At 40.1% G+C, this 57671-nt stretch carries 56 protein-coding genes, 1 tRNA gene and 1 pseudogene (2 of these 58 cut by a window edge); 22 read left to right on the top strand and 36 right to left on the bottom strand.

Annotation, left to right across the window (positions count from 1 at the left end):
* The 4 genes from ACJJVX_RS06235 to ACJJVX_RS06220 form a co-directional block, all read right to left on the bottom strand.
* On the bottom strand, window positions 1-381 hold the start of the coding sequence (locus ACJJVX_RS06235) for a TolC family protein (protein ID WP_405630653.1). 945 nt of this gene lie to the left of the window's left edge; the window shows 381 of its 1326 coding nt (coding positions 1-381); it begins with the start codon at window positions 379-381; its stop codon lies beyond the left edge, outside the window.
* A gap of 86 nt (window positions 382-467) precedes the next feature.
* Window positions 468-836 (bottom strand): hypothetical protein, encoded by a 369-nt coding sequence (locus ACJJVX_RS06230; RefSeq protein WP_054204493.1) that lies wholly within the window; start codon window positions 834-836, stop codon window positions 468-470.
* A 139-nt stretch (window positions 837-975) separates the two neighbouring features.
* Window positions 976-1584 carry a paraquat-inducible protein A gene (locus tag ACJJVX_RS06225; RefSeq protein ID WP_405630650.1) on the bottom strand — a complete coding sequence of 203 codons (609 nt, stop codon included), beginning with the start codon at window positions 1582-1584 and terminating at the stop codon, window positions 976-978.
* 48 nt (window positions 1585-1632) lie between these two features.
* Window positions 1633-2907, bottom strand: coding sequence for an EAL and HDOD domain-containing protein (locus ACJJVX_RS06220; protein WP_405630649.1), 1275 nt, complete (start codon window positions 2905-2907; stop codon window positions 1633-1635).
* Window positions 2908-3171: 264 nt separating this feature from the next.
* Here ACJJVX_RS06220 and ACJJVX_RS06215 point away from each other — a divergent pair, with 264 nt between their 5' ends.
* A complete protein-coding gene (locus ACJJVX_RS06215; protein ID WP_054204495.1) occupies window positions 3172-3738 on the top strand; it encodes an alkylphosphonate utilization protein in 567 nt (188 codons plus the stop codon).
* A 129-nt stretch (window positions 3739-3867) separates the two neighbouring features.
* Entirely contained in the window at window positions 3868-4686 is an 819-nt protein-coding gene (locus ACJJVX_RS06210; protein ID WP_054204496.1) for an META domain-containing protein, read from the top strand.
* 49 nt (window positions 4687-4735) lie between these two features.
* On the opposite strand, the gene ACJJVX_RS06205 is transcribed toward ACJJVX_RS06210, so the two are convergent.
* A complete protein-coding gene (locus tag ACJJVX_RS06205) occupies window positions 4736-5575 on the bottom strand; it encodes a 23S rRNA (adenine(2030)-N(6))-methyltransferase RlmJ (RefSeq protein WP_169327891.1) in 840 nt (279 codons plus the stop codon).
* 218 nt (window positions 5576-5793) lie between these two features.
* Here ACJJVX_RS06205 and zapB point away from each other — a divergent pair, with 218 nt between their 5' ends.
* From zapB to ACJJVX_RS06160, 9 genes are all read left to right on the top strand, one after another.
* Window positions 5794-6024 carry a cell division protein ZapB gene (gene zapB, locus ACJJVX_RS06200; RefSeq protein WP_054204498.1) on the top strand — a complete coding sequence of 77 codons (231 nt, stop codon included), beginning with the start codon at window positions 5794-5796 and terminating at the stop codon, window positions 6022-6024.
* Complete coding sequence (locus ACJJVX_RS06195; protein ID WP_054204499.1) at window positions 6024-6323, top strand: cell division protein ZapA; 300 nt, start codon at window positions 6024-6026, stop codon at window positions 6321-6323. The genes zapB and ACJJVX_RS06195 overlap by 1 nt, the downstream gene beginning before the upstream one ends.
* 82 nt (window positions 6324-6405) lie before the next feature.
* Complete coding sequence (locus ACJJVX_RS06190; protein WP_405630645.1) at window positions 6406-7425, top strand: MBL fold metallo-hydrolase; 1020 nt, start codon at window positions 6406-6408, stop codon at window positions 7423-7425.
* 54 nt (window positions 7426-7479) lie between these two features.
* Window positions 7480-9015 carry a transglycosylase SLT domain-containing protein gene (locus ACJJVX_RS06185; protein WP_405630642.1) on the top strand — a complete coding sequence of 512 codons (1536 nt, stop codon included), beginning with the start codon at window positions 7480-7482 and terminating at the stop codon, window positions 9013-9015.
* A gap of 71 nt (window positions 9016-9086) precedes the next feature.
* Complete coding sequence (locus tag ACJJVX_RS06180; protein WP_054204502.1) at window positions 9087-9575, top strand: peptidylprolyl isomerase; 489 nt, start codon at window positions 9087-9089, stop codon at window positions 9573-9575.
* A gap of 9 nt (window positions 9576-9584) precedes the next feature.
* Window positions 9585-10313: an SDR family NAD(P)-dependent oxidoreductase gene (locus tag ACJJVX_RS06175; RefSeq protein ID WP_054204503.1), complete on the top strand. Its 729-nt coding sequence runs from the start codon at window positions 9585-9587 to the stop codon at window positions 10311-10313.
* The gene (locus tag ACJJVX_RS06170) at window positions 10310-11152 is read left to right on the top strand and encodes an amidohydrolase family protein (protein WP_405630640.1); all 843 of its coding nucleotides are present in this window, start codon (window positions 10310-10312) and stop codon (window positions 11150-11152) included. Before ACJJVX_RS06175 ends, ACJJVX_RS06170 begins: the two co-directional genes overlap by 4 nt.
* A gap of 50 nt (window positions 11153-11202) precedes the next feature.
* Complete coding sequence (locus ACJJVX_RS06165; RefSeq protein ID WP_170174042.1) at window positions 11203-12762, top strand: S41 family peptidase; 1560 nt, start codon at window positions 11203-11205, stop codon at window positions 12760-12762.
* 33 nt (window positions 12763-12795) lie between these two features.
* Window positions 12796-13188, top strand: coding sequence for a hypothetical protein (locus ACJJVX_RS06160; protein ID WP_054204506.1), 393 nt, complete (start codon window positions 12796-12798; stop codon window positions 13186-13188).
* Between the two features lie 50 nt (window positions 13189-13238).
* Here the strand turns inward: ACJJVX_RS06160 and ACJJVX_RS06155 are convergent, their stop codons facing one another.
* The 4 genes from ACJJVX_RS06155 to ACJJVX_RS06140 all read right to left on the bottom strand — a co-directional run bounded on the left by ACJJVX_RS06155 (window position 13239) and on the right by ACJJVX_RS06140 (window position 16366).
* A complete protein-coding gene (locus tag ACJJVX_RS06155; protein WP_054204507.1) occupies window positions 13239-14414 on the bottom strand; it encodes a mandelate racemase/muconate lactonizing enzyme family protein in 1176 nt (391 codons plus the stop codon).
* A gap of 27 nt (window positions 14415-14441) precedes the next feature.
* Entirely contained in the window at window positions 14442-15209 is a 768-nt protein-coding gene (locus tag ACJJVX_RS06150) for a class II aldolase/adducin family protein (RefSeq protein WP_405630637.1), read from the bottom strand.
* 156 nt (window positions 15210-15365) lie between these two features.
* Window positions 15366-15689 (bottom strand): c-type cytochrome, encoded by a 324-nt coding sequence (locus tag ACJJVX_RS06145; protein ID WP_054204509.1) that lies wholly within the window; start codon window positions 15687-15689, stop codon window positions 15366-15368.
* 137 nt (window positions 15690-15826) lie between these two features.
* Entirely contained in the window at window positions 15827-16366 is a 540-nt protein-coding gene (locus tag ACJJVX_RS06140; protein ID WP_054204510.1) for a DUF2058 domain-containing protein, read from the bottom strand.
* A gap of 207 nt (window positions 16367-16573) precedes the next feature.
* On the opposite strand from ACJJVX_RS06140, the gene ACJJVX_RS06135 reads away from it, so the two are divergent.
* The gene (locus ACJJVX_RS06135; RefSeq protein WP_054204511.1) at window positions 16574-17716 is read left to right on the top strand and encodes an MFS transporter; all 1143 of its coding nucleotides are present in this window, start codon (window positions 16574-16576) and stop codon (window positions 17714-17716) included.
* Here ACJJVX_RS06135 and ACJJVX_RS06130 read toward each other — a convergent pair.
* Together ACJJVX_RS06130 and ACJJVX_RS06125 are read right to left on the bottom strand one after the other, a co-directional pair.
* Window positions 17683-18097: pseudogene (locus ACJJVX_RS06130) on the bottom strand (YbaK/EbsC family protein). The gene ACJJVX_RS06135 and the pseudogene ACJJVX_RS06130 overlap by 34 nt on opposite strands.
* The gene (locus tag ACJJVX_RS06125; RefSeq protein ID WP_054452942.1) at window positions 18098-18487 is read right to left on the bottom strand and encodes a hypothetical protein; all 390 of its coding nucleotides are present in this window, start codon (window positions 18485-18487) and stop codon (window positions 18098-18100) included.
* Between the two features lie 174 nt (window positions 18488-18661).
* On the opposite strand from ACJJVX_RS06125, the gene ACJJVX_RS06120 reads away from it, so the two are divergent.
* From ACJJVX_RS06120 to ACJJVX_RS06105, 4 genes are all read left to right on the top strand, one after another.
* Window positions 18662-18737 (top strand) — tRNA-Ala (locus ACJJVX_RS06120).
* 160 nt (window positions 18738-18897) lie between these two features.
* The gene (locus tag ACJJVX_RS06115; RefSeq protein WP_405630634.1) at window positions 18898-20160 is read left to right on the top strand and encodes a PotD/PotF family extracellular solute-binding protein; all 1263 of its coding nucleotides are present in this window, start codon (window positions 18898-18900) and stop codon (window positions 20158-20160) included.
* A 5-nt stretch (window positions 20161-20165) separates the two neighbouring features.
* Window positions 20166-22658 (top strand): sensor histidine kinase, encoded by a 2493-nt coding sequence (locus ACJJVX_RS06110; protein ID WP_405630632.1) that lies wholly within the window; start codon window positions 20166-20168, stop codon window positions 22656-22658.
* A 96-nt stretch (window positions 22659-22754) separates the two neighbouring features.
* Window positions 22755-24941 (top strand): EAL domain-containing protein, encoded by a 2187-nt coding sequence (locus tag ACJJVX_RS06105; protein WP_405630935.1) that lies wholly within the window; start codon window positions 22755-22757, stop codon window positions 24939-24941.
* A 405-nt stretch (window positions 24942-25346) separates the two neighbouring features.
* Here the strand turns inward: ACJJVX_RS06105 and ACJJVX_RS06100 are convergent, their stop codons facing one another.
* Together ACJJVX_RS06100 and proB are read right to left on the bottom strand one after the other, a co-directional pair.
* On the bottom strand, window positions 25347-26594 hold the full coding sequence (locus ACJJVX_RS06100; RefSeq protein ID WP_054452860.1) for a glutamate-5-semialdehyde dehydrogenase: 1248 nt from the start codon (window positions 26592-26594) through the stop codon (window positions 25347-25349).
* On the bottom strand, window positions 26591-27697 hold the full coding sequence (gene proB, locus ACJJVX_RS06095) for a glutamate 5-kinase (protein ID WP_054204516.1): 1107 nt from the start codon (window positions 27695-27697) through the stop codon (window positions 26591-26593). The genes ACJJVX_RS06100 and proB overlap by 4 nt, the downstream gene beginning before the upstream one ends.
* Window positions 27698-28862: 1165 nt before the next feature.
* Here proB and ACJJVX_RS06090 point away from each other — a divergent pair.
* A complete protein-coding gene (locus ACJJVX_RS06090) occupies window positions 28863-30725 on the top strand; it encodes a sodium:proton antiporter (protein WP_054204517.1) in 1863 nt (620 codons plus the stop codon).
* 138 nt (window positions 30726-30863) lie between these two features.
* Here the strand turns inward: ACJJVX_RS06090 and ACJJVX_RS06085 are convergent, their stop codons facing one another.
* From ACJJVX_RS06085 to cutA, 15 genes are all read right to left on the bottom strand, one after another.
* Window positions 30864-31487 (bottom strand): tetratricopeptide repeat protein, encoded by a 624-nt coding sequence (locus tag ACJJVX_RS06085; protein WP_054204518.1) that lies wholly within the window; start codon window positions 31485-31487, stop codon window positions 30864-30866.
* Between the two features lie 147 nt (window positions 31488-31634).
* Window positions 31635-32948 (bottom strand): adenylosuccinate synthase, encoded by a 1314-nt coding sequence (locus ACJJVX_RS06080; protein ID WP_054204519.1) that lies wholly within the window; start codon window positions 32946-32948, stop codon window positions 31635-31637.
* A gap of 218 nt (window positions 32949-33166) precedes the next feature.
* The gene (hflC, locus tag ACJJVX_RS06075) at window positions 33167-34045 is read right to left on the bottom strand and encodes a protease modulator HflC (protein WP_054204520.1); all 879 of its coding nucleotides are present in this window, start codon (window positions 34043-34045) and stop codon (window positions 33167-33169) included.
* A 5-nt stretch (window positions 34046-34050) separates the two neighbouring features.
* A complete protein-coding gene (gene hflK / locus ACJJVX_RS06070) occupies window positions 34051-35217 on the bottom strand; it encodes an FtsH protease activity modulator HflK (RefSeq protein WP_054204521.1) in 1167 nt (388 codons plus the stop codon).
* Window positions 35218-35317: 100 nt separating this feature from the next.
* Window positions 35318-36607 carry a ribosome rescue GTPase HflX gene (hflX, locus tag ACJJVX_RS06065; protein WP_054452864.1) on the bottom strand — a complete coding sequence of 430 codons (1290 nt, stop codon included), beginning with the start codon at window positions 36605-36607 and terminating at the stop codon, window positions 35318-35320.
* A gap of 16 nt (window positions 36608-36623) precedes the next feature.
* Window positions 36624-36887, bottom strand: coding sequence for an RNA chaperone Hfq (hfq, locus tag ACJJVX_RS06060; RefSeq protein WP_054204523.1), 264 nt, complete (start codon window positions 36885-36887; stop codon window positions 36624-36626).
* An 80-nt stretch (window positions 36888-36967) separates the two neighbouring features.
* Window positions 36968-37858 carry a tRNA (adenosine(37)-N6)-dimethylallyltransferase MiaA gene (miaA, locus tag ACJJVX_RS06055; RefSeq protein ID WP_054204560.1) on the bottom strand — a complete coding sequence of 297 codons (891 nt, stop codon included), beginning with the start codon at window positions 37856-37858 and terminating at the stop codon, window positions 36968-36970.
* Between the two features lie 37 nt (window positions 37859-37895).
* Window positions 37896-39749: a DNA mismatch repair endonuclease MutL gene (gene mutL, locus ACJJVX_RS06050; protein WP_405630626.1), complete on the bottom strand. Its 1854-nt coding sequence runs from the start codon at window positions 39747-39749 to the stop codon at window positions 37896-37898.
* Window positions 39750-39788: 39 nt separating this feature from the next.
* Window positions 39789-41132 carry an N-acetylmuramoyl-L-alanine amidase gene (locus tag ACJJVX_RS06045; protein ID WP_054204525.1) on the bottom strand — a complete coding sequence of 448 codons (1344 nt, stop codon included), beginning with the start codon at window positions 41130-41132 and terminating at the stop codon, window positions 39789-39791.
* A gap of 38 nt (window positions 41133-41170) precedes the next feature.
* On the bottom strand, window positions 41171-41644 hold the full coding sequence (gene tsaE / locus ACJJVX_RS06040; protein ID WP_054204526.1) for a tRNA (adenosine(37)-N6)-threonylcarbamoyltransferase complex ATPase subunit type 1 TsaE: 474 nt from the start codon (window positions 41642-41644) through the stop codon (window positions 41171-41173).
* Window positions 41645-41780: 136 nt separating this feature from the next.
* Window positions 41781-43121, bottom strand: coding sequence for an acetyl-CoA carboxylase biotin carboxylase subunit (gene accC, locus ACJJVX_RS06035; RefSeq protein ID WP_054204527.1), 1341 nt, complete (start codon window positions 43119-43121; stop codon window positions 41781-41783).
* A 26-nt stretch (window positions 43122-43147) separates the two neighbouring features.
* The gene (accB, locus tag ACJJVX_RS06030) at window positions 43148-43606 is read right to left on the bottom strand and encodes an acetyl-CoA carboxylase biotin carboxyl carrier protein (RefSeq protein ID WP_054204528.1); all 459 of its coding nucleotides are present in this window, start codon (window positions 43604-43606) and stop codon (window positions 43148-43150) included.
* A gap of 33 nt (window positions 43607-43639) precedes the next feature.
* Window positions 43640-44092 (bottom strand): type II 3-dehydroquinate dehydratase, encoded by a 453-nt coding sequence (gene aroQ / locus ACJJVX_RS06025; RefSeq protein WP_054204529.1) that lies wholly within the window; start codon window positions 44090-44092, stop codon window positions 43640-43642.
* Window positions 44093-44318: 226 nt separating this feature from the next.
* Window positions 44319-46160 carry a protein-disulfide reductase DsbD gene (locus ACJJVX_RS06020; protein ID WP_405630621.1) on the bottom strand — a complete coding sequence of 614 codons (1842 nt, stop codon included), beginning with the start codon at window positions 46158-46160 and terminating at the stop codon, window positions 44319-44321.
* Complete coding sequence (gene cutA / locus ACJJVX_RS06015) at window positions 46160-46480, bottom strand: divalent-cation tolerance protein CutA (protein ID WP_054204531.1); 321 nt, start codon at window positions 46478-46480, stop codon at window positions 46160-46162. Before cutA ends, ACJJVX_RS06020 begins: the two co-directional genes overlap by 1 nt.
* 163 nt (window positions 46481-46643) lie before the next feature.
* Between cutA and ACJJVX_RS06010 the strand changes: the two genes are divergently transcribed.
* The 4 genes from ACJJVX_RS06010 to ACJJVX_RS05995 all read left to right on the top strand — a co-directional run bounded on the left by ACJJVX_RS06010 (window position 46644) and on the right by ACJJVX_RS05995 (window position 49906).
* Window positions 46644-47120: an FxsA family protein gene (locus ACJJVX_RS06010; RefSeq protein WP_054204532.1), complete on the top strand. Its 477-nt coding sequence runs from the start codon at window positions 46644-46646 to the stop codon at window positions 47118-47120.
* A gap of 149 nt (window positions 47121-47269) precedes the next feature.
* Complete coding sequence (locus ACJJVX_RS06005) at window positions 47270-47557, top strand: co-chaperone GroES (protein ID WP_054204533.1); 288 nt, start codon at window positions 47270-47272, stop codon at window positions 47555-47557.
* Between the two features lie 47 nt (window positions 47558-47604).
* Window positions 47605-49251 (top strand): chaperonin GroEL, encoded by a 1647-nt coding sequence (gene groL, locus ACJJVX_RS06000; RefSeq protein WP_054204534.1) that lies wholly within the window; start codon window positions 47605-47607, stop codon window positions 49249-49251.
* 253 nt (window positions 49252-49504) lie between these two features.
* Window positions 49505-49906 (top strand): VOC family protein, encoded by a 402-nt coding sequence (locus ACJJVX_RS05995; RefSeq protein WP_054204535.1) that lies wholly within the window; start codon window positions 49505-49507, stop codon window positions 49904-49906.
* A gap of 34 nt (window positions 49907-49940) precedes the next feature.
* On the opposite strand, the gene ACJJVX_RS05990 is transcribed toward ACJJVX_RS05995, so the two are convergent.
* Window positions 49941-50363: a hypothetical protein gene (locus ACJJVX_RS05990; RefSeq protein WP_405630617.1), complete on the bottom strand. Its 423-nt coding sequence runs from the start codon at window positions 50361-50363 to the stop codon at window positions 49941-49943.
* A gap of 444 nt (window positions 50364-50807) precedes the next feature.
* On the opposite strand from ACJJVX_RS05990, the gene ACJJVX_RS05985 reads away from it, so the two are divergent.
* A complete protein-coding gene (locus ACJJVX_RS05985) occupies window positions 50808-51629 on the top strand; it encodes a hypothetical protein (protein ID WP_064435719.1) in 822 nt (273 codons plus the stop codon).
* 4 nt (window positions 51630-51633) lie between these two features.
* Here ACJJVX_RS05985 and ACJJVX_RS05980 read toward each other — a convergent pair whose 3' ends face one another.
* The 7 genes from ACJJVX_RS05980 to ACJJVX_RS05950 all read right to left on the bottom strand — a co-directional run.
* Window positions 51634-52929 (bottom strand): FAD-dependent oxidoreductase, encoded by a 1296-nt coding sequence (locus ACJJVX_RS05980; protein WP_054204537.1) that lies wholly within the window; start codon window positions 52927-52929, stop codon window positions 51634-51636.
* Between the two features lie 263 nt (window positions 52930-53192).
* Entirely contained in the window at window positions 53193-54005 is an 813-nt protein-coding gene (speD, locus tag ACJJVX_RS05975; RefSeq protein WP_054204538.1) for an adenosylmethionine decarboxylase, read from the bottom strand.
* An 87-nt stretch (window positions 54006-54092) separates the two neighbouring features.
* The gene (locus ACJJVX_RS05970) at window positions 54093-54506 is read right to left on the bottom strand and encodes an OsmC family protein (RefSeq protein WP_405630613.1); all 414 of its coding nucleotides are present in this window, start codon (window positions 54504-54506) and stop codon (window positions 54093-54095) included.
* An 82-nt stretch (window positions 54507-54588) separates the two neighbouring features.
* Window positions 54589-54936 (bottom strand): DUF3802 family protein, encoded by a 348-nt coding sequence (locus tag ACJJVX_RS05965; RefSeq protein ID WP_054204540.1) that lies wholly within the window; start codon window positions 54934-54936, stop codon window positions 54589-54591.
* A gap of 142 nt (window positions 54937-55078) precedes the next feature.
* Window positions 55079-56548 carry a succinylglutamate-semialdehyde dehydrogenase gene (astD, locus tag ACJJVX_RS05960; protein ID WP_054452875.1) on the bottom strand — a complete coding sequence of 490 codons (1470 nt, stop codon included), beginning with the start codon at window positions 56546-56548 and terminating at the stop codon, window positions 55079-55081.
* A gap of 15 nt (window positions 56549-56563) precedes the next feature.
* Complete coding sequence (astA, locus tag ACJJVX_RS05955; protein ID WP_169328178.1) at window positions 56564-57580, bottom strand: arginine N-succinyltransferase; 1017 nt, start codon at window positions 57578-57580, stop codon at window positions 56564-56566.
* An 86-nt stretch (window positions 57581-57666) separates the two neighbouring features.
* Window positions 57667-57671, bottom strand: partial view of an aspartate aminotransferase family protein gene (locus tag ACJJVX_RS05950; RefSeq protein WP_054204543.1) — the end only. Its footprint extends 1201 nt past the window's final position; 5 of the gene's 1206 nt are visible here — the last part of the coding sequence; its start codon lies beyond the right edge, outside the window; the stop codon is at window positions 57667-57669.

Raw genomic sequence — 57671 nt, 5'->3', positions numbered from 1 at the left:
TGCGAGTCGGTCAGATCGTAACCATGGATATTGCTGCGCCGATTGCGCTAATGCCTGTTTTTTAAGTGCAAGGCTATCGCCGCGACTAAACATCTGACTTACACCAACCTTTAACTGGGTCATCCCTTCTTGGTCAAACGCAAAGCCATCGGTAGGTAAATTCATTAGCCCGATAGTTAATACTGGATCTGGCAAGGTGCCCGCGACTAAACTTTGCGCTTGTACTGCGGCTTGTTGATATTTACTGGCTGTTAGCCATGGCTCGTTATTAAGCGCATAGCTAAGCGCGTCATCGAGGCTAAGCTCATTGCTATGCGCTGAGATTGTAACTGTTAGCAAAAACGCTAAAAAACTGACTTTAAATATTCTGAAGTGATTCATCACTTACTCCACTAAAATTAAAAAATGATTAAATTTAGAGGCAGAAAAGGTGATTTATGTAAATTTTAGACGCACCTATCCTGCTATTAAGCAGACATAGGAGGACGGTATAACGAACTGGCTATACGATGTTGATTTTGCGGTGTGTAAAGCTGTACTTTTTCGGGGGGAGTTAGCGTAACGCTAAATAGCGCGCTCATACTTAACATTGAATGAGTACTACACGCACTCATCGGGCAGCCACATTCTTGATTAGCCGTTGCGTCATCGTCACAGCAATCCATGTTCATCATACCTGCTGGTATGTCATGGTGCATATCGCTGGTATCGGTGACTTGTGAATGGGTTTGGTTCATATGTGGCATTTCGCAACTCATAGTTACTGACGCAACCGCTTGACCCACTAAAGTGAGTAACAAAACGACGGTCAATATACTAAGGTAAATACGTTGCAAAAAAGTGCCTTTAATAAATGTAAGCTGTAAGCTGTAAGCTGTAAGCTGTAAGCTGTAAGCTGTAAGCTGTAAGCTGTAAGCTGTAAGCTGTAAGCTGTAAGCTGTAAGTTTATGGTAACTTGTTAGTTAACACAAACGTTTAACTGTTTCTTGGTGCAATTTTTATTAAGTTACTTGCAGCGATGGCAAATAAACAATAACCAGTAAAATACCAAAAACCTGCGCCAAATTCTGCGTGCATGTTGATAAGCTCGCCCATTTGGCCATCAGCATTTCCTGCAAGATACGCAACAATTAAGGCAATCACGAATACATCTACCATGCTCCATTTACTCAGGCTTTGTATCACTTGATCGAGTTTATGCTTGAATTTATTCATCGGTATTAAACAATACACTAATTGCATTAACAGTTTTAAAGTAGGCACTACAATTGAAAATAACGCCACTAGCCCTGCAACTAAATAATTTTTGTTATTCGCAAGTTCGTTAACTGTTCCCCAGATGCTCCGCGTTTTTTTGTAAGCGCTAACTTCACCTTCGAGCTTATCAAGACCAAACATGCTTGATGCCATTGTGAGCATCCTTCTGGTATTTCTGTCGCCTTCATCAGCAAGCATTTCAATACCTGTTTTAGCTAGTTTTGACTTATCAATTTTACCTTCTAGCGTCAGCACTGGCTGAGTGACACCCGGTACAAGCAATGCTAACGCAATTAAAATAGTGGCAATTGGCAATAATAAACGCATAGCTAGTCTTTAAAAATTACTTTGTAATAACGCATCATACCCAAGGCATTATGCTTGTTCAATAATTGAGGCTAAAACTTCATCACCGTATTCACGGGCTACAAACATAGCCTTGTATACAATGTCAATTTCTGAAGCTGGTCTAATGGTTTCTAATAACTTGGTTGCCAATAGCCAGTTATCTTCTTCTACAGCGCGAGTTAATTGTAAAGTCGCACCTAACATGCCGTTAAAACACAATAACGCACTAGACAAATCATCACCTAGACAAAACTCTTTTGCTATTGCGCCTAATTCCATGTTTAAAATAGCGTCAAGTACAGACATCAGGCCAACTAAGTAACCTCGCTCTGACATTTCCTTACCGCCAGGCTCAAGCATCAGCAGCATAAAATGGGCTCGTGTTAAACCAAGCTTAGTTAGTTCGCTGGGTTTATCTACCCCTAATTCGCTAAGTGCTAATACCCTTACGAATTGGCGGATTGAATCTTCGCCTAAATAAATAACCGCTTGAGAGATAGAAGTAATCTCTAAATTTTGGTTACCCGAGCGCGCATTAACTAGCTTAAGAATACGTGCAGTTAAACCAACATCTTTGGCAACTCTTTGATGTACTTCATCAAAATCAATATCCGGTCGCGATGTACACCGTAAAAGATCAAATACCGCTAGTTTTGAAGGCTCAACATTGTGGTAAGTGAGCATCTCTGGTCGCGCAAAAAAGAAGCCTTGAAAGTAGTCACAGCCTGCATCTTTTAAAGTCGTAAACTCTTCGTGAGTTTCGATTCTTTCCACAATAATTTTTACATCGGGAAAGCGTCTTTTAAGCTTTTTAAGTTGAATATTCGTTTTAATTATTGGGTTTTCAACTTCTAGCTTTATAAAATCTACCAGCTCTAATAAGGGCTCCCATTTTGCATCACCGTCATAATCATCTAATGCAAACACATAACCATCTTGCTTCAGTGAACGTACCCTTTTAGTAACTTGCTCTATATTGCCAGCCCTTTCAACTATTTCTATTACAGCGCTTTTTGGCTGTAATAGTTTAGGAAAATCATCTAACAAAGCATCCGTTGAAAGATTGATAAATGCACACTGGTTAGCTGTTAATTTATCTATACCAATCAACATCAATGCATTAAAAAATAAGCGACCTGTTGCTTGTCCGTCGGTCGTCCCTACAGGGAAAAAATTATCGCTTGAATCTCGGTACAATAACTCATAAGCAAAAATACTCTTATCAGTATTAAATATTGGCTGTCGTGCTATATATTGAGTGACCATATTTGGTACGTTCGCTGTAATTTGTGTATTCGGCATATTATTTCCTGCTAATAATTTATAGCGACTCATGCCAGCTAAATTGTTCTTTTTGTATTGACTTAGTATAGTGAACTTTTGCAAGCTTGCATTAACTAAACACAATGCTGTGGGTACGAAATTTCAGATTCCTCAACTTTCGTACCCACAACAAAAACACCGGGCACTATAACCATACATTTATCATGGATATGTTCTCATCAGGGCTAAGGTTGGGTATAATAGCGCCATACTTTTTTGTAAAAAATCACAAGAGCTAATGACATGAGCATTGAACAAGCCTTAGTAGAACGTAGCAGTAACCAATGTGAGTTGTGCTCTGCAACTGACAACTTATCTGTATACGAAGTGCCACCTGTTACAGAAACCCATTCAGACAAGTGCATTTATACCTGCCAGACATGTAAAGACCAAGTTGAAAGTAATATCGATATCACTCCAACACATTGGCATTGTCTAAACGATAGTATGTGGAGCCAAGTGCCAGCAGTCCAAGTAGTGGCTTATAGAATGCTATCTCGTTTAGCTGCTGATAATGGCTGGGCACAAGATGCGTTAGATATGATTTATCTTGAAGAAGATACGTTAGCGTGGGCCAAAGTAGCACTTGCTGAAGACGATGACATCAAACATGTAGATAGTAATGGCGTAATATTACAAGCGGGCGATACTGTCACGCTAATTAAAGACTTAGACGTGAAAGGCAGCAGCTTAACTGCAAAGCGTGGAACAGCAGTTCGTAATATCGGTTTAACCAGCAACCCTGAGCACATTGAAGGTCGCGTTGACGGTCAACGAATTGTTATTTTAACTAAATTTGTTAAAAAGTAAGTATTATTCATATATCCAGTAAAAGCGCTAAATAGCGCTTTTTATACTTAAAATTAAGCTGCGATTAAGTAGCAAATAACTACACTGTAACCACTATCTACTGACTTAATTTATTTCAAGGAATAAGTCATGCTGTTACATAAACCTCGATCTGTTTTAAAATCAATTACCAACATTAGTATATTAGCTTGCAGCACGTTAATTCTGTCTGGTTGTGTAAATCAGCAGGCTACAAACGCAAGCCATGCAATTAAAAATGAAACTGTCGCAATGCTAACAACACAAGTAACCTATCTTGATCGCAGCATGCTGCGTCCCGGCTCACAATTAACGGTAACTTTAGCCGATGTGTCGAAAATGGATGTAGCTGCCGATATTATCAGTCAACAAACTATTGATATTGCTGGTGCGCCGCCATACACAGTGACACTCCCCTACGACGCAAGCATATTAAACGAACGCAGCCGCTACAGTGTTAGCGCACGTATCGTTAATCAAGATAATTTACTTTATGTAAGCACAACACATAATAACCCGTTTTCACACTCGCAACAGAGTGAACCTCTTACCATTACAGTTTCTAAAGTTGCCGCACAACAACCCGATGTAAGTTTAGTTAACACCTACTTTAAAGCCATTACCTTAAATGGTAAGCCTGTAACTGTTGAAACCAGAGAGCCGTTTATACAATTTAGTAAAGATAACAAAAGCCATGGCTTTTTAGGATGTAATAACTTTACTGGCAGTTATCAAGTCAACCAGCAATCACTCACATTTGGCCCGCAAGCCAGCACTAAAATGATGTGCTTTAAAAGCATGGAACAAGAAAGTGCAATGTCGGCAGTACTAGAGAACACAGCTCTATGGGATATTAATGGCGAATCACTGATTTTAAAAGATCTGCAAGGCAAACAACTTGCAACGTTTAAAGCCATGTATTTTAATTAATTTTGATCTCTCTGAGTATTAAACGCCCAGTTATGCTGGGCGTTTACTTTTATTCTTCGACTAATTGTTCGCTGCGATAAAAACCTGATGAATCACTCAATAAGCTAACTAGCTCAGGTAATACATTATCCATTGTTTGTTTTAACTTCCACGGTGGGTTAATTACGATCATACCTGAGGCTGTCATGCCATGAACGTCTGTATCTTCTTCTGTGGCTAATTCAAATAATTGAATATTACGCATACCTGATGCAATTAAGCCCTCTTCCATGCGCTCAATACGCTCTCTATCTACAACTGGATACCAAATCATATAAGTGCCAGTAGAAAAACGCTGATAAGCCTTCGTTAATGTTTTTACAACGGTGTCGTAATCATCTTTAATTTCATAAGGTGGATCAATTAATACACATGCCCTACGAGATGCTGGCGGCAATAACCCGACTAGGCCTGTAAAGCCGTTTTCACCACGGACACGTATAGAGCGCTTGCCGCTCATATTTTCTTGTAATAATGCCAAGTCTCGTGGATGCAACTCAAAGAACCAACCTTTGTCTTGGCGACGTAAAAAGTGCTCTGCAATTTTTGGTGACCCTGGATAAAACGCTAACGCCTCACTTTCATTAAACGACTTAATCAGATCAATATAATCATTTAACTCTTGATGTTCACTCGTATGTTGATAGAGCTTGGCGATACCATCGAGGTATTCTTGGGTCTTTTGGGCATCTGCCCCAGCCAATTCAAAAAAACCGGCGCCAGAATGCGTATCAATATAATCCAACGGTTTATCTTTAAGAGTTTGGTAACTTAATACCTGAGCAAGTACCAAATGTTTAACAACATCGGCCGGATTACCCGCATGAAATGAGTGTCTGTAACTGAGCATAATTTAATTTCGCTATAAGCTTATTTATAAAACCAGTGAACCATAAACATTATGCATTTGGCAACTGAGCGTGAACCAATTCTGAATGAAATAGCCCGTTAGCTGAATTATCCCTTAACGACGAATAAAAATCAGCTAAAACACACGTAAATACTGGCATATAAAGCAATTTTGCTTTACATTTGCATGACAATAATCACAGTTTTATGAGCGCATTTATGAATAACGAGACCCTTTCTCAATTAGAACAACTGATCGACCAATTAATTAGCCAAAATTCACAACTTCAAACAGAAGTGAATGAACTTAAAGATAAAAACAGTCAGCTGATCGATGAAAATGAAATTCTTCAACTTGAAGCACTTGAAAGCGAAGAAAAACAAAAAGATACCAGCACAACGTTAACAGGCCTACTTGAGAAACTACAAAGCGCTCAACAGGCAAACTAATGTCTGAGCTGCAAAACCAGCGAGTCACCGTTGAGTTGCTTGGTAAAGAGCAGCAATTTGCTTGCCCTGTAGGACAAGAAGACGCTCTAATTGCTGCCGCTAAACATCTTAATGATTTAGTCGAGCAAATGAAGCAACGCTCAACGGTTCGCAATGATCAAAAAGCTTTATTAATGGCTGCTTTGAACATTAGTCACGAACTGCTTGAAGCAAAAGCACAGCAAAGTGCAGAACTACAACAGCACGATCAGCTTGTTGATAAACTAAGTGCATACTTAGGTAGCTCATCAGCCAAATAAAAAGCGCTACTTAGCGCTTTTTTTGTTATTACCAATAAAATAAGCTACTGTAAGCGACCTATTTTATTGATCGATATGACCCATGCTAAGTAGTCCTTTCAAACTAATAACTACATTTAAACTGCTAATTGTTGGGTTACTAATCAGCTTAGCACCTTTCGCCTATAGTGCCGTAACGTGGCAAACAATCAGCCCAAACATTCAATTTTTACAACAGCAACCAAAGCTACGCTTTTATGATTCCAACCAAGTATTAATCCAAGGTAAAGAGTGCGCTTTAATGTTTGATGCCAGCGGCAATTTTGCAGCCGTTGAAGCGACAATTGTAAAACTAAAGTCAACTTTGACGACCCCTCTTTGCTATTTAGTTGCGAGCCATTTTCATGATGACCACTTATTAGGCATGGCCATTTTGCAACACAGTTACCCAAACGCCAAACTCATTGTTCATAAACAGATTGCCCGCGAGTTTGCAAATTTCCAACGTGCCTTTGAAGATAAACTTGATAGTTACGAGCAAAGTGTTGAGCTTAGTTATCAACGATTAGCTGAACAACCAGCTTCTTTACAGCCACAATGGAGAAAGAAATTAGAATTAGCCAAACAGCGTCTACTTCGCTGGCGAAAATTTAATTTGCAGCCAAATGCAATGCAAGTCTCTGATTCTCTCGCACTCAATTTAGGTGACTACCCTATAACGCTGCACGCCCATCAAGCACATACAAATGGAGATCTGACATTACTAGCAGAACAAGGAACCATCTTACTAGGGGGAGACATTGTAGATTGGCTGCCTTACCCTGGACACGGCAACTTAGTAGAATGGGCAGAACTACTTAAACAATTTAGCAATAACAAACAGATAAAAATAATTTTACCGGGCCATGGAGCGCCCTTAAAAGCAACTGATTTAAGTCAGCCATACAGGTTTTTACAACAAATTATTAAGCATGTATCAACCAATCCCAATGTGGAGCTTACAACATTACAACAAAGCTTCCCTGCTGAATTTGCTAAAGATTATCAAATTGATACAGCTGCCTATAAAGCTTACCCTTTATTTCTACAAGCTGGACTTAAGCGCGCGAAACAGTCAAAATAGACCCTACACAAGGTTGTGCTAAGCTTATAAAGGGATATTGATTCGGTGGTGTTTATGCGCAGGAATTATTTTTTCATTTTCGTAATAGCAATATTACTCAGCGGCTGTCAGTCTACAAAGCTGCAACCTGCAGCGCCTGATATAGAACAAGCCCCCGTTATTTTTAACCACTTTAAGCCGTCAACAAAAAACGCGATTGCGGTAAGCACGAACGCACAAGCAACACCGCCTACGACCACTATATCGACTGAACTACTGCAACCCAATAAAAAAAATCACACAGTACCGAGTCCGTATAAACCTACAATTGAAAAGTCACACTCACGATCCGCAAGCCCTGATTTATGGCAGCATATTGCTGACAACTTACATATTAAAATCTATCTAAATAGGGCACTCAACAAACGTATTAAATGGTATACCCGCCAACCTAAATATCTACAAATAGTGAACGAGCGAGCTGCTCCTTACTTATACCATATCGTCAATAAAGTAGAACAACGTAAGCTGCCGATGGAGCTGGCATTATTACCTTTTGTTGAGAGTGACTTTCGCCCAACGATCAGTTCCTCTGCTCAAGCTGTTGGGGTATGGCAGTTAGTCGCAGCCACTGCGCATCATTTTGGTATTAAGTCAGATCAATGGTATGACGGCCGTCAAGATGTACTGGCTTCAACAGATGCTGCTCTGGCGTATTTAGAATATTTATATAAACGTTTTGATGGTAACTGGATGCATGCACTCGCGGCTTATAATAGTGGCGAAGGCCGAGTACAACGCGCAATTGCTAATAATAAAAAACGTGGTAAAAGCACCGACTATTGGTCTCTCAAACTCCCTAAAGAAACGTCAGATTACGTACCTAAGCTCTTAGCATTAAGCTACTTAGTGCAAAACCCTAAGCTAGGCTTAATACGCCCTAAGCTTGAGAATAAAGCCCAAACTACTGAGTTTAATGTAGGTCAACAGTTTGATTTTTCTGTTATTGCTAACCTATCAGGTGTGGGGCGCAGCCAATTGCATAAACTCAACCCTGGTTATTTAAAAAATCAAAGTTCACCAAATGGGCCTCATACATTGCTCCTCCCATTGCAACAGCAAGCATTGCTAAGCAGTCAGTTCTTCAAGAGTAACTTTACTGGAGAGTACTTTGTTAAGAAAAACGATACCTTATACGGCATCGCTAAAAAGTTTGATATGCCCGTTAAAAAGCTAAAAATGTTAAATAATAAAAAGACCAACCTCATTGGTATTGGCGAACGCCTACTCACAGGACAGCCAAAAACAATGCCAGGCTCACTGACAATTGACTATAAAATCAGTCCTTATTTAGATGATACCCAAGTAGCCACTGCAACCATTACTGTTAATTACCAAGTCAAGCCTGGGGATACAATTTGGGATATCAGTCAACTTTATGATGTCTCGCATAAAGACCTCGCACAGTGGAATAAACTCAGTGCCTCTAGCATCTTAAAACCGGGTATAACGCTCGTATTACACTTGCCACAAGCAATAAAGCCGATCTCCCAATTACAAAATGATGGCTTATTGTTAGGATTAGAGAAAACCTTAAAACAACCACACTAACCAGCAGTTTCACATCATCCGTATTTAGCGTAAAATTAGCGTTTCATTCAGTAAATATTAAAGAGATTGGCATGCAAATCAGCAAAAACTCAGCGGTTGAGTTTCACTACACATTAAGTGAAGCCGGTGAACAAATAGAAACAAGCACTGGCAATGAACCATTAACATACATTCATGGCCTTGAAGGCATGCTTCCAGGTTTAGAAACAGCCCTTGAAGGCAAAGCCGCTGGTGATAGCTTCAGTGTTACTCTTGAGCCAAGCGAATCTTACGGTGAGCGTGTTGATGATCTAATCCAACGTATTCCACTTAAACACCTCCAAGGTGACACCAAAGTGTGGAAAGCTGGCATGACTGCAATGGTTAGCTCTAACCAAGGTCGTCATCAAGTAACGATTGTTAAAGTAGGTCGTTTTAATGCTGACTGTGATTTAAACCACCCTTTTGCTGGTAAAACACTGACTTTTGATGTGCAAGTATTAAGCGTACGTGAAGCTACAAGTGAAGAAGTATCACACGGTCACGTTCACAGCGAAGGCGGTTGTGGTCACAACCACTAGGGAAATTCTATGTCAAAGGTTGCAATCGTTACAGGCGGTAGTAAAGGCATAGGCCAAGCTATTGTTGCACGTTTTATAAAAAATGGTTATCAGGTTCACAACCTTGATCTCGAACATTCAGATTTAGGTACTTGGCACCGCTGTGATGTCAGTAATGTAAATACGGTTAAAAGCGTTATTACTGACATTGCTAGCACAACTAAGCACATTGATATATTGGTATCTAATGCTGGCCGCCATTTAAGTGCAACCATTGAAAACACGGATGAAGCAACCTTCGACAGTTTGTTTGCGCTTAATGTAAAAGGTGCGTACGCAGCAATTCAAAGCGTATTACCAAGTATGAAAACGCAAAAAAATGGGGCGATTATTTTAATTGCCTCAGATCAAGCCATCATAGCTAAAACAAACTCGTTTGCGTATAACCTCACCAAACATGCGTTAGCGTCAATGGCAAAAACAACCGCACTTGATTACGCCCAGTTTAATATTCGTGCTAATGCTGTATGCCCCGGCACCATTGAAACCCCCTTATTTCATAATGCGATTGATGCATACTGTGCTCGCAGTGGCGCAGATAAAGCCAGCATAGTTGCCGAAGAAGGTGCTTTGCAACCACTAGGTAGGCTGGGTCGAGCAGATGAAGTCGCCGCGTTAGTCAATTTTTTAGCCAGCGATGAGGCCTGTTTTATTACTGGCAGCTTACAAACTATCGATGGCGGTTATACCGCGCAATGAGCGAACGTATTATTGACCCTCACGTGCATTTTTTTAATTTGCTAGATGGGCAATATGAGTGGCTACAAGGAAGTAATCCGCCCTCTTGGCCAAATTTAGAGACTATTAAACGCCCTATTAATGCTGCACAACTACAACAAACGAGTCCATTTGAAATCATAGGGCTGGTGCATATTGAAGCAGGGTTTGATAATAAAAACCCAATTAATGAGCTAAACTGGCTGGCGCAGCATCTGCACGGGGAAAACTATAAAGCAGTAGGTTTTGCTTGCATTGATAATCCACCTGAGGACTTTAACAATGCAATAAACGCTTTATCACATTCAAGTTTGGTGGGGATTAGAGACATAACCGAAGGTGCGGATGCAACTCGGTTAACTCACCCTAATTGCCTTGATAATTTAACGCTTTTGAATGATTGCCAACTAATGTTTGAAGCACAGTTTAATGTTGAAAACTTAGCTATCACCGATCAATTAATTAAGTACTGCCAACAACTCCCAAACTTGCACGTAGTCATAAACCATGCTGGTTTGCCGAATAACCTCTCTCTATGGCAAGAGGGAATTCGCCGACTCGCTCACATACCCAACTGCACGATTAAATTCTCAGGTTTTGAGCTATTTACAGCTATACTGCAAACTCAGCAACAAGCGTGTTTTGACTTTATTCTTCAATGCTTTGGTCAACAGCGCGTGATGTTTGCTAGTAATTTTCCCGTATGCCAAATCAATTCAAGCTATCAAAAGCGCTGGTTAAGTAATTTTGCGCTTTGCAAAACCCACAGCTTATGGCAACAATTAAGCTATAAAAACGCGCGTCACTGCTATCAACTTTAATTAAAAACCGCTATATTCAGCTTATTGTTGTATAAAAACAGAACGCTTTTATGACTACTTCATCTAAAAACAAACTCATACTAGGCCTTTTTAACGTTACTTTTTTGGCCGTACTGACTGGTTGCGGTGGTGGCAGTACCATGGCCGATAGTGGCGGCAGTACTGGTAACACAATTAGCTGGACTCAAGGTGTCTTTCAGCCATCAGATAATTTTGATAAACAATGCCAAGCATTGAATCAAAAGCATTTTCTTCGCTCATGGAGTAACGAAACTTACCTATGGTATGACGAAATAATAGACCGAGATCCTGCACTAACAGCAAGTGTGAGTGACTATTTCACCTTATTAAAAACAGAACAAAAAACTGACTCTGGTGCCAACAAAGATAACTTTCATTCCAGCCTTTCTACCGCCGAGTGGGAAGCACAAAGTCAATCAGGTATCACGTTTGGTTATGGCTTTAAAGTGAAGTTATTTAGCTCAAGTGCCCCTCGAAAAGGCCTGATCAGCTATACTGAAGCGAACTCTCCCGCCAGTAATCAAAATCTTCGCCGAGGGTTTGAAATTTTAGAAGTCAATGGTGTCGATTTTATTAACGCGACCAGCCAAGCTGACGTAGATACTCTTAATGCTGGTTTATATCCAAAACAAACTGGTGTGAGCACCACTTTTTTGTTCAAAGATATCAATAATCAACAAACGCGTGAAGTAACGCTAATCTCACAAAGCATTGCATCGCAACCAGTCACTAATGTAAAAACCTTTGAAAATGACTCGGTGGGTTATTTTCAATTTAATAGCCACAACGCGATTGCAGAAAAGCCACTTTTTGATGCTTTTAATTCTCTAAAAGCAAGTAACGTAACTGATCTCATCATTGATATGCGTTACAACGGGGGGGGCTTTCTACAAATGGCGAGCCAAATAGGCTACATGATCGCTGGAGCCGCCAATACAAATAACAAAATATTTGAACGCACTATTTTTAACGACAAACACCCAACTATAAACCCTGTTACTGCTAAGCCTTTAGCACCCGTTATGTTTATTGACGAGTTTATCGGCTTTGCTGAGAATCCAGCGGTAAGTCCCGGCACGCCTTTACCGAGTCTTAATTTAAAACGGGTTTATGTATTAACGACCAGTAGCACTTGCTCAGCCAGTGAAGCGATTATTAATGGCTTACAAGGAGCTGATATAGAAGTAATTCAAATTGGTTCAGGTACTTGCGGTAAACCTTACGGTTTTTATCCTACCGATAACTGCGATACAACCTATTTCAGTATTCAGTTTACAGGAGAAAATAATAAAGGGTTTGGTGAATATTCAGATGGTTTTGCTCCGCAAAATACAGTAGATAATGAGCGCTTACCTGTGCGCATAGCGGGCTGTGCAGTGGCTGATGATTTTAGTTACCAACTAGGCGATCCAAATGAAGCCTTACTTAAAACAGCTTTAAGCTATCGAAGTAATGGTAGCTGCCCTGTCGCTACCTCAACTGCCAGTATACAAGGCTTTGCACCATCAAGCGTTAGCGATACACCTGACGTATTTGATAATCGTGCTACCACATTAATTGAAACCAATAAGGTTTTACCCTCAAATTAGGTCGCTAATTGAGGGTATTAAAGAGGTTAAGTAATGCTATTTAATAAACGACTATTACCAGCTTTATCTATATTTCTACTTGCCGGTTGTGCTTTTTATGCAGATAAACCCACGCCCAAACTACAGCACGCACTATTAATAAAGCCACAAAGTGAGCTAATAGCGCAAGGTATGGCAAGGCTAATGCGCAGTAATCCTATCGCCGTGGCGGATGATGTATTTATGCAGCAAAGTGTAATGGTTGTTGATAATGTAAATAAAAGCGATGGGATGGGTAACCCAATTATGGGGAAGCAACTTAACATGCCCGATCGATTTGAGTTGCTGATCAAAAATAACACATGCTTTTTGCGCCACCTTGATAGCAAAGCAACTGAACCTTTACCCAAAGTACAATGCAAAGTGAATGGTTTTCACTCAGGTTAAATATAAAAAAGCCCGAACGGGCTTTTTCTTCAAATCATGTAAAGAACAGCTTATTTAATTTCAACACGCTGTGAACGCATTACAATCTCATCATTTAGCTCAATACCAATACCAGGCTCTTCAGATACTTCAAAGAAACCATTTTTAGGCTGTGGATCTTGTAAGCATAATTCACGATTCCACTTTTTAATTGCATACGTATGATGCTCATGAATCAAGAAATTTGGAATCGCCGTTTCTAAATGTAACGACGCAGCAGTTGCCACAGGGCCACCACATACGTGAGCTTGAATGCGCACATCAAAGATATCAGCATAGTCACATACTTTTTTAGTTTCAGTAAAACCACCACATAAACCAATATCCGGCTGAAGTACATTAATGCTCTGATCTTCTAAATATGGACGCACACCCCAACGGTTATATAAACGCTCGCCACCAGCAATAGGTACTGCCACTTTATCAGCTACTTTTGCGTGTAAAGAATGATTTAAGTAGTTAACCGGCTCTTCATAAAACATACAATCAAATTCTTTGGCAATTTCACCAATTTGAATTGCCGAGGTTACACCCGGTAAGCTGTGGCATTCAAAAATGATGTCGACTTCATCGCCTACCGCTTCACGAATTGCTTGCATACGCGCACGGTACAGCTTCATTTCAGCGCGTGAAATGATATTGGTACGGTCGTAATACGTATTACCATCTTTATCATATTGAATAGGATCAACTTTTACTGCGTCATACCCTTGTGCCACGGCTTTTAATGCCGCTTCTGCGTACTCTTGTGGATGTACTAACGCTTTAAATTCTGTATCCCAATCGAACTGTAACTGCGATGCATAAGTACGCAGCTTATCGTTTACTTTGCCGCCTAATAACTGGTACACAGGTAAACCTAACGCTTTACCTTTAATGTCCCATAAGGCTGTATCAATCGCGCTCATCGCTGCATACACCACTGGCCCACCACCTAAACCCCAAAAGCTTTCACGCAACATACGCGACCATAACTTTTCGGTTTGAAATGGGTCATGACCAATTAAGAAGGCATCTGCCATCTCTTTGATCATGGCCGCCGCCGCACTGTGACCTAAATCATAAGCAAGGCCAGCCTCTCCAACACCACTAATACCTTCATCAGTATGAATACGAACGAATACTGGCGTCCATGCAGGTCTATCTGGGCAATGGATATCGAATACTTCAACGCGATTAACTTTCATGAAAATTCCTTATTAACCAAACTTAGGTTATTTTGCAAAACTAGGATCAAGACGATAGGCCTTGCGTAACATCGCAGGCCAAGCAAGTTGCCCACCAGTGCTACCACTGTGTACAACATTCGCTTGATTATAAATATTATCGATTATGACTTGTGGCACAGGTGTAACTGCTTGGCCGCTCGCTTGTAATGCAAGCTGTATTTCACACGCACGCTGTAAATCGTAAAAACGCATAAAAGCATCACCGACTGTTGGACCAACAGTTAAGCCACCATGATTAACCAATAACATATGGTTGGTATCGCCTAAATCATCTTGTAAGCGCTTTTTCTCGTCATTATTGACCGCTAAGCCTTCATAACCATGATAGGACAACGATGGTAATGAAAACATTGAATACTGGCTCAAAGGCAATAAACCATTTTTTTGAGTTGCGACTGCAATCGTTTCTTTTGTGTGTAAGTGAATAACACAATGCGCATCATCGCGAACTTCATGAATAGCGCTATGGATAGTAAAACCTGCAGGATTGATTGCAAACGGCGTATCATCCAAAATATTGCCGTCTAAATCTACTTTTACTAAGTTAGACGCCGTCACTTCATCAAACGTTAAACCAAACGCATTTACTAAATAATAGTCCGCCCCCGGCAAGCGCGCTGATAAATGCGTGTAAATCAAATCACCCCAACGAAAGTGTTCAACTAACCTATAGCAGGCAGCTAAATCAACACGTAACTGCCACTCTTGGGCAGAAACTTTATTCTTTAAATCAAGTTGAGGTAATTCAAACATTTTAATACCTTATTCAAACGTGAAAAACACGAAGTAGATGGATAGAAGTCTAAAGTAGTGCGGGAGGATGATCAATCTCTTTTAAAACAAAACAGCCACACCAAAATGGCGTGGCTATTTATAAAATAACTTAAAAAGTAGTTAGCTTAGAAAGTATTATTTTACTTTTGATAAATAGTCAGCAATCGCCGCTAGCTCTTCATCAGTTACAGTTGCAACCATTGCTTTCATTGCTATGCTCATACCATTTGCACGAGCACCAGATTTAATATCTTTCATTTGCGCGAGTAGATACTCTTTATTTTGACCATTTAGCTTAGGGTACATTGCCATGATCGGTGATTTACCTTCAGCGCCGTGACATGTTTGACAGTTTTTAGCTGTATAAAGCGCTGCACCATCAGCAGCCATTGATGAAAATGAAACACTTGCTGCCATTGCAAGGCCAGCTCCTAAGAGTAATTTTTTTATCTTGCTCATTGTATTTTCTCTTCTTTATGACGGTTTATAAATCTATTCACTTAATTGTAGACTATGCTCAATGTCATGCTAACTTTGTACGTAATTTATACACGCAAAAGATCACATAACATTGTCAAAAATAACAAGTCTTTTAATTACCAAACAAGGTCATCTGGGACTTCAAAGTCAGCATATGGATCATCTACATCTTTCCCTTTATCTTCAGGTTCAACATGGAAAACAATATACTTTTCATCGACTTCAGCGACTTTACGAGCAGGCTCATCTTCCAATACAAAAAATTGCCCTTCTAAAACACAAATAGCTAGACGCCCACCGGATAGTGCTTTTTGAGTCTTTTCGTTTACGTCCAGCTCTTTTACTTTATTTTCGTAAGTAAAATTAAAAGTACGTTCGCCACGAATCGTATCTTGATTATGGTGCTCTAATATTTGCTTAACGCGAGCAACTTCTCCGCGCTGCTTTAACTCACCTTGACGAGCTTGATTTAGTTCTTCTGCTTTTTTTTGCTGTTCTAATTTTGTTTGCTGAATATGCTTTTGCAGATCACTAGGGTTACTAGTCGCCCCTTTTTTTGGCTTTTTCTGTTGCTTACGTTTTTCACTTTTTGCAACTTTCGCTTTATGTGATGTAGTTAATCCTGCTTGTAGCAATTGGTCTTGTAATGAACCCATAGCTTTGTTCCATTAAAAACTGATATTAAGATTATTTTAATCTTCAATGCGCATAAATCATAGTGTTATGACCATTAATCTAGCAAAGTGTAGTAATTGATAACCTGACTTAGCGCAATGAATGATGATTTTAAAGAAAAAACACTTAACTTAATTGAATTTAATATCAATCAGGTTAAGCTACAATTTTTATAGTCGGAGCAACAAATGCGTTTAAGTCATTTATTAATTTGCTCACTGCTTATCTTTTTTGTGCTCTATGCCCCGCAGCCATTATTGAGTCTATTCGCGGATCAATTTGCTGTTAGCCCCGCAATTGCAGGCAGCTTAATGACTGCCACTATGATCCCACTGGCCATTGCGCCGCTAATATACGGCCTACTCCTTGCTAAACGTAACCCTCTAACAATTTTGCGCTATGCAATGTTAGTGCTAGCGCTTACCTGCATCGCTTTTGCATACGCTCCCAGCTTTGAATTATTACTGCTGTTACGTTTTTTGCAAGGTTTGACCTTACCGGCCGCATTAACGGCAATGACCACTTACATAGGCAGTCGCTATCAAGCCGATAACCTACAAAGAAATATGACTCTTTATATAGGTAGCACTATTGCCGGCGGTTACTTTGGCCGTGTATTAGCAGCAGTTTTTGCAGATCTATGGGCATGGCAAAGTTTCTATTTTATCATCGCTGCGGGTCTGACGGGTTTAGCATTATGCATTCCGCGCAATCAAGCGCAATTAGTTAGCAATCCACTTTCGCCATTAAGTTATATAAAACAGCTAGCAGATGCTGCGGTATTAAAATTGTATGGTGCAGTATTTTGTATGTTTTTTTGCTTTGCCGCACTGCTTAATTACTTGCCGTTTATTCTGCAAGATACCTTTTTAATCACCAACACGCGTGATATTGGCTTAGTTTATAGCGGATATTTAATTGGTGCGCTAGCTTCTATAGCTACGCCGTGGTTATTAAGAAAAAGTCATTCTCCGTGGTATTTACTATGCGCAATATTCACCTTGTATAGCGTGACATTAGTGGCATTAATGAGTTCTCAACTGGCTGTATTTTTATTGGCTTTTACTGGGTTTTGCGGTGCAATGTTTATTATTCATTCAACTGCTGCGCCGTTGGTTAATAAAATAAGCAGTGCGCCAGCAAGTGTTACTAACGGCGCATATGTATCGTTTTATTACAGTGGAGGGGCCCTTGGCTCTTTTGTACCAGGCATGGTTTATCAACAGTTTGGTCATATCGCGTTTATAGTATCACTACTGTTCGTCTGCCTATGTGGATTAGCGTTAGTGAGTTCAGGTTATCTCGCTGGTAAAAAAACCACTTTAGGCTGATGCCCTGTCGCTGTAAAAAAAGTATCTAGATCCATTTTTTTTAATAGCCACGTTTGCGTATTATCAAAGGGATGACAATGAAATAGATCACCAAACCAAATATCTTGATCAAGCCATAACGTTACATTATTTTGCTTGTCGTTCATTAACGCTAACATTGAGACACAGCCAGGTGCGACTTTTAAATAACGTGCTAAACGCTCATCAGAAGCAAACCCTAATCTCGATAAGCCCTGATACTTAGCTAGGGTGTGTTCCAGGACGCTCAATCATTAACTCATCTGCGGTGAGGCTGCCATGTAACGCTGGATGTTCAATCGCATCATAATGAATATCTAAATGCGCTAAAAACGCCGCTAATTTAGTTTTATCAGCCAACATTTATAAACAACGTCCTGTTAGTCGTACGCTGAGATCTCGCCATGACACCTCTTCTATTTCATATTTATTATTCTCGCAATATTCTTTTTTATTTAATTCTTGTTTTAATAATTGCACTGCTTGATCTTCTAGCTTGAGTTTTAAACTATTGGATTCTTCAAAGTATTCTTGATTAGCAAAATCTTTAAACTCACGGCGTGTAAGCGGCCTATCTAATTTCACATTTTTACGCGTTTTTGCTTCAACGGTTACTATATAAGCAAAGACTTTACTCTCTTGCTCATCTAATTTGGTATATAACTGCTTGCTAATAATCTCAAAAAGTTGGTCATCACTTTGATTCGCACAACCACTTAATAAAACAACTAATATCCATATGCATATCTTCATAACGAAATCATTTTTATTACCTAGTTGCAGGTAGTCTATCAAAAAATCACTCTTTACGTGAAAATTCACCAAATATATAAAAAAAACTTGACCAAATTGATAAATCTCATTAAAGTTCGTCCCGCTTGAAAGGGAACATCAAGTAGGTTACGAAATTCGTAATTTTAGGAATGTGGGGCTATAGCTCAGCTGGGAGAGCGCCTGCCTTGCACGCAGGAGGTCAGCAGTTCGATCCTGCTTAGCTCCACCACTTTCCTACCTTTTCTTTTTAAGTTCATAACATCTACTTTTTCAAGCAATCCCTCTAAAACTTTATACTACTTTATTCTCAATAATTCATCGTCAATGCTTGAGCCTTTGTCCGTCATTAGCTATACCTAAACATTAACTATCGTTATTTTGGCTAAATTATGGATGAGCCTAAAAGGGCTACGCTAAAAAAAATTGCAGCGCTTGGAATAAGCGCCGGTATCATCACTCACGCTCCCTATGTTTTTGCCCGCAAAAAAACAACTCTGAGAGTGTTAGGAACCCACGTAACATTACAAGAGGCTATTCGTAAGCAAGCTATGGCTGACTTGGGTATAGATATTGTATTTCAACCAGCTGGCAGTGCTGCGGTACTACAAAAAGCATCGATGGCTCCCGGCTCTTTTGACCTTTACGAACAGTGGTCCAATAGTATCAATGTGTTATGGAACGCTGGCAGTATCCAAGCTATTGATAAAAAACGCATTCATAACTTTAGTGAAATTAACGCACTCACTAAAACAGGCAAGCTCACTCCAGATGCATCAATCGGTGCTGGCGATGCCCCATATAAACTTTTAAACATCCAAGATGACGGTACTTTAAATAGCAATGAAACCGATTTTATTAGCTACTTACCCTATGTCCATAATGTTGATTCATTTGGGTACAATACAGCTCACATACCACTTGGCACCGCGTATGAAAGTGAAAGCTGGGCATGGTTATTAGATGAAAAACACCGCGGTAAAGTCGCTATAGTTAACGCCCCATCAATTGGTATTTTTGATTTAGCGCTTGCCGCGCAAAGTAAGGGATTAATTAAATTTAATAATGTTGGTGCAATGACTCGCCAAGAGCTCGATCAGCTATTTAGTATTTTGCTCAATTACAAAAAACAAGGTCACTTTAGCGGTTATTGGAATTCTGTGCCTGAATCAGTTGATTTTATGCGTAATGACAGAGCCATTATTGAAAGTATGTTTTCACCCGCTGTCGAGAGCTTAAACAGCCAAGGTATCAATGTGCGCTTTGCTGCTCCTAAGGAAGGTTATCGAGGCTGGCATGGCGTAATGTGCCTATCATCCCAAGTGAACGAAAACACGAAAAGCGCCGCCTATGAGTATATGAATTGGTGGTTATCTGGGTGGCCAGGTGCATTTATCGCCAGGCAAGGTTATTACATTAGTAACCCTGAACGCTCAAAACCTTTTTTATCTGATGCTGAATGGCAATATTGGTATCAAGGCCAACAAGCTATAGAGCCGTTACTTAATCCACAAGGAAAAATATCTGTAAAAACGGGCGCTATGCGCAGTGGGGGAAGCTATTTAAAACGTCTAAGTAATGTTGCGGTGTGGAACACTGTAATGCCAACTTACGACTATAGCCTTCAAAAATGGTATGAGTTAATAAGCCGATAACTATTATGCTTTCAATCAAATCAAAAATATCCATTACGTTGAGCATATTAATTAGCCTGCTTTTACTGCAAAGCTACCTATTTGACAAATCTCAGCATGACTTAAGGGCATTACTTGCGCTGCAATATCACGCCCTTGCGCAAAGTGAAGTTGCAACCAGTCTAGAAAATAATGTGATCTCATTACAAGGTCAAGTTGTTGACTATGTTGGAAAAGAAAGTAGACCCATTGCTTTAGATAACTTTAAGCGTTTTTTTCTCGCGGCAAATGCTGATTTAGTTTCCTTTACACATAATGCAAATAAAACCCCGCACCAGTATGATGATTTATTATTGCGCTTAAATGAGCATTTAAATAATTATCGCCATACATTCGAGCAGGTTATTGACAATAAAAAGCATCGTCAAAAATTAGTTGAAGAGAAGTTCAAGCCAGCCATTGCGTCACTACAAACAAGCCTTAATGCTTTAAAAGATAAAGCAAGCAACGAACACAAGTACCGCTACTTTGAGGTATTACGCTCAGTAACAAGTATCGAACATGCCACACTGACTTACTTAAACGACACACAATATGACTCATCTCAAAAAGCGCAACTAAGCATTCAGACTTTACAGCAACAGCTAAACCATATTGAGCAGGATGGATTACTAAATAATGCACTTCCTAATGTAGACTTTAAAACTCAGTTGCTCAACATTCGCAGAGCTTACAACCAATTAACACTACTAACTAGAGGCTATACATACTCTATTAATGTTGTTTTAACCGGCATTGCTAACGAACTGTTATATCTAACAAAACAAATAAATAACAGCGAAAAAAGTACGTTTATTAAGTCACAAGAAACACTCAATCTACATTTGGCTGATAGCGCTAAAGAATCTCAATTTCTCTCTCTGGCTATGTTTCTTTTAAGTATTATTGTTAGTGTATTTATCGTGGTTGCAATCATTTTACCAATGAACAAGATAATTGTGCTTCTGAATAATTTAAACAACGGCACACAAAATGAAGAACTGGCTGAGCCGAATAAAAAGAATGAACTTAGTAGTGTGATAACTGCAGCAAATTCACTTTACAGAAAAAATAACGAAACTGTAAACCTATTACATGAAACACAAACACTCAATACCCAAATGCAAAGCATAAACGCCGCATTATCGTTAGCGAAAGATCAAGCTGAGCAAGCCAACAGAGCTAAGAGCTATTTTGTTGCTAATATAAGTCATGAGTTACGTACTCCAATGAATGCTATCTTAGGCATGCAACAGCTGCTGTTAGAATGCCCGTTAACTGACCAACAAAAAAGCAATGTTAATAAAACCCTTTCCAGCGCTAGTAAATTATTAAAGATATTGAATGACTTACTTGATTTTGCCAAGCTTGATACCAATAGATTAAAATTAGAAAGCAGCCAATTTATACTGCACGATATTATTAAAAATATTGAAAAAAGGTTTTCAATCAATGCTAAGCAAAAAGGCCTAAACTTAATACTGACTAACCATTTAAAAAAAGATGCCATGCTCATAGGGGATCCTGTAAGACTCGAACAAGTACTCGGTGCACTTGTTGATAATGCTATTAAATTCACAAAGCAAGGTGAGGTGATCGTTTTGATTGAGGTCTGCTCCCAACAGCAACAACTCATTACATTACGCTTTACAGTTCAAGATACCGGCGCGGGAATAAAACCTGATGAGATAAAACAAATTTTCAGTTCATTTGCACAAGGTAATAACAGTGCAAGTAGAGTGCATGGAGGAACGGGCTTAGGATTAACAATCAGTCAAAAATTAGTCAAGTTGCTTGGAGGAGAAATTCAAGCTGACAGCCAACTTGATGAAGGTACTAAATTTTCATTTAATCTCTCATTTACTTTAGTCGACCCCGAAGGCGCTACTATGCAGAACCTTGAACAACCTCAATTATTAGACTTACCCACCGCACTTGAGAATCTAGACTTTAATGATCGACTGCTTACTGATTTATATCGACGCTTTAAAAATGATTACAATGATTACAATATCCAAATCAAGGAGCTTTACGCAAAGCAACATATTCTCGAATTAAGGCGCTCACTCCACACATTTATAGGTCTTACAGGCACGCTAGGACTCGAACAGCTAAGAGCAACAGCACTTAAGGTCAAAGAGGAAATCAAGCAACAGCAACTCATCAACTTAACTGTATTTGAGCAGCAATTAACGATGGCGTGTTGCGCTATCGATCAATACATACTTACGAATCAATTGAAAGCGACCAAAGAAATTACACTTTTCTCCGATGATAAAAAACTTTATTTGAACGAGATAAAAGTACTCGCTCAAGAAGCTCGCCCAATAACGGCAAACCTTAATCAACAATTAAATGAACACCTTGTAGCCTCGGGTAATGACCCTCAATTACTACAACTTAAAGAAGCCATTGATCAATTCAATTATCAAACTGTTATAGGGACTATTAATAATTATTTAAATCCACCAAAAAACTAGACAAGACTCAGAACAATGAACTATTTTTTAATTAGTTAAGTAGCTACACATGGATTGCAAGTGCACTCAAATAATCAAGTTACATCAAAAGTTATGATGAAAAATAGGCAGCAAAAACCTTTGGTACTCATCGTCGATGATGAACCAAATAATTTACATATTTTGGTAGAAGGCTTGCTTTCTGATTATGATGTACGCATTGCAACGGGCGGCGCGCAAGCCTTAGAGTTTATTGAAATTACACGCCCTGATTTAATTTTACTCGATATTATGATGCCTGAAATGGATGGCTACGAAGTCTGTAAGATTCTTAAAAGTAATCAAAATACCAAAGGGATCCCTATCATTTTCGTTACAGCAATGACGGAGGAAGAATCTGAAGAACACGGATTTGAATTAGGCGCAATAGACTATATTCATAAGCCTTATAAACTTTCGCTAGTAAGAGCCCGCATTCGCACCCACATGACCGTACAAGGCATGTTAGATAGATTGATTGAAAAGAACTTTGATCTACACGATAAGCTGCTAGAAATTGAGATCCTCGCCTCTGAGCTTAGTAAACGTGACACCGAGCTAAAAAAGTTAACCGCTAAACAAGAATTATTCTATCAAGCGCTTACAAGTACAGCTGATGGCGTTGTAATTACCAATAATAAAGGAATTATTATTGCTGTTAACCCCTCTTTTTGCAGGATCACCGGTTTTAGTGAGAATGAAGCACTTGATACACAGCTAAAAAAAATTAAACAAAATAATCTGCCTGAAATGAACTTTGATGCCATTTGGCAGCATGCGAGCACTGCGGGATATTGGAGTGGAGAGTTAATAACACGACGTAAAAATGGTGAACTATACCCAGAGCTTTTAACGTTGAGTATGGTGAAAAATGACATTGATACGAACGTTAACTTTATAGGTGTATTTAGCGATATATCTAGTGTTAAGGTGACTCAAGAACGTATTGATTATTTAACCTGGCATGATGAACTAACCGGCTTTCCAAATAGAAATAACTTTTTAAAGTTATTAGATCAACAGCTCAATCAATCTTATATCGATTTGAATTATGCTTATATTTTTATTGTTGATATAGACAGCTTTCATTCCATTAACGATGGCCTCGGTTTATTAGCGGGCGATCAAGTTCTCCAAGAGTTAGCTGCTCGAATTGATAGTACACTCGATAGCAAAGACATCGTTGCACGTTTAGGGAGTGATGAATTCGCCGTTCTGTGCGCAACAAACAAAGGCACAGGTAGAAGTAGAGCCCAAGCGCTCGCTAATACAAAGGCACAAAATTTACTTATCGCTGCAAGCGAACCTTTTACTGTTGATGAAGAAAAAGTCACTTTAACCGTTAGTATTGGCTGCTATATATTTCCGCGTATGGATGTGCGCGAAAATGCAATTGAGACAATTCGTAATTGTGAGGCTGCATGCTATAAAGCCAAAGAAAAGGGCGGTAACCGAATCACATTTTTTGATACTTCCTTTGGTGAGCAAGCTAAACGCCGTTTTGAAATAGAACAAGATTTACGAAAAGCAATTAGTCAAAATGAGTTAACGCTTTATCTGCAGTCACAATACGATAGCCAGCATAAACTCAAAGGCGCTGAAGTGTTACTGCGCTGGGAGCATTCTAGAAAAGGCTTTATTAGTCCCGCTGAGTTTATCCCGATCGCTGAAGAGTCGGATATAATTTTTGACTTAGATTGCTGGGTAACATGTAGAGCATTAGAGCTACTTGCAAAGCTTAACCAATTCAATTCAAAACTCGGGTTATCAATTAACATTAGTGGTCGTCACTTTCACGAAAATCGTTTTTTGAACTTTGTAACCAAGCAAATACAAAGCAGTAAAATAAACCCGAGTACGCTTACAATTGAGATTATTGAAGGGACTTTACTAAACCATATGGAAGCAGCGATTGCAGCTGTACATCATTTAAAAAAGCTAGGCGTTAGGGTATCAATTGATGATTTTGGTACTGGTTATTCAAGCTTAACCTACTTAAAACAGCTGCCGATCCACGAGCTTAAAATAGATAAGTCATTCGTTTTTGAAGCCCCAACAAACAAAAATGACAAACTGATTATTGATATGATCGTGAGTTTAGGTAATTTATTTGATCTAAAAGTTGTCGCTGAAGGTGTTGAAGGCGAGGAACATTTCACCATGCTGCAAGCTTACCCTAATATGATCTTACAAGGCTATCATCTCCACAAGCCTGAACCTGCCGATTCATGGTTTTATAGCTTAACGAACCCGAACGCTGAATAATAAAGTAATCTTAACCGGCTAAATTCAACGCTTACTGCGTTGAATTTAATTACAATCGGCTTAGTACTTTAATTCAAAGTAAATATTTTAACCAAAACTTAGTAAACATGCCCTGAACTAGGGCATGTTTTATATACCCAAGCCACCTCAAGATGCAGTTTCAGTTGGAGTTAAAAGCGATTCAGGCAAGGCATTGATTGCAAATAATGGTTGTTCCCTTGTTAAAATCAATAACGCAGTATAAATCGCTTTTAAACCAACCCGTTGGGCGTTTCACAGGCGCTTACTCTCAGCGTTGTTACTTATTAAAAGGGATGACCATTGTTGCAAAGTAACGCCTTGATATTAAACACCTGTGAAACGCTGAAGTCTGTATCTTGAGGTGGCTTGGGTATACGCTATATATTATTCGCGGACTTGCCCTTCACCATTAACAAGGTATTTCTCTGTTGTTAATGATTCTAGGCCCATAGGCCCATAAGCATGCAGCTTTGAAGTTGCTATACCAATTTCAGCGCCTAAGCCTAGCTGCGAACCATCAGAAAAACGTGACGATGCATTCACCATCACAACTGAGGCATCAACGCTACGTTGAAATAACTCTGCAGTAGCTTGATTTTTTGTACAAATAACTTCTGTGTGATGTGAGCCAAATTGTGAAATATGGTCAATCGCACCAGCAAAATCCGATACAATGCGAATTGCAATTTCTAAATCGAGGTACTCTTCACCAAACTGGTCTGCTTCAAGTACTGTTGCATCATCAAAATACTTTGCAGCTTGGCTATCGGCATTTATCTTCACACCTTCTTGGCGCAACACAACTGCACATAAGTTTAAAAATTCATCAGCAATATCTTGGTGTACAACCAAGCCTTCAAGCGCATTACATACACCTGTACGCTGTGTTTTACCATTAAGTAATAAGTTAACTGCCACTTCTAAATCGGCATCCTTATCCACATACAAATGACACACACCTTTAAAATGTTGGATCACGGGAATAGTGCTATTGTCAGTCACAAAATTGATCAACCCCTCACCACCGCGTGGGATTATTAAATCAATGCTGTCGCGTTGCTGCATAAGTTCCATGAGTAAACCACGGTCTGGATCAGGAATAACTGAAATTAACGCTGCAGGCAAATTATGCTGTTCAAGCACTTGATGCATAACACTTGCTATTGCTTGTGAGCTTTTCAATGCTTCTTTACCGCCACGCAATATAACGCTATTGCCTGATTTAAAACACAAAGCGCCTGCATCTGCAGTGACATTAGGACGTGCTTCATAAATCATGCATACCACACCCAGTGGCACACGCATTTTGCGAATTTTGATACCATTTGGTCGCTCAGTAATATCACGTAACTGTCCAACTGGATCATCAAGACTTACGATAACCTCAATCCCCTCAGCCATCGCTTCAATGCGCTCATCGTTGAGTGTTAAACGGTCGATCATCGACGCTGCTAAATTATTATCACGCGCCGCAGCCAAGTCACTTTCGTTTTCTTTGATGATAAATGCTTTTTGTTCACGTAATGCAGTTGCCATATCTAATAAAACATGGTTTTTTGTCTCGGTATCGAGTAAAGCTAACTGATGTGCAGCTTTAGCTGCTTGACGTGAAATATCCGTAATTAAACTCATGACTTCTCCAATAATGCGATATCTTTTTCTGAAATAACAGGCCCAATTGAATCTTGCATTTTGTCGCTAAATTCACTTTGCTCGTTATCCGCTATAAAATTCAATAAACAACTACTGTAGTTGGCCGTCGCTTTAGCTAAGCGAGTGCCATCATTACTACGTACTAAAATAGTATCACCAACAGCAAATTCACCATGAACGGCAACGATTTCATCACCGCGGATGCAACCAGTTTCACCTTCTAAAGATTCATCATATGAACCTTCAACAACCACTTCACCCTGCTCATTTGCGGTGTGGGTCATCCAATGTACGGCTTCTTGCATTGGTTTCTCGTAAGGTAGGAAAATTGTCCCAGGGTTTTTACCTTCAAGTAACTGCGTAAAAGTCTGCTCTTTAAACCCATTAATAATATAAGTAACGATACCGTGTGACGTCGCCTTTTCAGCCGCTTCAATCTTGGTTTTCATCCCACCTGTGCCAACCGCGCTTGTTGCACATCCTGCCATTGCGTAAATAGATTCATCTATTGATTTAATTTCAGGTAACAACACCGCATCATCATGTAAATTTGGGTTTTTATCATAAAGCCCATCAACATCTGAAAAAATCATTAGCGCATCGGCATCAGCCGCCGCCGCAACCATGGCTGATAAATTGTCATTATCACCCACTTTTAAATCATCTGTTGTTACCGTGTCATTTTCATTCATGATGGGCAGCACACCATGCTCTAATAAAGTGAATACTGTTTCACGAATACTTTGATAGCGCTCACGGTCACGTAAATCACCATGTGTTAATAAAATCTGGGCCGATGGAAAATCAAAAAAACGGTCCCACATCGCCATCATTTCTGTTTGGCCTGCTGCTGCCATCGCCTTTTTCATCTTCACCGTACGCTCTTGTGTCGCTGGGAATAAGTGTGCACCAGCGGCTACTGAGCCTGACGACACTAAAATCACTTCGATTCCCTGACTACGACAACGAACAATAAACTGTGCGATGGTTAATAAATAACGTGAGCGGCAACCATCTTGGTCTGGTGCAATTAGTGCACTACCCACTTTAAGTACGATACGTCGCCAATTTAACTTTTGCATAAGTGTTCAACTTTCCATTTTAACTATGACGACCCTCTTGGGGTCAGTCTGAAAACAATCACCTAATTTTCTTATTAGGTTACGAGTTAGCATTTTGTATATTCCATTTTTCACTTATCACTTTTCTGCGCTCGGCAAAAAGCCGATCACTAAGTTTTACAACAAAGTGGATTGCAGGTATAGCATAACTTTGCTCAATCATTAGACTGAACTGTTATAAAATAAATAAAAAGTGTTGTTTATGCATCGCTGTAAAAGACTGTGTGAGGCCTTTTTATTAACAACATACATAGAGCCTCTAGAGTCTGGTACACCAACAGATAGGGTGATGACTCAAGGACCGAGATTTGCTCACCACGATGGGTGTCAAATATTGGAAATAACAATTCAACACGAAAGGTATTTCGTCTCCAAATAATGGAACAGCCTTTACGGTTAACTATTATTAAAAAGTGAATTTAAACATACAAAACATCGTTCAAAGAATTAAAAGCTTGATTTTTAAGTATATAAATATAGTAACCTCAATTAAAACTACTAAATAAATCAGTAGTAAAAAATAACTATATGTATTCGCTTATATTAAGCTTAATATTAATTAGATAACTAATTGTTTGAACACTAACTATAATACGCTAATATCGACCTAGAGATCAAGGCTACATTTCGCCCACATAGTTTATTAACTGCACAGCAAAGGTTAAATACTCTTCATATTCAATAGGTTAAGCTGATGTTAATTACGTTAGATTTATTCAAAACGACTAAATTATCATTTCTTCCACAAATAAATTTATAAACAGCTAAAATTCTATTAGGAAAAGTTCACATACACGTGTATACCCCTGTATTATTCGTTTTGTAAGCTTATACCCAAACCACCTCACGATACAGAATTCAGCGTTTCACAGGAGCTTAGTATCAAGGCGTTACTTTGTAAGAATGGTAATCCCTTTTAAGAAGTAGCAACGCAGGGAATAAGTGCCTGTGCAACGCCCTAATGGTTGGTTTAAAAGCGATTTATGCTGCGTTATCGATTTTAATAAGGGAATAACCATTCTCTGCAATCAATGCCTTGCCTAAATCGCTTTTAATTCCAACTGAAGCTCGAATCTTGAGGTGGTTTGGATATATCCCCTAATTATAAATAAGGAATACTTCATCTATGTCAGCTATTTATATCGCAGGAATCGCCCTTTGCTCGGTTTTGGCCCAGTGGGTAGCCTGGGGTTTCCGTGTCCCTGCTATTTTATTCTTGTTACTTACAGGGTTGCTGTTAGGCCCTGCGACTGGTTTATTAGACCCTGACGCACTGCTTGGCGATTTACTCTTTCCTGTGGTTTCTCTGAGTGTTGCAGTCATTTTATTTGAAGGCTCATTAACATTGCACTTTAGAGAGCTCAAAGGTATCGGTAAGGTGGTCCGAAATTTATGCTCTATTGGTATGATTGCTACCTGTATCGTTATCAGTTTAAGTGCTTATTGGATTTTAGAGCTCAACTGGCGCGTTGCGGCAGTGCTCGGCGCTGTATTAGTAGTTACTGGCCCAACGGTAATTGCGCCATTATTAAACTCAATGCGACCGACTCAAGATATTGACCGTATCCTACGCTGGGAAGGCATTGTAATTGATCCTATCGGTGCTTTATTTGCCGTATTAGTGTTTGAAGCCGTTATGCTCGTGGGTCAAGGTGAGGTCTTTTTGCATACTGTAGTCGCTTTATTTAAGACTCTAGGCGTGGGCTTATCTATTGGTGTATTTGCTGGATGGTTAACCACACAGCTTATTCGTAGAGAGTGGTTACCTTTTGAATTACATAAGTTTGGTATACTTGCTTTAGTGTTAATTAGCTTTAGCATCTCAAATTACCTTAGCCATGAGTCAGGCTTATTGGCGGTTACTGTATTTGGTATTTGGTTAGCTAATCAAGACGACTTAGAAATAGATTCAGTGTTAGAGTTTAAAGAAGATTTATCTATGATCTTAATTTCTACACTGTTTATTTTACTCGCTGCCCGTTTAGAACTATCTGATTTGATGATGCTTGATAGTGATGTGTTTATCTTTCTCGCTATTGTATTGTTTATTGCGCGCCCATTGTGTATCGCAATATCTACATATGGTACAGATCTTCCGGTTAAATCACGATTGGTGCTAGCGTGGATTGCGCCTCGCGGTATCGTCGCTGCGGCTGTAGGCTCTGTGTTTGCATTAAGTATGATGGAGGCGGGTGTTGCCGATGCTGAAAAAATAGTCCCATTGATCTTCACCGTGATTATTATCACCGTGGTACTGCAAAGCTTAACAGCAATCCCTGTAGCTAAACTACTTGGTGTACGCCAACCGTCGCCAAATACAATTTTGATTATTGGTGCAAACCATGTCGCAAGAGCGATTGCGTGCGGATTGAAAGAGCAAAATATTCCAGTGCATTTATCTGATCCTGCTTGGGAAAACTGTCGTATGGCGCGCATGGACGGCCTAGCATGTTATTATGGTAACCCGCAGTCTGAGCATGCTGAACGCTATTTACCCTTAACAACTATTCGTAGTGTTATTGCATTGTCGCCTAATCGCCATCATAACGCGCTCGGTGTGCAGTACTTTTCGCATTTACTCAATGAGAAGAATGTATTTTCTCTACGCTCTTCGAACACTCATGCCAAGGCAAATAAAGACAGCGCAACATTCTTATCACGCCAAATTTTATTTGGTGATAGCGGTTCATATGCACGTTTAAGTAGCCTAATTGCCAAAGGGGGCAAGGTCAGTGCGACGCGTATTTCTGAAGAGTTTAGCTGGGAGCAATACCTAGAGATGAACAGCGAAGCTATCCCATTGTTCATTCTAAATGGCGATAAAGATAGCGATGACGATACACCAATCAAGCTGCGTCCGTTTACTATTAATATGGATAAACCCCCACAAGAAGGTGAGCGCGTTGTAGCTATGCTACCACCTAAAATGTCGGTGTTAAAAGATCCTAACAACGGTAAAAACAAAGAACCAAAAGAAATTAGAGAATAAACAAAAGGGCTAGGTGAAAAACCTAGCCCTTTTGTTTTTAATAAATTTTATTGTTAAACTTTTTTTCTTTGGATTTCAAACTACCTAACCCAAGCTTGCTGCGCTAAAATTAACACCTCAGCCTTGCTAACTTCATTCCTACATAGGCAAACGGGCACGCGCAATAACACTGTCTGGCATTTTTTGCGCAAGTTGGGCTAACGCTGTTTCTATCTTTTGATGAGTCGCTTTATCTGCAACCATGGCATGAAATAACCAGCGATAAGCATCTTCATAGTCACGCGGGCTGCCGAACCCATCATTAAATAATTTAACTAATCTTAATTGCGCTTTTAGATTCCCTTGTGCTGATGCTTCTCGTAAATAGGTCACCGCCATCGCTTTATCTTTTTGTACCAATCGGCCAATGTCGTAGTAGCGCCCTAATTGCTCTAATGCCGCCGCTAAGCCTTGTCCTGCAGCTTGGCGCATGTAGTACACACCTAACTCCACATTGCGATCAACACACACGGCATAAGCCAGCATATCGCCATATAAAAATTGATACGATGGCAGTGCCATTTTATTGGCTCGTGCCTCAATATCCTGTACTAACTGGCAATCATCTGCCTTAACGCGTGCTAAATGTGTATTCTTATTAATTAACGCTAACAGCTCTGTTTCTGTGTACAGTGGAACTGCAGCCAGCTGTTCTTGGGCTTGGGTGTGGCTTGCTAGCAATAACGATAGCGGCACTAATGATAAACAAGTTAACAAACGCATTTAGGTCACTTTAAATTTAAAACCATCTTATTAAAGTTTATACAAAGATCGTTCCAGAATAAAAGTTAATCACGATTATTTATCACAATCGTAATTAACAGACACAAAAAAAGCTGCACAAGGCAGCTTTTTTAGTTCTATTAGTAATTATGCAAATGGGTTGCGTAATACCATAGTTTCTACACGATCAGGACCGGTAGAAATAATATCAACAGGTACACCTGTGATTTCTTCAATACGTTTGATGTAATCAAGCGCTGCTTTTGGAAGCTGTTCAACAGTAGTTGCGCCTACTGTGTTTTCGCTCCAACCTGGCATCTCTTCGTATACTGGTGTTACTTTTTCGTAACCTTCAGCTGCAAGTGGCGTCACGTTCGTGATTGTGCCATCTTCTAACCGATAACCAGTACAGATTTTAAGTGTTTCTAAACCATCTAAAACGTCAAGTTTAGTTAAACAAAAACCTGAAATAGAGTTGATTTGTACTGCACGGCGCATTGCCACAGCATCCAACCAACCAGTACGACGAAGTCGACCAGTTGTAGCACCAAACTCATGACCAACAGTACCCAAGTGTTTACCAACTGGATCTTGCTTATCAACACCATCGTAAAGTTCTGTCGGGAAAGGACCTGAACCTACACGTGTTGTATACGCTTTGATAATACCTAACACGTAATCAAGATTTAGTGGACCAAAACCAGCACCTGTAGCAACACCACCGGCAGTAGTATTAGACGACGTAACGTACGGGTAAGTACCGTGATCGATATCTAGTAATGTACCTTGTGCACCTTCAAACAAGATGTTGTCACCCGCTATACGCGTTTGATCAAGTAACTCTGTTACATCAACAACCATTGCTTTTAGGATATCTGCAACAGCCATTGCATCATCAAATGTCTTTTGGAAATCTACTGCATCTACTTTGTAGTAATTTACTAAAGTAAAGTTATGGTATTCCAATACTTCTTTAAGCTTCGCTGCAAATAGTTCAGGATTAAATAAATCACCGATACGTAAACCACGACGAGCTACTTTATCTTCGTAAGCTGGACCAATACCACGACCTGTAGTACCAATAGCTTTATTACCGCGTGCTTTTTCACGGGCTACATCTAATGCGATGTGGAAAGGCAGAATAAGCGGACATGCTTCGCTGATCAATAAACGCTCGCGTACTGGTACGCCACGCTCTTCAAGCATGCCAATCTCTTTCATAAGCGCTTCAGGTGATACAACTACACCATTACCAATCACACACTTAACATTGTCACGTAATACACCCGATGGAATAAGGTGTAAAACTGTCTTTTCACCTTCGATAACCAAAGTGTGACCTGCGTTGTGGCCACCTTGGTAACGAACTACTAAAGATGCTTTGTCTGTAAGGAGGTCAACTACCTTACCCTTACCTTCGTCACCCCATTGGGTGCCTAATACAACAACGTTTTTACCCATTGTAAATTCACTTAGAAAAAATTAGGACGAGATTTTACCAGAAAATGAGGGTAAAGATCACCCCCGTTTAGGTTATTTTTTCTGCTTGATCGTTAATTGACCGCAACAACAAAAATTAACTGGTTGAATAACATTAAGTTACTCACAAAAATTCGTCTCACTAAAAGAAAAACCCTGCATACACAGGGTTTGGATTTATTCTACATGTAAGGAAATAATTACTGCGCAGTCGCGCCTTTCATGTATTTAAAGAAGTCACTATCAGGTGATAACACCATTACATCTTGCTTATCTTTAAAGGTCTTTTTATAAGCCTCTAATGAACGTACAAAACTAAAGAACTCAGGATCTTTATTATACGCATTAGCATAAATTTCAGCTGCTTGGGCATCACCTTGACCACGAACACTTCGCGCATTTCGCTCAGCATCTGCTAGCATTACCGTTACACGACGGTCAATTTCAGCACGAATAGTTTCGGCTTTTTCTTGACCTTCAGAACGGTGCTCTTTTGCCACTGCAGTACGCTCTGCGCGCATACGTTGGTAAATAGAGCTACTGACTTCTTGTGGCAGGTTAATTTGCTTAACACGTACATCAAGCACTTCAATACCTAGCTCTTTTGCACTTTCTGATGCTTGAACTAGTGCTTCTGCCATTAACTCGCTACGTTCACCTGAGACAATCTCTCGGATTGTACGCGAACCAAAGTTTGTACGAAGGCCGTTATTTACTTTTTGCTTAAGTAGCGTTTCAGCGTATTGCTTGTCGCCCCGAGCACGTAAGTAAAAAGCGCTAAAGTCATCTACACGCCACTTAACAAACGAATCAACGATTAAGTCTTTCTTTTCGCTAGTAACAAAACGATCCGGCGCACCATCTAAAGTCTGAATACGCGCATCAATACGGCGTACTTGACTAAAGAAAGGCACTTTGAATTGTAAACCTGGGCTGTAAACGATTGCTTGATCATCACTGTCTTTTTGAACTTTACTGAATAGCATTACAATTGCTTTTTGCCCTTCAGGTACTACAAAAACAGACGAAAAAGACAACACAATGGCCGCTAATAATATAACTAAACTAAAGTTTTTCATTGCGCTTATCTCCCATCATTAAAGCGATCAGCACCAAAGCGGTCTGAACTTGAGTTCACAGTGCTATTGCGTGATGTGTTAACTTTATTGCGTAAATCGTTGATATCACTTGAGCTAGGCAGCGCAACACGTGTTGCAGTTCCTTGCTTTTCCATGATTTTATCAAGCGGTAAATACATCATATTATTGCCGCCTTTTACATCAACTAGCACTTTTGAGCTACTACCAAGTACTTCTTCCATCGCATCAATATATAAACGCTCACGTGTTACACGCTTTGCAGCTTGATATTGTGGTAACAATTTCTCAAATCGAGCAACTTCACCTTGCGACTCTAGAATAATACGCTCGCCATAACCTTCCGCTTCTTGCGTCATACGCGTAACTTGACCACGAGCACGCGGTTCAATTTCACGGGCATACGCTTCAGCTTCACGTATAAAGCGCTGTTCATCTTCTTGCGCAGCAATAGCATCATCAAAGGCGTCTTTAACCTCTGCCGGTGGGCGAGAATCTTTAAAGTTTACGTCAGTGACGATTAAACCAAGATTGTAAGGTTCAACAATTTTGTTCAATTCATCCCATGTACGTTGACGCACAATTTCACGACCATTCGTTAGCACTTGGTCCATTTTTGAATGACCAACTACATAACGTAGTGCACTTTCTAATGCTTCCTCTAAACTTGAATCAGCATTAGTTACACTAAATTTATAAAGGTATGGGTCAATAACACGATATTGCACTTGGAACTCAACGCTTACTACGTTTTCGTCTTCAGTGAGCATAAAACCAGACGTCGATAATGAACGAACTGCTTCAATATCTACTGGAAGTACGGTTTCAATAAAGGTCATTTTCCAGCGCAAACCTGGATCGGCAATGCGTTCAAATTTACCAAATTGTAAAACGATTCCGCGTTCAGCTTCTTTGACAGTATAAATACCGCTCAAAGCCCAAACAATCACAGCAATAATTAGTATGAATGAAAGCCCTGCACCGCCAAGTCCACCACCTTCTTTGCCGGGTTTATTACCGCCAAATAAGCCGCCAAACTTGTTGCTGAACTTACGAAACACCTCGTCTAAATCAGGTGGGCCTTGATCACGTCCGCCTTTTTTGTTCCACGGATCTTTGTCATTGCCATTATTACCCGGTTCATTCCAGGCCATAGCTATACTCCATTGTTATCAAAATAATCTTGGTAATTACGTTAAATCTAACAAAAATAACGCACTTCTCATACTAAAAACGACAGTGTGCGGTAGATTTCTAGTTTAACAAAATAAATGAGTCAATTTCAGGACCAAACTCTTTTTTGAGTTTATTCCACTCTACCACAGGTAAACGAGTGGTCAGTAGCCATTGCCCTTGTTCGTCAAACGCCTCTTCATGCACCGCATTTAAATTAAACAGTGCAGCGCGTAAACGGCCATATTGTGGTGCTAGTTTTAGTGTTTTAGCAAACATTTTCTTTGCTAACAACTCACTTATGGCCTCAGATAACAGCTCACAGCCTGCACCACTGTGCGCAGATAACCACACACGAATCGGCACACCTTCGTCATCACGGTCAATACGCGGTGAAACATCTTCTAGCGCATCAATTTTGTTATAAACTAATAATTGTGGTACTTCATCAGCTTCAATTTCTTTAAGTACCGATTGTACCTGTTCTATATTCTCTTTACGACGCTCATCAGCAACATCTACAACATGTAATTGTAAATCGGCTTCACGGGTTTCCGTTAACGTCGCTTTAAATGCGGCGACTAAATCATGCGGTAAGTGACGAATAAATCCGACTGTATCCGCTAAAATTATCGAGCCAACATCGTCTATTTCAAGTTTACGTAATGTAGGGTCTAACGTTGCAAATAATTGATCTGCTGCGTATACATTAGAATTAGTGATACGGTTAAATAAGGTCGACTTACCCGCATTAGTATAGCCTACAAGCGATACCGTAGGTATTTCATTGCGATTACGCGCTCGTCTACCCTGCTCACGCTGTACTGCAACTTTCTCTAGGCGTGCACGGATACTTTGAATTCGCACTCTTAACAAGCGACGATCTGTTTCAAGCTGAGTTTCACCCGGGCCACGTAAACCAATTCCGCCTTTTTGACGCTCAAGGTGAGTCCAACCTCGAATTAAACGAGTGGACATATGGCGAAGCTGTGCTAACTCAACCTGCAATTTACCCTCATGGGTACGTGCACGTTGGGCAAAAATATCAAGTATAAGTGTCGTTCTATCAAGCACACGGCATTGGCAAACGCGTTCTAAATTACGTTCTTGCGATGGTCTAAGTTGATGATTGAAAATGACGACATCTGCATTGTGGATTTTGACAATCTCAGCGATCTCTTCTGCCTTACCGGTACCGACGAATAGTTTCGGATGTGGTGATTGACGGCTGCCTTGCACAACCGCCAAACTGCTAACACCAGCAGAAGATACCAACATTTCTAATTCATGAAGATCTTCACGATCTCCCTCTTTAGGAAAGTCGATATGAACTAAAACTGCCTGTTCGCCGGCTTTATAACGGTCAAACAAACATTACGCTCCTAATTTAAAAGTTTCCAGCTTCTGGCTCTTCGCCCTCTTCACTTCCTTGTACACCTTGGAAGTTAACAGCGCGAGCAGGAACTACGGTAGAAATGGCGTGTTTATACACCATTTGATTTACAGTATTCTCAAGCAAAATAACAAATTGATCAAATGACTGGATCTTACCTTGCAGCTTGATACCATTAACCAAAAATATTGATACTGGAATACGTTCACGACGTAACGCATTCAAAAATGGGTCTTGTAACGATTGGCCTTTTGCCATGTTATTTTCCTTCGTTCTAGGTGTTATTATAATTAAGTGGCTGAACTCATTTAACAAAGCTAAAAAACATTCAACTACTACTAGCTTAGCGAACTTACAACACGTTGCAAGTTTTCTTCATCACCCGTAGTGAGCCAAGTTACTTCGGGCCAGCTCCTCAACCACGTCAATTGACGCTTTGCAAGTTGCCGTGTTGCTGCAATACCGCGAAATACCATCTCATCATAGTCAGTTTCGCCAGCAATGTAATCCCACATTTGTCTATAACCTACGCAACGAATAGAAGGCAAATTAGGGTGTAAATCCTTACGTTGATATAGGGATGAAACTTCATTTTCAAACCCCTGATCAAGCATTATTTTAAACCTTTGTTCAATTCGCAGATGTAAATCAGCACGGTCATCCGGTGCAATAGCAAATTGATGAAAAGTATACGGTAAACTTGGCTGCTTGCATTTTTGCAATTCAGTCATAGTTTTGCCTGTTAAACGATACACTTCAAGCGCACGGTTAATGCGCTGCGAATCATTCTCGCTCATTTTTTGAGCCGCCTGAGGATCAATTGCCTCAAGCTCTTTATATAATGTTGGCCAGCCATGCTCATTTGCTTGCGATTCAAGCTCAGCACGTATAATAGGACACGCTTCTGGCAAAGGTGATAAACCGTCAATTAAGGCTTTAAAGTACATCATTGTACCACCAACTAATACAGGTACTTTACCTTGCTGATGAAATTGATCAATTTTTTCAATCGCATCACGGCGAAAATCAGCCACAGAGTAACTTTCACTCGGATCTATCAGATCAATTAAATGATGTGGTGCTAATGCAAGCTCGTCCGAGTTCGGTTTGGCTGTACCAATGTTCATATTTTTATACACTAAGGCTGAATCGACGCTGATTATCTCAGTTTTTAAATGCTGACATAAGGCGATTGCTAACGCAGTTTTACCTGCAGCTGTTGGGCCCATTAAAAAAATGACAGGTAAATTACTCAACTCGGTGACCTTAATCTAATTGTGCTAAAAAATGATTTAAATCTATTTTAACCGCTTTTGCCGATAAGCGCTGAATTGTTTGCGGATTATTTTGCATTCGCTTCATATCCAATGCAAAAGCCTGACTTGCAAAAAAACGTTCTGGTACTTGGCTCTGCAACCAACTAAGCCATTGTTCAATAGTCTCAAAGTTAGCTTTAGCTGCCGCTAGTAATATATTAATCGCATTACTAACATCGAGTAAGTACAAACATACAGGGAGCTTTTTAACCATTACAAAGTGTTTTTCCAAGAGCACGTCAAAACCCAAAAGCGTAAACCATGATTGCTGCTGCGTTAAACTCACATTGTCTTCTTTGCTTATATTAACCCGTACCGGTAATAATAACGCCTTACCCTCTAAGTGGCCTTGCTCTGTAATCACCTCAAGCCAATCATCTACTAATAAGTATTTAAAATGCGAACAATACAGCTGTTGCTGCTGACTAAACACACAACTACCGTCATCTTGAATTAATAACGGCTGAGCGCTGAGCACTTGCGAATGAGCTGCAATTGCAGGCGTGATTTCTGCAGCTCGATCAAAATGCGTTGCATGTTGCTCATTTACACCTTGGTAAAACGCACTAACATCCTGATGATTTGCTCTGCTAGCTTTACTGTCACGGCTACTATCTGTGGTGCTATATCCTGAACCACCTTTTGCTGCCGAATTAGCGTTGTAACTCACACTATCTGTAGGCTGAAGGCTTGACTTAGGATAATCAAATAAACTACTTTCAGCGTGCAGTCGTGAAGTTGAAGCTTCTTCAGTTTGAATAGGCTGATTATTATCTTGATGGTTAACGGAGTGAGTAACACCTGTGAATTCATCTTGTAATGGGACTACAACTTGTTTGATTGCCTGTAAAATAAAGTCATGGACTAAACGACCTTGATGAAAACGCACTTCGTGTTTCGCAGGGTGTACATTTACATCAACCTGACGCGGGTCAATATCAATATAAATTACAAAACCGGGTAGCTCTTCTTGCCCTGCGACTTCTTCGAATGCTTGACGTATCGCGTGTAAAATAAGTTTATCGCGCATCATACGGTTGTTTACATAGGTATATTGCGTCGTATTGTTGGAGCCCACAGGCAACACCCAGCCATATAACTGCAAACCGGTATCACCCGACTCAATATATAAACTTTGCTCTGCAAAGGCTTTACCTGCAACTTGAGCTACACGGGCTATTGCTTGAGCAGGGTCAGTTTTAGCACGGTATTGTCGTACAACTTTATCATTATGCGTAAGCGTAATTGATACATCAAAGCGACTTAACGCAATACGTTTAATTAGCTCATCAATATGGTTGAATTCGGTTTTTTCAGTTCGTAAAAATTTGCGCCGTGCGGGCGTATTAAAAAATAAGTCTTTCACTTCAATTGTCGTGCCGTCAGGGTGCGCTGTTGGTTTTATTTGCACCGCCATATCACGACCTTCAGCAAATGCCTGCCACGCAGCCTCTTGCTCTTTGGTTTTTGAGCTCAAAGTTAACCGCGATACCGAGCTTATCGAAGCCAATGCTTCACCACGAAAACCCAATGAGCAAATATTCTCTAAATCATCGAGGGACTTTAATTTACTGGTCGCATGGCGAGAAAGCGCAAGCGTTAGCTCGTCTTTATTAATACCCGAACCATTATCACGAATACGAATAAGCTTATGACCGCCACGTTCAATATCTATTTGAATGCGTGTCGCACCTGCATCTAAGCTATTTTCAACAAGCTCTTTAACAACGGATGCTGGCCGTTCGACCACTTCACCTGCTGCAATTTGGTTAGCTAACCGCGCTGGAAGTATTTCAATACTCATGGTGTTTTAACCTAATTATATACGTTGTACTGATCATTATTAGCTTTGTGGAATATCGAGCTCTTGACCAATAAATAAGGTGTTTGATTTAAGTTTATTCACCTGCTTAAGCTTACCTATAGAGACCCCATAACGGCTCGCTAGCAAACTCAAGGACTCACCAGGGCGTACTTTATGCTTGGTAGGGTATTTTGATTTTAATGACGCGAACAGCGAGTCATCCGGTGGATTTTTTAAATAATAACTTTTAATTGCTGTAAATATCGCTTTTGCTAAACGCTCTTGGTGGTTAGCACTTTTTAATAGTTTTTCTTCGCGTGGATTGGATATAAAACCTGTTTCGACCAAAATTGACGGTATATCTGGCGACTTAAGCACTCCCAAACTGGCAGCTTGTGGCTCTTTTTTGTGTAGCTTGGCCACTTTTTTTAGCTCTTGCACCATTTCTTCAGCAACGTTAAAGCCCGTCTTCATCGAGTGATCCATTGACATATCAAGCAACGCTTGCGCTAAATATTTTTCACTTGCAGTGTCTTTAATTACATCAGCAGCACCACCGAGCAATTCGGAGTGTTTTTCTTTATCTTCTATCCATTTAGCCGTTTCGGAGTTCGCTCTGCGCAACGATAACACCCAAACAGAGGCACCGCTTGGCTGTGGGCTAGTAAATGCATCTGCATGAATAGAAACAAAAAAATCTGCTTTTTTCGCACGAGCTCGGCTAGTTCGCGTATTAAGTTTTACAAAGTAATCACCGCTGCGTACCATGCGTGAAATCATCCCGCGTTCGCCGTCAATCATGCGCTCTAAACGTTTAGCAATTTGCAGTGTAATGGTTTTTTCGTAAGTACCTGACGGCCCAATTGAGCCGGGATCTTCTCCGCCATGTCCAGCATCAATTGCAATGACAATATCACGTTGTTGCTTAAGCTCACGCTTTTTAACCGTAGAATTTCCGTTTGATGTATTTGGCTGTGCTTGCTCTTTATCATATAAATCCACCACCAAGCGATTTTTATATGGACCCGTCGGGGCTAAAGCAAATATCACTGGCTTAACAGCGCCAGTTAGCTCAAATACAAGCCTAACACCGTGCTTATTTTTTGCCTTTGAATATCTTAATTTACTAACAATTTGGTGTTTTTTTGGAATGCTGGGCAAATATTTTATTTTATTAGTGTCTTCTAAATCAACCACTAAACGTAATGGATTTTTCAGCATAAAATAACTAAATTCTGGTTTATCCGTTAAGTCGAATACTACCCGAGTACTATCCGGTGATGGCCAAACTCGTACGCTATTGATAGTATTTTTCGCATACAAATGACTGCTGACAACAAGCAACAGTAAAGTACACATCCACTTAATGATAGTTTGACTCATTTGACCCAATACACCTTTATTATTGTTTAAGAATGTAACTACTCGATCTGGTTTTTGAGCTTATCTATAATATTAGCACCACGGGTACTAATGCTTTGAATCTCAATTTCTCGCGCATCGCCTACATATCGCAAAGTAATATCTAAATCAGGAGTCGGAATAAACTCCCCGCCTTTTTCAGGCCATTCCACCACACAAATAGCTGTAGGCGAAAAATAGTCGCGAATTCCCATATACTCTAACTCTTCAGGATCGCCAAGGCGATATAAATCAAAGTGATACACATTTGCTTCAGCCAGTTCATACGGTTCAACTAAAGTGTAAGTTGGGCTTTTAACCTTACCCTGATGGCCAAAACCTTGCACCACACCACGCGTTAAAGTCGTTTTACCCGCTCCTAAATCACCGTGTAAATAAATTACTGCGCCTTGGTCTATAAACTCGGCAAGCTTATTGCCCATTTTTACCGTTGCAGCTTCATCAGCGAGTTGAAAACCAACACTGTGCGTCATCCGTACCCCATGAAAAACAAATAAATCATTACTTAATTAATCATACCAGATTATTTTCTTAAGGCGAATCAGCGATCATCAGACACAAAAAAGTCGGCAAAGTTGCCGACTTTTTAAATAACGACTGTAAACGTTATTACAAACCTAATTTTTTCTCAAGATAGTGGATATTAGTACCACCATTTTGGAAATTTTCATCGGCTAAAATGCGTTTATGCAGTGGTGTATTGGTTTTGATACCGTCAATCACAAGCTCATTCAATGCGTTACGTGCACGGGCAATAGCTACATCACGGTTTTCACCGTAAGTGATCAATTTGCCAATCATTGAATCATAGTGTGGTGGTACTGTGTAGTCAGCATAAATATGGCTGTCCCAACGAATACCTAAACCACCCGCTGGATGGAAACGCGTGATCTTACCCGGTGATGGGATAAACGTTTCAGGGTCTTCTGCGTTAATACGACATTCAATAGCATGACCACGAATAACCACGTCATCTTGCGTGAATGATAACGGTTGACCAGCAGCAATTTTTAATTGTTCTTTGATTAAATCAACGCCAGTAACCATTTCTGTTACTGGGTGCTCAACCTGAATACGGGTGTTCATTTCAATGAAGTAGAACTCACCATTTTCGTATAAGAACTCAAATGTACCCGCACCACGATAACCGATTTCGATACATGCACGTGTACAACGCTCACCGATAAACTTACGCACTTCAGCAGTAATACCTGGTGCTGGCGCTTCTTCAACTACTTTTTGATGACGACGTTGCATAGAACAATCACGTTCACCTAGGTGAACTGCATTGCCTTGGCCGTCAGCTAAAACTTGAATTTCGATATGACGTGGGTTTTCAAGGAATTTCTCCATGTAAACCATACTATTACCAAAAAACTGCTTAGCTTCTTGCTGCGTTAAAGCAATTGAGTCAATTAACTCTGCTTCGCTACGAACAACACGCATACCACGACCACCACCGCCACCAGCAGCTTTGATGATTACCGGGTAACCAATGCGCTTAGCTATTTGCATATTACGGTCTTTATCATCCGATACCGGGCCATCAGAACCAGGAACACACGGTACACCCGCTTTACGCATTGCGTTGATTGCTGATACTTTATCGCCCATTAAACGAATTGTATCGCCTGTTGGGCCAATAAATACAAAACCACTTTGTTCAACTTGATCAGCAAAATCAGCGTTTTCTGCAAGGAAACCATAACCTGGGTGAATAGCGACTGCATCTGTTACTTCTGCCGCAGCAATAATGCGCGGAATATCTAAGTAACTTTCAGTAGCAGCAGGTCTACCAATACAAATTGTTTCATCTGCAAGCAATACGTGCTTAAGATCGCGATCTGCCGTTGAATGAACAGCAACCGTTTTGATCCCAAGCTCTTTGCAGGCGCGCAATATACGAAGTGCAATTTCACCTCGGTTTGCAATGACTACTTTATCTAACATTAGAGTTGGCCTTTTAGGTTACGCTATTATTCAATAATGAATAAAGGTTGATCAAATTCTACTGGCTCGCCATTTTCAACTAAAATAGCTTTAACGGTACCCGCTTTATCTGATTCAATTTGGTTCATCATTTTCATCGCTTCGATGATACAAAGCGTGTCACCTACTTTAACTTGCGAACCAACTTCAACATATAAAGGCGCTTCTGGAGAAGCTGCTGAGTAGAATGAACCAACCATTGGCGATAATACTTGATGACCTGTAGGACCTGCTGGTGCTGGCGCTTCTGCGCTTGCAACTGGTGCCGCAGCTACTGGAGCCGGAGCGGGTGCATACTGTGGTGCATATTGTGGAGCGTAAGCAGGACCTGCGCTCATGTTATTACGATTGATACGTACTGACTCTTCACCTTCGGTGATTTCTAATTCAGCAATACCTGATTCTTCTACTAGTTCAATTAGCTTTTTGATCTTGCGAATATCCATGAACGACCCGCCTGTTAGTTTGTTAGTTTAAAATTAATTCGAGTTTTGCAACCGATGTACCGCAGCCTCAAGTGCTGAACGATAACCCATTGCGCCTAATCCACATATTACGCCTTGCGCCACATCAGAAAAATACGAATGATGACGAAACGCTTCCCGCGCGTGCACATTAGTTATGTGCACTTCATAAAACGGAATATCAACACTCAGTAGAGCATCACGTAAAGCCACGCTTGTATGCGTAAATGCCGCTGGGTTGATAATAATGTAATCGATAGTTTGCCACGCACTGTGTATGTGCTCTATTAAAGCTTGCTCACTATTACTTTGATAATGCGTTAACTCAACATCTAGACCATCAGCAACCACTGTTAGTTCGCTCATGATATCGCTAAGTGTTTGTGAACCGTACTTTTCTGGTTCACGCTTACCAAGCATATTTAAGTTAGGGCCATTTACAACTAAAAGTTTAAATTTTGCAGCCATAATACGCGATAATCCTATAAATAATGAGTTAAGCCATTTTGATTAGAAATCCCCATAAAATGTAAGGGGTGAAAACTAAAATAGCAACTATTTCTCACGTTAACCACCTATTATAGTCAGTTCGATGTAAATAGCAGCAAAATACTGGTCTAATGACTAAGGCTAGGAACAAAAATAAAAACGCCACTTATAATAAGTGGCGTTTAAAATAACGTTAAAAAAGTACTTATTTAACGTTATTACTTACCTTTGCCAAATGCTCAGCAAAGTCATTTGCGTTTAAGAAGCCCGTCACACGCTGTGCGCCAAGCTCTTCGCCTTGCATATCAAAAAATAAAATGCTTGGTAAACCAAATACCGTAAACTCTTCCATTACTTCAATTGTAATGTCGTCACTTTCGGTTAAATCAATTTTAAGTAACTCGAAGTTAGCAAATTCAGCTTGCACTTTAGCGTCTGGAAAGGTGTATTTTTCGAATTCTTTACACGCAACACACCATTCAGCATATAAGTCGACCATCACTAATCGGCCCTCGTTATTAGCATCACCAATTGCTTGTTTAAGTTCAGCTAAGTTCGCAACTAACTTAAAGCCACGCTCTTGCTGCTCGTCATTTGTGGTACTAACAACTTGGGCTGTTGGCCATATATAATTTTTAGTTAAGCTCGCACCACCTACAACTAATAGCGTTGCAGCAAACCACAGAGCTGTTTTTAATTTACCTTGTGTTTGAGCACTCTGCCAATGATGCAAGTACAAAGCTGTTGCTAGCGCTAATAAACCCGCCATTAGTAATATAATGTCAGCATCCACAATGCGCTCTAGCAATATTAGTGGCACTACTAACATGATAAAGCCAAACAGGGTTTTAACTTGCTCCATCCATCCACCCGCTTTAGGTAACAACTTACCACCAGATGTTCCAAGTAGTAATAATGGAATCCCCATGCCTAAGCTTAAAACATATAAAGTCAAACCACCCACCAGGTAGTCGCCGCTTTGTGCCACAAATAATAACGCGGCTGACAACGGTGCTGTTGTGCAAGGTGATGCAATTAAGCCTGATAATACGCCCATCAAAAACACACCAATATAATTGCCGCCTTTTTGATTGTTACTAACCTGCGTGAGCTTGTTCATCATACCGCTGGGGAGCTTTATTTCGTACCAGCCAAACATCGACATAGCGAGTAAAACAAACAATAAGCTAAAACTAATTAATACTGTCGGGTGTTGCAAATAGCCTTGTACTTGACCGCCTAAAGATGCAACCACCAATCCTAATGCTGCATACGTGACTGCCATCCCTTGGATATATATAAAAGACAACGCAAATGCTTTTTTAGTTGAGAGATTTTTTTGCCCGGCAATTAAGCTCGATAGAATCGGAAACATCGGAAACACACACGGTGTGAAGGCAAGGCCAATACCCACTAAAAAGAAGATCGCTAAATTAGCCAACAAACCTTGTGATGCGAGTTTTTCAGTAAAGTTTAATTCTTTTTCAGGATCATCCTCTTGAACTACAGCATCTTCTGGAGAATGAGGCGATTCAATACCAAGTGCTGTAAGTGCATTGCCTGCAGTTGCCGAATCCGGCGCATTCTTAATCGCAACTGTTTCCCCTGCAATAACACTTAAAGGAATAGAGATAATTTCTGGCGGGTAGCATAGCCCTGCTTCTGCGCAGCCTTGATAGCGCACCTTAACAATACCATCTTGAGCAACATTGCTTAGTTTGCTGATTACACTTAATGAATCAAAAAATACTTCAGTCTTACCAAAGAATTCATCTTCAATAACGACGCCCTTGCCAAGCTCTGGCACTTGAATGTTTGCGCCTTTGCCAATAATTTCGAGCTTATTTTTATACAAATAATAACCAGGAGCAATATCCCAACCAATAAAAAGTGTATTGCCTTGCTGATCAAAATCAAACGAGAATGCTTGATCAACAGGTAAAAACGTTTGCTCTGCGGGTTGCAGTAAATCACTTAATAAATTATTAGTTGTAGCCTGCGCTGGCATCAGCGAGAGCGCACAAAGCAATAAAATAAAACAACGCATTAATTAAGTACCTCATCCATCCAATTAAAGTAGGCCAAATTGCCTGTTGATACGTCCACTACCTGAATCTCAGGGATCTCATAACTATGCAATTTTTTTATAGTTTGGATCACTTGGTTCATTTTTTCTGACTTAGTTTTAATTAATAACTTACACTCAGTTGCATGTGTAACTTCACCTTCCCACATGTAAACTGACTCTACATTTGGAAGAATACTCACGCAGGCTGCTAATTTCTGCTGAACAAGTTGCTCTGCCATAGCGCGCGCTTCACTTGCATTAGCGCAAGTGGTAAAAACAAGCCGAAAATGAGTCGTCATATTGAACCTTTAATTGATTGCTTTGCCCAACCCATAGTAGCTGATAGCTAAGGCAAAGTGTAGCCAAGCGCATAACCCAATATCACTGCTCTTGAAAAAAGACCTTACTACCCATATTTATATTTCATACACTCACTTGAGTGACCATTATTTAGAGAGTTTTATGTTTAGATTTTTATTCTTGTTATTTATTCTCGTGCCGATTATTGAAATCGCATTATTAATTCAAGTCGCTGATGTGATTGGCGGCTTTGCCACAATCGCGCTGGTTGTTATAACTGCCATTGTGGGTGCCAAATTAGTTAAAACACAAGGTATGGGTGCATTACAAAACGTACAACTGCAAATGGCACAAGGGCAAATGCCTGCTAAAGAACTATTTACCGGTTTATGTGTGATTATCGCTGGCGTTTTACTCCTTACTCCCGGCATTATGACCGATGTATTTGGCTTTTTATTACTAACGCCTGTCATTCGTAATAAACTAGCTGCAGGCCTTGCCAGTCAAGCAACTGTACGCATGAGTGCAGGCATGCAACAAGGTCCTTCACCATTTACACAACAGACTCAACAAGAGCCAGAACCGCGTAAAATGAGTGAGCCAACCACGATTGATGGTGAATACGAGAGAAAAGATTAAATTTTTTAATTTTTTCACTTGGATTTTGACTCACCACCCCCATTACTGAGTACAACTAAACCAATTGCGCTAAACCATAAGGTTCCAGCCAATTGGTACACACACAACTTTTTTCTGTCCTGTTCAGAAACTGTTAGGAGAACTAAAAAATGAACATTCGTCCTTTACATGATCGCGTGATCGTTGAGCGCCTAGAAGAAGAAACTAAATCAGCTGGCGGTATTGTATTAACTGGTTCTGCGGCTGAGAAATCAACCCGCGGTAAAGTTGTCGCTGTTGGTAATGGCCGTACTCTAGATAACGGTGATGTGAGAGCATTAGAAGTTAAAGTCGGTGACACTGTGTTATTCGGCTCATATGTTGAAAAAGCAGAAAAGATCGAAGGTCAAGAGTACCTGATCATGCGTGAAGACAATATTTTAGGCATTGTAGGCTAAACCTACTTTTCGTTTAACATACATTTAGAATTTAAAGGAAATTAATCATGGCAGCAAAAGAAGTACTTTTTGCAGGTGACGCACGCGCTAAAATGCTAGCTGGCGTAAACATCTTAGCAAACGCAGTTCGCGTAACATTAGGTCCTAAAGGCCGTAACGTAATCCTAGACAAATCATTTGGCTCACCAGTGATCACTAAAGATGGTGTATCAGTGGCGAAAGAAATCGAACTTGAAGACAAGTTTGAAAACATGGGCGCACAAATGGTTAAAGAAGTTGCATCAAAAGCAAACGATGCAGCCGGTGACGGTACAACTACAGCTACAGTGCTTGCACAGTCTATTGTAAATGAAGGCTTAAAAGCAGTTGCTGCGGGCATGAACCCAATGGATCTTAAGCGCGGTATCGATAAAGCAATCATCGCTGCAGTTGCTGAGCTTAAAGAACTTTCAGTTCCATGTGCTGATGCAAAAGCAATCGCACAAGTAGGTACTATTTCAGCTAACTCTGATAAAGAAATTGGCGACATCATTGCAGAAGCAATGGAAAAAGTAGGCCGTAACAGTGGTGTAATCACTGTTGAAGAAGGCCAATCACTTGAAAACGAACTAGATGTTGTTGAAGGCATGCAGTTTGACCGTGGTTACCTTTCTCCGTACTTCATCAACAACGCAGAAAAAGGCGCTGTTGAATTAGACAATCCGTTTATTCTACTTGTAGACAAAAAAGTATCTAACATCCGTGAGTTACTTCCTACATTAGAAGCGGTTGCTAAAGCAAGCAAACCACTACTAATCATTGCTGAAGACCTTGAAGGTGAAGCGCTAGCTACATTAGTTGTTAACAACATGCGTGGTATCGTTAAAGTATCAGCAGTTAAAGCACCAGGCTTTGGCGACCGTCGTAAAGCAATGCTACAAGACATCGCTGTATTAACTGGCGCAACAGTTATCTCTGAAGAAATCGGCTTAGAGCTTGAAAAAGCCACGGTTGAAGACCTAGGTACTGCTAAACGCGTTGTGATCACTAAAGATGACACAACAATCATCGATGGTGCTGGCGAAGAAGATGGCATCACAGGTCGTGTTGCACAAATCAAAGCACAAATCGAAGAAGCAACGTCTGACTACGACAAAGAGAAGCTACAAGAGCGCATGGCAAAACTTGCCGGCGGTGTTGCAGTAATCAAAGTAGGCGCAGCGACTGAAATCGAAATGAAAGAGAAAAAAGACCGCGTTGAAGATGCATTACATGCAACTCGCGCTGCGGTTGAAGAAGGTGTAGTACCTGGTGGCGGTGTTGCACTAGTACGTGCAGCAAATAAGCTTATTGATTTAGTTGGCGACAACGAAGATCAAACGCACGGTATTAAAGTAGCACTTCGTGCTATGGAAGCCCCACTTCGTCAAATCGTAACTAACGCAGGTGACGAAGCGTCTGTTGTTATTAACGCAGTTAAAGGCGGCGAAGGTAACTTTGGTTACAACGCAGCCACTGGCGAATACAACGACATGATTGAAATGGGTATCTTAGATCCAACTAAAGTAACGCGCTCTGCACTACAATTTGCAGGCTCGATTGCGGGTCTTATGATCACTACTGAAGCCATGGTAGCTGAAATCCCTAAGGATGAAGCTGGCGCACCTGATATGGGTGGCATGGGCGGAATGGGTGGCATGGGCGGCATGATGTAAATCAGTCCCTAAGCACCTCGCTTATAAAAACCCAGCTTCGGCTGGGTTTTTAGCTTTAAGAGCAACAATAAAGTAGCAAATAAAATAATTCCCCCTTCTGTAAGTCAGGATTTATCCCGAAAATTCTTCTAACTAAAGTCAGACCTACACGTGAATCACACATGGCATTTAACTTACCAGCCTTTTGTCCTCGGGTTATGTCTCCTTATATGTTAAAACACTTTTAAGCATTTTATTATTTCAAAGTAACGCGATGACAAATATAAAACAGCACATTGGTAGTATGGCTTTAGTTGTAAAAAATTATGATGACGCGATTGCATTTTACACACAAAAACTGAGTTTTTATTTGGTTGAAGATACTGATCTTGGCAATGGTAAGCGTTGGGTATTAGTGTCACCACCCAACTCCAATGGCACTAACCTATTACTCGCTAAAGCAAGTACACCAGAGCAATTAGAAGCTATTGGTAACCAAACGGGTGGCCGTGTGTTTTTATTTTTACACACTAATGATTTTTGGCGTGATTATAAAACGATGCAAAAAAATGGCATTAGATTCAACGAGCAGCCGCGCGAAGAAGCCTACGGTACTGTGGTGGTATTTGAAGATTTGTACGGTAATAAATGGGATTTGTTGCAGTTGAATAAATAGTACAAGGCTGCATTAAAAATACAGCCTTGAATGCTTATTGCCCTTCTGATTCAGCTAAAGGAGAATGACCGCCCGCCCAATAATTTGCAGTCGCAGTTGCACACCAATTAACATCTGCCCATGTGTAATCTTTATAGTAAATTTTATCTACACAGCCTTCGACTTCATGCTCTCCACGGCCAACATCAACAATACAAACATTACCATTACAACTATTAGGTCGAGGGGTTGCGCCGTACGATGCAATATCCCATGTCACACTCTGTATAGGTTTGCTTGCATTGACCTTAAATACAATTGCACCTTGTCTATAGCTAGATAAAGGTCCACCACCAAAACACTGATTTTCCCTATATTCATCATAGGCTTGAGTATCAACATAACAAGATACTGTATCAGCCATTGCCACACCACTAAATATAGAAGCACCGAGTAAAGCCAAATATATTTTTTTCATTGAGAATATCCTTTTTATGATTATAAAACCGTTCCTTTTTAAAACCTCAACTACATAAACGGTTAAAAGCCTAACGAGGGTCAAATTTAAAAAATGCTGTTTAAAATGTAAATTAGACCCTATTAAACTCTAAATGCTGTAAACATATAAAAACTAAACTAAATAAATCGCCACTTTAAAAATTAGATTATTTTCTTAGAAACAAACACCCAAATAAAGATACATTAAATAAACAAAATTAACAACCTATTATCATTATAACTTTGGCAATTAAACACGCACCCCAGAAAAAACACTTATCACTTAACTAAAAGGTCAAAGCAAACGCCATAATTAAGTACTGACTCTTTGAATTAAAAAATATTTAGCATATATACTTACCGATCCTATTTAAATATTATGGCTTCACTTTTTACCGTTCCTGTTCTTAAGTATAGGATGCATATGTCACGTAGCATTGAATCAAGATTATTAATGAGTGCTGCGGTTATCGCCTTTGCGGCAGCTGTATGGCACTTATTGTGCATTTGGGGTGGGCCAAGTTGGTTTGCTTTTGCCCGTGCGCCTGAGCAATTAATTGCGTCATCAAAGCAAGGAACACTTCTTGCGCCATTGGGGGCGATTGTTGTTGCGGGGTTGATGTTTACATGTTCGGCATTTGCCTTGTCTGCTTTAAAAATACTACCTAAACTGCCTTTTACGACAGTGGCTTTATTTGTCATTGCTACAGTGGGTATAGTGCGAGGGTTAATCGCGATACCTATGTTTATAACAGAGCAAGGGGCTGATACCTGGCAAATTGTGGCAAGCTCAGTCTGGTTTTATACAGGGCTGTGTTTTTTCATTGGTGCTAAACAATACAAATCCACCCACAAAGAGTATAAAACCAAAATGATTGTACTGTCTTTTTACAATGAGTTTAGAGAGAAGTTTCCAGACATAGCCCTTAAAACAGATCAACATTACATTAAACAATGGGGAGAGTTAGAGCCTGAATTTATTTACACATGGTTCGAATGCGTTGCAAGTGTCGTCAATAATGAGATGTATAATAAATCCGATGCAGCCGTATATACTGGCCTATTTGAGTATCTCAGCAGTCAATTCCAATTTGCAGGTAAAGAGATACGCGAATATATTGATGTTGGGATCATTGAGAATCTTTTTTGGCAGGTAACACCTATTAATGCTGCGCCATATTGGCAAGTATTACCTAATGATCTCAAAACTCTTTACGTAAATTTTCACCAGCAAACACCTATTTAACCGATCAAATGTTAGCTGTTTGCCACGCTATAGCAAAATGATTTTTTGGGATGCTAAAAGTACTGTAGCTAACGGAAAAATTAAACTCAGTCAGCGCATCGTTCTCTAGCATCTGGCAAATCATATCACCTAAAATAGGTATAAATTTACCCGCCCAACCTGCGGTATACGTCACTATATTTTTATTATTAGGTATATAATCCGGCATGTAATCAAGAAAAAACTCTGCTTTTTTTTGCCCTTTTTTCAATGGTGAATCACACAATGCTATTAAGCATGTTGTAGTAAAATACGGGGTTGGCTCCAAGCCCGGCATAAACTGTTCAACCCATGAGGACGCAATCGCTAATGATTGCTTACTTGGGGCTAACTGTCGATCATTTGGATCATAAATAATTGCATCGTCTGGAAAATTAGTCGCAACACGAATGTAGCCTGGGTTTGCCCATTCAAGTTCAGGAAAACCACACAAAAGAGAATTAGTTGCGGTTCGTGGGTCTGATTCATTCTCTGCTTGTTGAAATACAAACCAAGATGGGGTCGTTGCTACAGGGTCAACTTTCTTAAAATACGCTGATGCCATTTGCCAAATAATAATAGGCACTGACACCCCTAAACTACGTACGGTTTCGTTGATATATGCACCCGTAGTAATCGCTAGTTTTTTACATGTATAACATGTAGTAGTGATGCCTTCTGCAGCACTATGCTGGGTCGTTACTTCAACAATATCATCTGCTAATGAGGTAATCGTTTGCACATTTTCCCATTCGCGATAAGTCACACACCCAGAGTTTAACCCCGCATTAAAAAATGCTCTCTCTGTTTGCTTTATATTAATGGTGCCGCCATTTGATTGAAAAAAACCATAATACTCTTTAGGGAGTCCTTCAAAGCAGGCCTTACTTTGTATTGCGGTGGCATCTGCCAGTCTCTCATAAGGAATATTTAACGCATCCATGGTTTTTTCAGCCTCGTCGATACCGCCTTCTCGCGCATCTTTAACGCCTTTTTGACCAAACCATAAACTTCCTTCATCGCCAATTAATGGCTCGTCTGACAATGCCTGTATTTGCTGCCAATACTGCTGTGATGCTAAACATAACTCAGACATATGCTGTTGATCATACTGCAAACGAAACTGCCTAGAGTATCCAGCTGAGCTTCCTAAATCATTAAAATAGCCATGTTTTTCGATTACCAGTGTTTTAAGGCCTCGTTGCGATGCATGAAAAGCGGTCGATAACCCAACGGGGCCGCCTCCAATAACGATTAAATCGTATTGAACTGCTGTAGACATGTCTAACCTATTACTATTATTAAGTTCTAGGGGTGTTATAAAGGAATGAACTACAAAAAGATATTACGTGATATTACACCGCATTATTGGGCATTACAGTTGATTATAATTACAACAAGCTAACCATACGACGACTAAACCTAGATGTTGGGTAGTAAAACACTTTCAAAAAAATGTAGATTAGTATCATATTACGCGCCACAAACAAAAACGGCGCGCAATTTACATTGCACGCCGCTTTAAAACAACCTAACTGGGTTAGCTTATTCTGTATATGGTAAGTTACGACCGTAGAAAATTTCTTGCATCTCACGGGTTAACTTAGAACGAATTTCTTCTTCTTCATCGTCAGATAAGTCATCAGTAGACACACCAAATAAATATGTATTTAGATCTGTTTCTTTAAGCATCATCTTTGTATGGAACAAGTTTTCTTGATACACGTTTACGTCCATCATTTGGTACGCTTCTTTGGTATCTTCCGTCATATAATTCTGAATTGAATTAATCGCATGATCAATATAATGCTTCACGCCATCTACGTCGCGGGTAAAACCACGTACGCGGTAGTCGATTGTCACCACATCTGAATCCAAACTGTGGATCAGGAAGTTCAACGCTTTAAGTGGCGAAATAATACCACAGGTCGATACTTCGATATCAGCGCGGAAAGTACAAATACCATCATCAGGATGCGCTTCAGGGTAAGTATGTACACAGATATGACTTTTATCTAAATGTGCAACTACGGTATCAGGTAACGGCCCTGGTGCTTCATCAACGTCAAATGTCTGCTGCTGCTCAATTGGTTCTTCTGAAACCAAAATAGTAACACTGGCACCTTGTGGCTCGTAATCTTGACGCGAGATATTTAAAATATTAGCGCCGATGATATCAACCACTTCACCTAAAATATCGGTTAGTCGATCCGCGTTGTACTGCTCGTCGATATATTCAATATATTCTTTACGTTGTTGCTCGGTCTTTGCGTAGCAAATATCGTAAATACTAAAGCTTAAACTTTTGGTTAAGTTGTTAAAGCCATGTAGTTTAATTTTATCGAAGGGTTTGTTCATAATAAACCAACCTATAAACTAATGAAATCTGCCACAGCAGAATGAAAGTTCGCGGATTTTATACGAATTTCACCGCAGGAAAAAGCCTTATTTTGCCTGTTCTTGCACAACTTCGTGACTGTGGGTAATTTCTACTGTTTTATCAAGCATTAATGCAACTGAACAATACTTTTCAGCTGATAATGTAACTGCGCGTGCAAGGTGCTTCTCAGAGACATTATCCCCTGTTACTACAAAGTGTAAGTTAATCTTAGTAAAGACTCGAGGAGCTGATTCAGCACGTTCTGCGCTCAATTTAACTTGAACATCTGAGAAGTTTTGTTTCGCTTTATTTAAAATGCTGACCACATCTACTGATGAACAGCAACCCACTGACATGAGCACCATTTCCATAGGACTTGGTGCTGCGCTATCACTGCCTGCGTCAAACACAACGTTATGCCCAGAATTAGAGCGCCCAAGATACGTATCGCCTTCAACCCATTTTACATTCGCTTGCATTTTATTACTCTCAAAGAAGTTATTTTCTTGATTGTAAGGAAGTCACAGGCAGTTGCAAATTAAAAGCGATAATCTGAGGTCGTTAAATTTTTTCAGCAACCGCGCTATCGAATAGGTTTTTAACCAACGCTGCAAACTCATCAATAAATGCATGTTGCTCTATCGTAACTTGATTACTCGTAACACTACTTAGCACTTCTTGGAGGTCGTAAACTATCCCATCGACTTCACGTACTATTTGGCTGCGTTGCTCTGTAGAAAGCGCTTTGTTTTGTTGGCATATCAGCATCACATTTTCAGCGATGTCATCCTCTATCAACGCCATAATCGTTGGTGCACCTGGTTTTATCTCGCCAGGCTTCTCAAATAAAGCTAAGTTTTGAGTAAGATACATGATGAGGTCATCATACCCTTGCCTATCTAAAACCATAATTCTCTTCACCTAATAAAATACGACTCTATTGATTTAAGCAGAAAGCGCATTTAAATGCTACCTTTGCTCAAGAAGCAATACAAAAAAAGCAGCCAAGGCTGCTTTTTCAATTCTTTATTGCTATTTTTATTAATAGTAATTAGTCAATTTTTAAACCTGGGCTTAATGTTGCTGGCATGGCTACTTTTTCAAGCTCAACGGAGGCAACTGGGTATGCACAATAATCTGCCGCATAGTATGCACTTGCGCGGTGATTACCTGATGCGCCAATGCCACCAAACGGTGCGGCACTTGATGCACCTGTGATTGGGCGGTTCCAGTTAACAATACCCGCGCGAATACGACGTAAAAAGTGGTCGTAATCTGCAGCGTTATCGCTCAGTAAGCCTGCTGATAAACCAAAGCTTGTATCGTTAGCTTTATCAATTGCTTGATCAAAGTCAGTAAAGCGGAATACTTTTAACAGTGGCCCAAAATGCTCTTCATCTGGGAAGTTAGCAACATCAGTACATTCAATAATGCCTGGAGTAACAAAACCCGTGTTGGCAGTGTGAGTAAGCTCAACTAATATCTTTGCACCAAGTTCAACTAACTGCTGTTGTGCTGTAACCATTCCTGCGGCTGCCACTGATGAAATCATCGAACCCATAAATGGCTGGTCTGCGTCATCGTAGTTACCGACTTTAATCGCTTTAGTGGCAGTAATTAAACCGGCTAAAATTATATCGCCTTGCTCACCTGCAGGTAAAAACAGTTTACGTGCACATGTACAACGTTGACCACTTGAAATAAATGCTGATTGAATAATATCGTGGATCACTGCTTTAGTATCTGCAACATCAGTAATGATAAGCGGATTATTACCCCCCATCTCTAATGCTAGGATCTTACCTGGCTGACCTGCAAACTGCTCATGTAAAATATGACCCGTGCGTGATGAGCCTGTAAAGAATAAGCCATCAATGCCTTTGTGCGCGGCTAATGCTTTACCTGTTTCTACTTCACCTTGAACAAGGTTAATAACACCGGCTGGTAAACCTGCTTTTTCCCAAAGCTTAAGTGTTAGCTCTGCAACAGCGGGCGTTAGCTCTGATGGCTTAAATACCACTGTATTACCAGCTAAAAGTGCAGGCACAATGTGACCATTAGGCAAATGACCTGGAAAGTTATACGGGCCAAATACAGCAACAACGCCATGTGGCTTATGACGGATCATCGCACGGCCTTGCGGCATTGGGTTTTCAACATCACCAGTGCGTTCTAGAAGGGCTTTTTCAGAAATTGCAATTTTACCAACCATAGCACCCGCTTCAGTGCGAGTTTCCCATAATGGTTTACCCGTTTCTTGTGCGATTGCGACAGCTAATTCTTCACTGTGTGCTTTAAGTGTTTCAGCAAACGTTTTTACAATGGCTAAGCGCTCTGCGAATGTCTTATCAGCCCAGCTGTAAAAAGCGTCGCGTGCAGCATTAACAGCTGTATCAACTTGTTCAGCTGTTGCTGAATTTGCTTGCCAAATAACGGTGTTATTTGCTGGGTTTACTGAACTAAATGCTTCGCCTTGGCCTTGTGACCATTGACCATTAATAAATTGTGCAGGATGAGTCATATACTTTCTCCTAAATTATAAACTTGTTGCTGTGACAGTATCGCCAGCTTGAAGGTGCAATGCGTCAGCGATTTCTTGTGACAAAGTAATCTCTGGGTTTTTCGCATCAAACGTTAGCTCTGCTACGGTTGCTCTAAAATCATTGAGTTTTTCGTTTGCTAGCATTACCGATGTCTCACCACTATTTTCACCAATTTTAACGGTAAAGTTTTTGGCGTTACGTACTGTCGCTATATTATCTACTTTTGCTTCAACGGTCGGACCTGCATCAAAGATGTCAACGTAACCGTTAAAGGTAAAGCCTTCACTTTTAAGTAATGAAATTGCGGGGCGTGTATTATCATGTACTTGACCAATAACCGCCTGTGCATCTTTACTTAAAAGATTGACGTAAATTGGGTATTTTGGCATTAACTCAGCAATAAATACTTTTTGGCCTATACCGGTTAGATAATCGGCAGTTGGGAAGTCCATAGAGAAAAAATGCTCTTCTAACCATTGCCAAAAAGGGCTGTCGCCATTTTCATTTGATACACCGCGCATTTCTGCAATCACGGTTTCAGCAAAGCGCTCTCTATGCTGTTTAATAAACATAAAACGGGCTTTTGAAAGTAGCTTGCCGTTGTTGTTTTTACGGTAGCCATCTTTTAAAAATAAAGTGCAAAGCTCTGTAGCGCCTGTGTAATCATTACATAGCGTTAAAATATCAACCGCTTTATACACATTAAGCGTACGCGATGAATGAATTGCTTTGCTTAAATGGTAATGATAAAACGCATCATCTAAACCAACTGCGGCTTCAATGGCTGAGGTTCCGACCACTTCACCTGTTTCGCTATCTTCAAGAACAAACAAGTAACCTTCGTCACCCGGTTGAGATGCACTTTTTGCAAATGAGCTTACTGAATGGTCAATTTTCTTTTGTAATAACGCTTCGTTATTAGGCAAAGAGGTAAAACCATGCCCTGATTCATGGGCAATTTTCAATAAAGCTGGGTAATCACATTGCTGGATTGGGCGAAGAATCATCATGAGTCCGCTTGCTCCCTTATAAATAACGGTAAAATAGAAGATCAGGGCAAGCTTGCTACTTGCCCTTAAATAATGAGAACGCTAGATTAAC

This window comes from Pseudoalteromonas sp. Ld20, assembly GCF_045064175.1.
Taxonomy (GTDB): Bacteria; Pseudomonadota; Gammaproteobacteria; order Enterobacterales; family Alteromonadaceae; genus Pseudoalteromonas; species Pseudoalteromonas neustonica.
This window is presented reverse-complemented; position numbering and strand designations above follow the sequence as displayed.

What these genes read in the sequence shown, in the direction of transcription:
- miaA (WP_054204560.1), bottom strand. Translation starts at nt 37,858, where the DNA reads ATGGGCCCAACAGCTGCAGGTAAAACTGCGTTAGCAATCGCCTTATGT.
- ACJJVX_RS06150 (WP_405630637.1), bottom strand. Translation starts at nt 15,209, where the DNA reads ATGTTTGAATTACCTCAACTTGATTTAAAGAATAAAGTTTCTGCCCAA.
- ACJJVX_RS05980 (WP_054204537.1), bottom strand. Translation starts at nt 52,929, where the DNA reads ATGTCTACAGCAGTTCAATACGATTTAATCGTTATTGGAGGCGGCCCC.
- ACJJVX_RS06105 (WP_405630935.1), top strand. Translation starts at nt 22,755, where the DNA reads ATGAAAAATAGGCAGCAAAAACCTTTGGTACTCATCGTCGATGATGAA.
- ACJJVX_RS06155 (WP_054204507.1), bottom strand. Translation starts at nt 14,414, where the DNA reads ATGAAAGTTAATCGCGTTGAAGTATTCGATATCCATTGCCCAGATAGA.
- accB (WP_054204528.1), bottom strand. Translation starts at nt 43,606, where the DNA reads ATGGATATTCGCAAGATCAAAAAGCTAATTGAACTAGTAGAAGAATCA.
- astA (WP_169328178.1), bottom strand. Translation starts at nt 57,580, where the DNA reads ATGATGATTCTTCGCCCAATCCAGCAATGTGATTACCCAGCTTTATTG.
- tsaE (WP_054204526.1), bottom strand. Translation starts at nt 41,644, where the DNA reads ATGACGCACAGTGTTGGTTTTCAACTCGCTGATGAAGCTGCAACGGTA.
- cutA (WP_054204531.1), bottom strand. Translation starts at nt 46,480, where the DNA reads ATGACGACTCATTTTCGGCTTGTTTTTACCACTTGCGCTAATGCAAGT.
- ACJJVX_RS06100 (WP_054452860.1), bottom strand. Translation starts at nt 26,594, where the DNA reads ATGAGTTTAATTACGGATATTTCACGTCAAGCAGCTAAAGCTGCACAT.
- astD (WP_054452875.1), bottom strand. Translation starts at nt 56,548, where the DNA reads ATGACTCATCCTGCACAATTTATTAATGGTCAATGGTCACAAGGCCAA.
- hflK (WP_054204521.1), bottom strand. Translation starts at nt 35,217, where the DNA reads ATGGCCTGGAATGAACCGGGTAATAATGGCAATGACAAAGATCCGTGG.
- ACJJVX_RS05985 (WP_064435719.1), top strand. Translation starts at nt 50,808, where the DNA reads ATGTCACGTAGCATTGAATCAAGATTATTAATGAGTGCTGCGGTTATC.
- ACJJVX_RS06195 (WP_054204499.1), top strand. Translation starts at nt 6,024, where the DNA reads ATGTCTGAGCTGCAAAACCAGCGAGTCACCGTTGAGTTGCTTGGTAAA.
- groL (WP_054204534.1), top strand. Translation starts at nt 47,605, where the DNA reads ATGGCAGCAAAAGAAGTACTTTTTGCAGGTGACGCACGCGCTAAAATG.
- ACJJVX_RS05965 (WP_054204540.1), bottom strand. Translation starts at nt 54,936, where the DNA reads ATGGTTTTAGATAGGCAAGGGTATGATGACCTCATCATGTATCTTACT.
- zapB (WP_054204498.1), top strand. Translation starts at nt 5,794, where the DNA reads ATGAATAACGAGACCCTTTCTCAATTAGAACAACTGATCGACCAATTA.
- ACJJVX_RS06220 (WP_405630649.1), bottom strand. Translation starts at nt 2,907, where the DNA reads ATGCCGAATACACAAATTACAGCGAACGTACCAAATATGGTCACTCAA.
- ACJJVX_RS06215 (WP_054204495.1), top strand. Translation starts at nt 3,172, where the DNA reads ATGAGCATTGAACAAGCCTTAGTAGAACGTAGCAGTAACCAATGTGAG.
- ACJJVX_RS06045 (WP_054204525.1), bottom strand. Translation starts at nt 41,132, where the DNA reads ATGAGTCAAACTATCATTAAGTGGATGTGTACTTTACTGTTGCTTGTT.
- ACJJVX_RS06170 (WP_405630640.1), top strand. Translation starts at nt 10,310, where the DNA reads ATGAGCGAACGTATTATTGACCCTCACGTGCATTTTTTTAATTTGCTA.
- ACJJVX_RS06160 (WP_054204506.1), top strand. Translation starts at nt 12,796, where the DNA reads ATGCTATTTAATAAACGACTATTACCAGCTTTATCTATATTTCTACTT.
- ACJJVX_RS06145 (WP_054204509.1), bottom strand. Translation starts at nt 15,689, where the DNA reads ATGAGCAAGATAAAAAAATTACTCTTAGGAGCTGGCCTTGCAATGGCA.
- ACJJVX_RS06225 (WP_405630650.1), bottom strand. Translation starts at nt 1,584, where the DNA reads ATGCGTTTATTATTGCCAATTGCCACTATTTTAATTGCGTTAGCATTG.
- ACJJVX_RS06205 (WP_169327891.1), bottom strand. Translation starts at nt 5,575, where the DNA reads ATGCTCAGTTACAGACACTCATTTCATGCGGGTAATCCGGCCGATGTT.
- ACJJVX_RS06115 (WP_405630634.1), top strand. Translation starts at nt 18,898, where the DNA reads ATGGATGAGCCTAAAAGGGCTACGCTAAAAAAAATTGCAGCGCTTGGA.
- hfq (WP_054204523.1), bottom strand. Translation starts at nt 36,887, where the DNA reads ATGGCAAAAGGCCAATCGTTACAAGACCCATTTTTGAATGCGTTACGT.
- ACJJVX_RS05990 (WP_405630617.1), bottom strand. Translation starts at nt 50,363, where the DNA reads ATGAAAAAAATATATTTGGCTTTACTCGGTGCTTCTATATTTAGTGGT.
- speD (WP_054204538.1), bottom strand. Translation starts at nt 54,005, where the DNA reads ATGAACAAACCCTTCGATAAAATTAAACTACATGGCTTTAACAACTTA.
- accC (WP_054204527.1), bottom strand. Translation starts at nt 43,121, where the DNA reads ATGTTAGATAAAGTAGTCATTGCAAACCGAGGTGAAATTGCACTTCGT.
- ACJJVX_RS06165 (WP_170174042.1), top strand. Translation starts at nt 11,203, where the DNA reads ATGACTACTTCATCTAAAAACAAACTCATACTAGGCCTTTTTAACGTT.
- ACJJVX_RS06005 (WP_054204533.1), top strand. Translation starts at nt 47,270, where the DNA reads ATGAACATTCGTCCTTTACATGATCGCGTGATCGTTGAGCGCCTAGAA.
- ACJJVX_RS06125 (WP_054452942.1), bottom strand. Translation starts at nt 18,487, where the DNA reads ATGAAGATATGCATATGGATATTAGTTGTTTTATTAAGTGGTTGTGCG.
- ACJJVX_RS06110 (WP_405630632.1), top strand. Translation starts at nt 20,166, where the DNA reads ATGCTTTCAATCAAATCAAAAATATCCATTACGTTGAGCATATTAATT.
- ACJJVX_RS06185 (WP_405630642.1), top strand. Translation starts at nt 7,480, where the DNA reads ATGCGCAGGAATTATTTTTTCATTTTCGTAATAGCAATATTACTCAGC.
- ACJJVX_RS06010 (WP_054204532.1), top strand. Translation starts at nt 46,644, where the DNA reads ATGTTTAGATTTTTATTCTTGTTATTTATTCTCGTGCCGATTATTGAA.
- ACJJVX_RS06140 (WP_054204510.1), bottom strand. Translation starts at nt 16,366, where the DNA reads ATGGGTTCATTACAAGACCAATTGCTACAAGCAGGATTAACTACATCA.
- ACJJVX_RS06020 (WP_405630621.1), bottom strand. Translation starts at nt 46,160, where the DNA reads ATGCGTTGTTTTATTTTATTGCTTTGTGCGCTCTCGCTGATGCCAGCG.
- ACJJVX_RS06080 (WP_054204519.1), bottom strand. Translation starts at nt 32,948, where the DNA reads ATGGGTAAAAACGTTGTTGTATTAGGCACCCAATGGGGTGACGAAGGT.
- ACJJVX_RS05970 (WP_405630613.1), bottom strand. Translation starts at nt 54,506, where the DNA reads ATGCAAGCGAATGTAAAATGGGTTGAAGGCGATACGTATCTTGGGCGC.
- ACJJVX_RS06135 (WP_054204511.1), top strand. Translation starts at nt 16,574, where the DNA reads ATGCGTTTAAGTCATTTATTAATTTGCTCACTGCTTATCTTTTTTGTG.
- ACJJVX_RS06085 (WP_054204518.1), bottom strand. Translation starts at nt 31,487, where the DNA reads ATGCGTTTGTTAACTTGTTTATCATTAGTGCCGCTATCGTTATTGCTA.
- ACJJVX_RS06175 (WP_054204503.1), top strand. Translation starts at nt 9,585, where the DNA reads ATGTCAAAGGTTGCAATCGTTACAGGCGGTAGTAAAGGCATAGGCCAA.
- ACJJVX_RS06210 (WP_054204496.1), top strand. Translation starts at nt 3,868, where the DNA reads ATGCTGTTACATAAACCTCGATCTGTTTTAAAATCAATTACCAACATT.
- mutL (WP_405630626.1), bottom strand. Translation starts at nt 39,749, where the DNA reads ATGAGTATTGAAATACTTCCAGCGCGGTTAGCTAACCAAATTGCAGCA.
- ACJJVX_RS06090 (WP_054204517.1), top strand. Translation starts at nt 28,863, where the DNA reads ATGTCAGCTATTTATATCGCAGGAATCGCCCTTTGCTCGGTTTTGGCC.
- ACJJVX_RS05995 (WP_054204535.1), top strand. Translation starts at nt 49,505, where the DNA reads ATGACAAATATAAAACAGCACATTGGTAGTATGGCTTTAGTTGTAAAA.
- aroQ (WP_054204529.1), bottom strand. Translation starts at nt 44,092, where the DNA reads ATGGCTGCAAAATTTAAACTTTTAGTTGTAAATGGCCCTAACTTAAAT.
- proB (WP_054204516.1), bottom strand. Translation starts at nt 27,697, where the DNA reads ATGCAAAAGTTAAATTGGCGACGTATCGTACTTAAAGTGGGTAGTGCA.
- hflC (WP_054204520.1), bottom strand. Translation starts at nt 34,045, where the DNA reads ATGAAAAACTTTAGTTTAGTTATATTATTAGCGGCCATTGTGTTGTCT.
- ACJJVX_RS06180 (WP_054204502.1), top strand. Translation starts at nt 9,087, where the DNA reads ATGCAAATCAGCAAAAACTCAGCGGTTGAGTTTCACTACACATTAAGT.
- ACJJVX_RS06190 (WP_405630645.1), top strand. Translation starts at nt 6,406, where the DNA reads ATGCTAAGTAGTCCTTTCAAACTAATAACTACATTTAAACTGCTAATT.